We start from the raw sequence: 54,719 nt of genomic DNA, 5'->3' as shown, positions 1-54,719 counted from the left end.
GCGGTCAGGGCGGCGGTCATGGCGGCATCGCCGGGCCGGGCACCGGTACGCTGGGCGGCCAGGCTGGCAGCGGTGGCGTCGGCGGTTACGGTGGCGGTTACGACGCGACGCATATGGGCGGTCGCGGTGGCTCCACGACGGGCGGCGCCGGCGGGGTGGGCACGGCCGATTACAGCAACGGCGGCAATGGCGGCACGGCCAGTAACGGCACCATTTCCATTGGCGGCGGCGGTGGCGGTTCCGGCTGGGACAAGGTCGGCGGTGTCGGTGGTAATGCGGCCGGCGGCATTTACAACGCCTCCACCGGTACCCTGAAAATCGTCGGTACTTCGGTCATCAGCAACAACATCGGCGCGGGCGGCGGTGGTGGTGGCGGCAGCGGCCTGGGCAGCAACAATCTGAACGGCGGCGATGGCGGGCGAGGGGTCGGCGCGATCTGGAACCAGGGCGGCACGGTGCTGATCACCGCCGCCAACTTCAGCGCCATCAGCGGCAACGTTGCCGGCAGCGGCGCCGGCGGTACAGAACTCGGCGGCGGCGTCACCGGTTCTGTGCCGTTGGCCTTCGCGGCGATCTACAACAACGGTGGCACGCTCAACACAGCCTATGTGGAGCCGCCGACCGCAACCATCGTGATGGCCGACACGGCGCTGAAAATCGGCGAAACCTCGCTGGTGACCATCACCTTCAGCCGCGCAGTGAGCGGTTTCACCAACGCCGACCTGACGATTGCCAATGGCACGCTGACGGCGGTGAGCAGCAGCGACGGCGGCCTCACCTGGACCGCGACCTTCACCCCAACCAACAACATCACCGACAGCACCAACCTGATCACCCTCGACAACACTGGGGTAAATGCGATCAGCGACGGCGTGGCGGGCGTCGGTACGACCAGCTCCGTCAATTACGCGATCGATACCGCCCGGCCGACCGTGACCATTGTGATGGCCGATACGGCAATAAAGATCGGTGATACCTCGCTGGTGACTTTCACCTTCAGTGAAGCCGTGACCGGTTTCACCAACGCCGACCTGACTATCGCCAATGGCACGCTGACGGCAGTCAGCAGCAGCGACGGCGGCATTACCTGGACGGGGACGTTCACCCCGACCGCCAGCATCACCGACACCACCAACCTCATCACCCTGGACAACACCGGCATCGCTGACCTGGCGGGCAACGCCGGCAGCGGCACCACCGACTCGAACAATTACGCGATCGATACCGTACGGCCGACGGCGACCATTGTTGTTGCCGACACCAATCTGGCGGCAGGCGAAACCTCGGTGGTGACCATCACTTTCAGCGAAGCGGTGAGTGGTTTCACCATCGCCGATCTGACCGTGGCCAACGGCATCCTGAGCGGACTGAGCAGCAGCGATGGCGGCATTACCTGGACGGCCACGCTGACGCCAACCACAAGCGTCACCGACACCACCAACCTGATCACGCTGGACAACACCGGTGTCAATGATCTGGCCGGCAACGTCGGCAGCGGCACCACCAATTCCAACAACTACGCGATCGACACCGTGCGGCCGACGGCGACCATCGTCGTCGCCGACAACGCGCTGAAAATCGGCGAAACCTCGCTGGTGACCATTACCTTCAGCGAAGCGGTGAGCGGGTTCACCAACGCCGACCTGAGCATCGCCAACGGCACGTTGACGGCGGTCAGCAGCGGCGATGGCGGCATCACCTGGACGGCGACTTTCACGCCGACCGCGAGCGTCACCGATACGACCAACCTGATCACCCTGAACAACACCGGTATCAGCGATCTGAATGGTAATACCGGCAGCGGCACTACTGACTCCAACAACTACGCCATCGATACCGTGCGCCCGACCGCGACCATCGTTTTCGCTGACAACAGCCTGAAAATCGCTGAGACCTCGCTGGTGACCATCACCTTCAGCGAAGCGGTGAGCGGGTTCACCAACGCCGACCTGACCATTGCCAACGGCACGTTGACGGCGGTGAGCAGCAGCGACGGCGGTGTCACCTGGACCGCGACGTTCACGCCGAGCGCGAACATCACCGATGCCACCAACGTCATCACCCTCGACCAGACCGGCGTCGCCGACCTGGCGGGCAACGCCGGCACTGGCACCGTCGATTCCGGCAACTACGCCATCGACACCCAGCGCCCGACCGCCAACATCGTGGTGGCGGATGCCAGCCTGAGCGCTGGTGAAACGTCGTTGGTAACCATCACTTTCTCGGAAGCGGTGAGCGGTTTTACCAACGCCGATCTGACGATTCCCAACGGCACATTGACCGCCGTCAGCAGCAGCGACGGCGGGATTACCTGGACCGCGACGTACACGCCGACGGTGGGGATCAACGACGCAACCAACGTCATTACCCTGGCCAATACCGGCATTACCGACCTGGCCGGCAACGCCGGCAGCGGCACGACCAATTCCAACAACTACAGCATCGACACGGTGCTGCCGACAGCCACCGTGATCATTGCCGACACCTCACTGAAAATCGGTGAGACCTCGCTGGTGACTATCACTTTCTCTGAGGCGGTGACCGGTTTCACCAATGCCGACCTGACGATTGCCAACGGCACCCTGACGGCGGTGAGCAGCAGCGATGGCGGCGTCACCTGGACAGCGACTTTCACGCCAACCAGCAACATCACTGACGCCACCAACCTGATCACCCTCGACAACAGCGGCGTGCAAAACCTGTCAGGCAACGCCGGTAGCGGCACCACCGTTTCCAACAACTATGCCGTCGATACCGTACGGCCGACCGCGACCATCGTGGTCGCCGACACGGCGCTCGGCGTCGGCCAGACTTCGCTGGTGACCATCACCTTCAGCGAGGCGGTGAGCGGTTTCACCAACGCCGATCTGACCATCGCCAACGGTACGTTGAGCGCGGTCAGCAGCAGTGACGGCGGCATCACCTGGACGGCCACCTTCACGCCGTCTGCGGGAGTCACCGACACCAGCAACCTCATCACCCTGGACAACACCGGTATCGCCGACCTCGCTGGCAATGCTGGCAGCGGCACCACCGATTCCAACAACTACGCGGTCGACAGTCAGCGCCCGACCGCCACCATCCTGGTGGCGGATGCCAGCCTGAGCGCCGGTGAAACGTCGTTGGTAACCATCACTTTCTCGGAAGCGGTGAGCGGCTTTACCAACGCTGACCTGACGATTCCCAACGGCACATTGACCGCCGTCAGCAGCAGCGATGGCGGTATTACCTGGACCGCGACTTACACGCCGACGGCCGGAATCAATGACGCAACCAACGTCATTACCCTGGCCAATGCCGGCATCGCCGACCTGGCCGGTAACGCCGGCACCGGCGCCACCAATTCCGGCAACTTCACCATCGACACCGTAGTGCCGACGGCGACCGTGATCATTGCCGACCCCTCGCTGAAAATCGGCGAGACCTCGCTGGTGACCATCACCTTCAGCGAAGCAGTGACCGGCTTCACCAATGCCGACCTGACGATCGCCAACGGCACCCTGACGGCGGTGAGCAGCAGCGATGGCGGCATCACCTGGACGGCAACCTTCACGCCAACCAGCAACATCACCGACGCCACCAACCTGATCACCCTCGACAATTCCGGCGTGCAAAATCTGTCCGGCAACGCCGGCAGCGGCACCACCGATTCGAACAACTACGCCGTCGACACCGTGCGTCCGACCGCGACCATCGTGGTCGCCGACACGGCACTGGGTGTCGGTGAGACCTCGCTGGTGACCATCACCTTCAGCGAAGCGGTGAGCGGTTTCACCAACGCCGATCTGACCATCGCCAACGGTACGTTGAGCGCGGTCAGCAGCAGTGACGGCGGCATCACCTGGACGGCCACCTTCACGCCGTCTGCGGGAGTCACCGACACCAGCAACTTCATCACCCTGGACAACACCGGCATCGCCGATCTGGCGGGCAATACCGGCAGCGGCACCACCGATTCGAACAACTACGCGGTCGACAGTCAGCGTCCGACCGCCACGATCGTCATGAGTGATAGTGATGTGCGTCCCGGCGAATCCGCGCTCGTCACGATCACCTTCAGCGAAGCGGTCAGCGGCTTCGACAATAGCGACCTGAGCGTCGCCAACGGCACGCTGAGTAACGTTTCGTCGAGCGACGGCGGCATCACCTGGACGGCGACGTTTACCCCAACCATCGGCGTCAGCGATGCCACCAACCTGATCGTCCTGAACAACAGCGGTATCAGCGATCTGGCCGGCAACACCGGCACCGGTACCACCAACTCGGCCAACTACGCGGTGCAGACCGAAGTGCCGACCGCGACCATTGTCGTCGCGGATACCGCGCTCAAGGCCGGTGAAACTTCCACGGTGACCATCACTTTCAGTGAGGCCGTCAGCGGTTTCGACAATGCCGATCTGAGCATTGCCAATGGCACCCTGAGCAACGTCAGCAGCAGCGACGGCGGCGTGACCTGGACGGCGACGTTCACGCCAACCAGCAACATTACCGACACCAGCAATCTGATCACCCTCAACAATGCCGGCGTGACCAACGCCTCGGGCAACAGCGGTGTCGGCTCCACCGATTCGAACAACTTCGCCATCGACACGGCGCTGCCGACCGCCACTATCGTGGTCGCCGACAATCGCCTGGGCATCGGTGAAACCACCACGGTGGCCATCACCTTCAGCGAAGCGGTCAGCGGTTTTGACCTGTCGGACATCAGCGTTGCCAATGGTCTGCTGTCGAACCTGACCAGCAGCGACGGCGGCGTTACCTGGACCGCTACGCTGACGCCGACCGCCAACGTCAATGACGCGACCAACCTGATCATCCTCGACACCGCCGGCGTGCAGGACCTGGCCGGCAACATTGGAGCGAGCGTTGCGATTTCCAATAACTACGCGCTCGACGCTACGCGGCCAACCGTCAACATCGTGGTCGCCAATCCAAACCTGGGTATCGGCCAGACCACCACGGTGACCTTCACCTTCAGCGAGGCGGTGAGCAATTTCGACCTGTCCGACCTGAGCGTGACCAACGGCGATTTGAGCAACCTGAGCAGCAGCGACGGCGGCAAGACCTGGACCGCGACGTTCACCCCGACGGCCAGCGTGACCGATCCAAGCAATTTCATCGCGCTGGACACCAGTAATGTCACCGATCTGGCCGGCAACGTCGGCAGTACCGTCGCGGTGTCGAACAACTACGCGCTGGACAGCGAACGGCCGACCGCCACGGTCGTCATCGCCAACCCGAACATGGGCATCGGTCAGACCTCGCAGGTGACCATTACCTTCAACGAGGCAGTCAGCGGTTTCGATCTGTCAGACCTCGTGGTGGCGAACGGCACCTTGTCCAACCTGAGCAGCAGCGATGGCGGCAAAACCTGGACCGCAACCCTGACGCCGAACGCCAACGTCAACAGCGCCAGCAACGCGATCAGCGTCAACAGTGCCGGGGTCAGCGATGCGTCCGGGAACAGCGGCAGCGGAGTCAGCAGCTCCAATAACTACGCCATCAACACCGTGCCGGTGATCATTCCTCCAACCGTGCCGACCACGCCGACCAGCGTCGTCATTCCGGATCCGCTCATTCGCAGCAGCGACCTGGTGGTGCCAACACCGCCGCCTAACGTGCCGCTGCAACCGGTCATCTTCACTGCGCCAACCGGCGATCTCGGTTCACCGCTGACCTTCGCGCCGTTGTTCGAACAACGGGTGATCGGCAACGGCATTCGTCCGATTGGCGATATTTTCATCAATCACGGGGCCCTCAGCCGCAGCTTCATCGCGCAGGTGTTCAGCAGCAGTGACAGCGGCGGCGACGGTTCCGGCCACGGCTTCCTCGGCTTTGGTGGTGGCGATGGTGGCGTATTCGCCAGCAGCACGCTGGCGAGCCTGTTCAACCAGAACAGCGGTACCGAGCGTGATTCCTTGAACGCCTTCGGCAGCCAGTCGCTCAAGGCCGGCGATGTTTCCCAGGGCCTGCGCGGCGTATTTGGCGCACCGACGCTGGGGCAGCAACTGCAACAACTCAAAGACACCGAGCAGCAGCGGGTCGACAGCCTGGCGGCAGCTCTGCAACAGATCGGCATCAGCGAAATGTCGGCCTGAACAAACAACTACTCAACACTGTGCGGGACCTAGGGGCGATCCAGGGATGAAGACAAGTCAGAAGTTGTTCGGCGCCAGCCTGCTGGCGCTGGCGATCAGCGGATGTGCAGTGACCAGTGAACCGATTGAACGCAGCGTCAGCGCACAACGAGCCAGAACCGATCTGCAAAGCATGTACAAGGATCAGGAACCGCTGCGCGGCCCGTTGACCCTGCACCAGGCCATGGCCCGCGCGGTGAAATACAACCTCGAAGGTCGTTTGAAAATCATGGAGGAAGCGCTGGCCAAGCGGCAGCTCGACCTCGCCAGTTTCGACATGCTGCCGCGCATGGCACTGGATGCCGGGTACGTCGGGCGCAACAACGTCAACGCCTCCAGCAGCCAGAGCGTGCGTACCGGCACTCAGTCTCTGGAACCGTCGACCTCGCAGGATCGTGACCGCGAGGTTGCCGACCTGACCATGGTCTGGAACGTCCTCGACTTCGGCGTCAGCTACATCAGCGCCAAACAGCAGGGCGACCAGCGCCTGATCGTGCAGGAACGGCGGCGCAAAGTGATCAACACCATCGTCCAGGACGTGCGCTCGGCCTATTGGCGAGCAATGGCCGCCGAACGTCTGCTCAAGCAGATCGACAGCCTGATGGCGCGGGTGCAGACCGCCCGCGACAACAGCCAGACCCTGAGCGATCAACGCATTGGTGATCCGGTGCAATCGTTGAGTTATCAGCGTTCGCTGATCGAAGCCACCCGACAGCTGGAAGAACAGCGCCGCGCCTTGTCGCTGGCGAAAACCGAGCTGGCGACGCTGATCAATTTGCCACTGGGCACCAACCTGACCCTGGCTACTGATGACGGCTACCAGATTCCCGAGCTCAAGGTTGGTCTGGCCAAGCTTGAGCAAGAAGCCCTGACCAGCCGCCCGGAACTGCGCGAGCAGGATTACCAGACGCGCATCAGCGCCGCCGAAACCCGCAAAGCCATGTTGCGTCTGTTGCCGGGCCTGGAGTTTTCGGCGGGCGGGCATTACGACAGCAACTCCTTTCTGGTCGAGCAGGGCTGGGCCGACTACGGCGTCAAAGTCACCTGGAACCTGTTCAACGTGATCTCCGCGCCGGCGGCGATCAACGTCGCCAAGGCTGGGGAAGAAGTCGCCAGTGCGCGGCGTCAGGCGATGTCGATTGCGGTGCTGGCGCAGCTCTATGTGGCCAACGCCAACTATCAAGAAGCCTTGCGCCAGTTCAAGACCAACCAACAACTGTCCGACATTGACGGGCAAATCGTCGGCCAATTGCGCAATCGTCATCAGGCTGCCGGTATTGGTGAACTGGAGCTGATTCAGGGCGAGTTGAACAACTTGCAGGCGGATTTGCGTCGCGACCTGTCGTACGCCGATCTGCGCAATGCCTACGGCCAGATCTTCGCCAGCGCCGGCCTCGATCCGTTGCCGGATCAGGTGCAATCCACCGAAGTGCAGTCGATCGCCACCGCGCTGGCCAATCGCGAGTCGGCGTGGGCGGCGGGGGATATCTCGGTGCCGGCAGTCGCCCATGCCTCGGCGCAGTGATGTGCTGGCGCCGAGCGCCAGCATCAGCCGCACACAACTCGAAGCCCGCAACGGCCATCGAGGTGCGGCGATTCTGTTGACGGGGCTTCCGGCGGCGGGCAAATCGACGCTGGCGCAAGCGCTGCACGCTGAGTTGTTCGCGCGAGGTGTGCAGAGCGTGGTGCTCGACGGCGATGGTTTGCGCGTCGGCCTCAACCGCGATCTGGGCTTCACCGATGGGGATCGCCGGGAAAACATTCGCCGCGCCAGTGAACTGGCCGCTTTGCTGGTCGAAAATGGCCAGATCGTGATTCTGGCGATGATTGCGCCATTGGCAGAGTTACGCGAAGTGTTCGCTGAACGCTTGGGTGAGGACTATTGCGAGGTCTGGTGCAACGCCGCGTTGGCGGTGTGCGAGCAGCGTGATCCAAAAGGGCATTACGCCCGTGCGCGACGCGGTGAATTGCCGGGGTTTACCGGGGTGTCGGCACCGTACGAGCCACCGTTGCAGGCGTCTTTGGTGGTCGACACCGGGGTGCAATCGGTCGAGGCCTGCCTTGATCGCCTGCTGACCTGGCTCGGCGAGTGCTCGGTGTTGCCACACGCATGAGCCGTCCGGCGTTTTCACGTCTGCCGGTGACAGTGGATTTGCCGCTGTTGTTGCAAGCACTGGCGGCGATTGCCGATGACGCTTGGCACGGTCACTTCAATACAGATTACTTTTCGGGAGACTGGAGCGGCGTGGCGCTGATTTCGGCGGCTGATGCGCTGACCGAGTTGTCCCCCGGAAGCGGCGAGCCGCTGCGTCGCGCACCGTGGTTGCAGGATGATCGGTGGCGACAGGGGCTGCGCGATCTGCCATTGAAAATCGTCAGTGCACGCTTGTTGCGCCTTGGGCCGGGTGGCCGGATTCACGAACACCGCGATTACGATCTCGATGGCCCGGATGCCGATCGGCGTCTGCACATTCCCTTGCTCAGCCCGCCCGACGTGGACTTCTGGCTCGACGGCCAGCGCATCCCCATGAGGACGGGCGAGTGTTGGTTTCTCGATCTGGCGCGACCGCATCGGGTGGACAACCGTGATAGGTCGGCGCGGGTGCATCTGGTCCTCGACTGTCGGCCCGATGCGTGGCTGGAAGAGCGGATTGCTGAAGGCCTGGCGAGCACGCCTGAACCGCAGTTGGCAGAGACGACGTTGCAGAGTTTTCAACGGCTGGTCGCCAACGATACCTCGCTGGCGCTAGCCTTGCGGGAGCTGCACGATCCTGAACAGTTCATCAGCCGAACTCTGGAACTGGCTGCCGCACGAGGCTTGCCGTTCTCGCGTGAAGAACTTCGTGCGGCGATGCGCAACGGTCGTCGGCAATGGAATGAACAATGGAACGGCTGAACCTCGACGGCTGGTTGCCGATTGGTATCTGGCCGATTGCCGGGCAGTGGCAGGTGGATTGGTGCTGGTTCGGCGACAGGCCGCTGCATCAGCCGTTTTTCCGCGACGCGGTCGACGATGCACTGCGCCTGCCGTTCAATCAGGCTTTCCGTCGGCAGACGCCGCTGGCGGCGCTCAGCGACTGGCATGCGCAGAGTCCGGGTCTGGCGCCAAGCGCTTTCATTCTGCACGCCTCGCGCTGCGGCTCGACGCTGATCAGCCAGATGCTCGCCCGGCTCGACGATCACATCGTGATCTCCGAACCGCCGCCGCTCGATGCGTTGTTGCGCAGTGATCTGCCTGCGCCTGAGCGCCAGGCCGCAATCAATGGGTTACTTTCGGCATACGGGCAGCGCCGCCGAGGCGAAGAACAGCGACTGGTGATCAAACTGGATGCCTGGAACATCGGCGAATGGTCGCTGTTGCAGGAATGTTTCCCGCATACGCCGTGGCTGTTTGTGTATCGCGATCCATTGGAAATCGCCGTCTCTCATTTGCGTCGCCCGGGCATGCACATGGTGCCGGGCATGCTCGGTGACTGCGTGCTGGAGGATGGTTTGCCGTTCGCAGGTCGCGAGGATTTCATCGCCCGACGTTTGGGGCGGTTGCTTGAGGCCGGGTTGATCCACTGCCGCGACTCGGGTGGATTGCCGGTGAATTACAGCGAATTGCCAGAGGCAATGGCGGGGCGGTTGGCACGGTTTTTCCGCCTGGATGATGTACAGCGCCAGCAGGTGTTTGCGGCGGTGGATTTACACGCGAAGCAGCCGTCGCAACCCTTCGTTGCCGATGGTGAAGACAAGCGTCGTGAGGCCTCGGCGCTGTTGGAGGAGCGGGTGCGTTACTTTGCCCAGCGTTCGTTTTTGGATCTTGAGTTGCTGCGCAACGCTTGAAAGCGTTCTTTCGCTTTTCAGGATTTTCCCGACAAATCCGCCATGCCCTTGAGCAATTCAATCGGCAGTGGAAAGACAATCGTCGAACTCTTGTCCCCGGCAATCGAGCTCAGGGTCTGCATGTAGCGCAGTTGCATGGCGCCGGGCTGACGACCGAGCATTTCCGCGGCTTGCATGAGTTTTTCCGACGCTTGCAACTCGCCTTCGGCGTGGATCACTTTCGCTCGCCGTTCCCGTTCGGCTTCGGCCTGTTTGGCGATCGCCCGGACCATCGACTCGTTTAGGTCGACGTGTTTGATCTCGACATTGGCGACCTTGATGCCCCAGGCGTCAGTCTGCGCATCGAGCACTTGCTGGATGTCGATGTTCAGTTGCTCGCGCTCGGCCAGCAATTCGTCCAGTTCATGTTTGCCGAGCACCGCGCGCAATGTGGTCTGGGCCAGTTGGCTGGTGGCGGAAAGAAAATCCTCGACCTGAATGATCGCCTTCTGCGGATCGAGCACGCGGAAGTACAGCACCGCGTTGACCTTCACCGAAACGTTGTCGCGGGTGATCACGTCTTGCGGCGGCACATCCAGGACCACGGTGCGCAGGTCGACCCGGACCATTTGCTGCACCACCGGAATCAGCAGGATCAGCCCCGGGCCTTTGACCTGCCAGAAGCGTCCGAGCTGGAACACCACGCCGCGTTCGTATTCGCGCAGGATGCGGAACGTCGACCCGGCGAGGGCGATCACCAATAACAGCAGCGCAACAAAACCGATTTGCAGACCCATGATCACTCTCCGTGTTGAGCCGCGTCAGTCGCGGTGACTTTCAGCAATAAGCCTTTGCGCCCGACTACGCGCACCGATTGCCCGCTCTGCAGCGGTGTGGCGCTGAGGACCTGCCAATGTTCGCCCTGCAACTGCACCCAGCCGTTATGGGCATTCTCCGGCTGCACGCCGGTCACCGCTGTGACACTGCCAACCAGGCCGGCATCGCCACTGACGGCGTGGCGCGGTCGGGTTTTCAAGGCACGGATGATCAACGCAAGTAACAGCAGGGCGCTGATCAGGCCGAGGCCGATCATCATCGGCACCGGCAGTTCGGCATTGCCGAGGATCAGCGCGCCGATGACGAACATGATGATTCCGCCCAAACCGATCACGCCGTAATTGGGCAGCGCGGCCTCGGCGATCAGGAAAACGATGCCCAGCGTGATCAGCCAGAGGCCAACCGAGCTCATGGGCGGCAACGATGTCTCGGCAGCGAAGGCTGAGCCGCTTACCAGCAGAAACAGAAACAACGTACAACATCGGTTGTTCACGTGACCCTCCGGGAGAGTCATGGGGTGGTTCTTTGAGTCTAGTTGAGCGTTGCGCTGACTGAATCCTGATCAATGTGCGGATGTGTCCGGTGAGCGGATTTCCCTTCGCCCGCGGCCTGTCGAACTAGACTCAAGGACACAGGAACACACGTTCAGCGCAACACCGAGGTGCATCATGCGTATGGCCAAAAAGGTGCAAAGCAGCCTGACCCGGGCGCATTGCGAATTCGACATCGTCGCCCACCGACACTCGTCCAGCAGTCTGGAAACAGCGCGGGTTTCCGGGGTTCCGGCCGAACGGGTGGCGAAATCGGTGATCCTCGACGACCACCACGGGCATTACCTGATGGCCGTGCTGCCGGCCAGTCGGCATCTGGACTTGAGCAAGGTGCGCAGCAGCGGCGAATGGCAGCTGACCCGCGAAAGCAACCTGGCGCATATCTTCGATGACTGCGAACGTGGCGCGGTGCCGCCGTTGGGGGATTCCTACGGACTGGACATGGTCATCGACCCGTTGCTGACCCGGCAGAAAGACATCTACCTGGAAGCCGGCAATCACAATTACCTGCTGCACATGAGCATGCCGGAGTTCCTGAAAATGGTGCCGCATGCCGAGGTGCGGGAGTTGAGTCATTAGCTGTTGTGGCGTCAGTGCCGACGCCATCGCGGGCAAGCCACGCTCCCACAGGTTCTGAGGTGTACACACTTGTGTTCCCCTGAAAATCCTGTGGGAGCGGGCTTGCCCGCGATTGATCTTCCACACACAGATTTGTTGAAGGAGTTAAGCAATGGAAAGTCCGACCCACAGCCTCCCCTCCCTGTTCAAGCAACTCGGCCTGGAAAACGACCCGGTCAGCATCGAACAATTCATCGCCACCCATTCCCCGTTGAAACCTGAACTGCATTTGGCGGACGCGTTTTTCTGGTCGAAGAGTCAGGCGAATTTTTTGCGTGACGAGATTCTCGATGATGCCGATTGGGCGGAGGTGGTGGATCAGTTGAATGTGTTATTGCGTAAGGGCCGGCAGGGATGAAGGGCACTCTCGGCTGTCATGCTGGCCACCCGTTTGAGGTTAAAAATCGCTTCAACTTCATCGTTACCTACGATGCGCATCAATTGTTTCAAAACTTGACTGAATTTCCCCACCAATGCGATATTGATAGTTAGCAAACTAACAGTGTGCATTTCCCCGTGCCGAATTCCCTCGACGCTCTCCAGATGAACATCAGCAGTGCCATGGTGGTGGCCGCCAGGCATTGGCGGAAGATCTGCCAGACCACGCTGGTCAACTATGGAATTTCCGAAGCCTGCGCCGTGCCGTTGTTGATGATCGGCAGGCTCGGCGAGGGTGTGCGGCAGGTGCAGGTGGCGCAGGCGGCCGGGATGGAGAGTCCGTCGCTGGTGCGTCTGCTCGATCAGTTGTGCCATTCGGGCTACGTCTGCCGGACTGAAGATGCGCAGGATCGCCGCGCCAAATGCCTGAGCCTGACCGACACCGGGCGTGAACTGGTGCAAGCGGTGGAAATCGAGCTGGTGCGTCTGCGTCACGAAGTGCTCGAAGGCATCGATCAGAGTGATCTGGAGGCTACGCTTCGGGTACTGCGCGCATTTGAGGCGGCAAGTCCGCCAGTGGTGGTCAATTCTTGAACGGTTTTTTTACTGGCATTCCGCCGGCCCGGGACTGGTTCTACGGGGTCCGCACTTTTGCAGCGTCAATGCTGGCGCTGTACATCGCCATGCTTATGCAAATGCCACGTCCGTATTGGGCGATGGCCACGGTGTACATCGTCTCCAGCCCGTACCTCGGGCCGACCAGCTCCAAAGCCTTGTACCGCGCCATCGGCACCTTTCTTGGTGCGGCGGCCGCGGTTTTTTTCGTGCCGATGTTTGTCCAGAGCCCGTATGTGCTGGTGGTGGTAATTGCGCTGTGGACGGGGATTCTGCTGTTTCTCTCCTTGCATCTGCGCACGGCCAACAGCTACGCGCTGATGCTCGCCGGTTACACCCTGCCGCTGATTGCTTTGCCGACGGTGGATAACCCGCTGGCGGTGTGGGACGTGGCGGAAGCCCGTACCGAAGAGATTTTCCTCGGCATCGCCGTTGCCGCCGTGGTGGGCGCGATGTTCTGGCCGCGCCGACTGGCGCCAGTGTTCAACGATGCCGTGGGCAAATGGTTCGCCGACGCGACAACTTACAGCCTGAAATTCCTCAGCCGCGATGTGCAGCCCGAAGAGGTCACCGCACTGCGCATGGCCATGGTCGCCAATTTCAACAGCCTGGAATTGATGATCGGCCAGTTGCCCCACGAAGGCTCGCGGCCGCAAACCGTGCGCAACACCAAGGAACTGCGCGGGCGGATGATCCATCTGTTGCCGGTGATCGACGCTCTGGAAGATTCGCTTTACGCCCTTGAGCGACGCACGCCGGAGCTGGTGGAAAAATTCGCACCGCTGCTGGCCGCGACCCGTGAGTGGCTCGGCCACAAAGATGCCGACCTTGATCGCTGGCAAGCACTGAAAGATCAGCTCGAAGCCCTGCAACCGAGCGCCGAAGCGCTGGAAGATCGCAAGCAATTGCTGTTCTCCAATTCGATTTATCGTCTCGGCGAGTTCATCGATCTGTGGCAGGACTGTCGCAGTCTGCAGGATGCGATTCTCTGCGAGCGCCAGGACAGCTGGCGCGCGGTCTACCGCCATTGGCGCCTCGGTCGTCTGACACCATTTATCGACCGTGGCCTGATGCTGTATTCGGTGGCTTCGACGATTTTGGCAATCATCGTCGCCTCGACGCTGTGGATTCTGCTCGGCTGGCCGGACGGCGGCAGTGCGGTGATTCTGGCGGCGGTGGCGTGCAGCTTCTTCGCTTCGATGGACGACCCGGCGCCGCAGATCTACCGGTTCTTTTTCTGGACCGGGATGTCGGTGCTGTTCGCCAGTCTTTATCTGTTTCTGATTCTGCCGAACTTGCACGACTTCCCGATGCTGGTGCTGGCGTTTGCCATCCCGTTCATTTGCGTGGGTACGCTGACGGTGCAGCCGCGTTTCTATCTCGGCATGCTGCTGACGCTGGTCAACACCTCGTCGTTCATCAGCATTCAGGGCGCGTACGACGCGGACTTCTTTGCTTTTGTGAACTCCAACCTGGCCGGGCCCATGGGCTTGCTGTTCGCGTTTATCTGGACCTTGATTGCCCGTCCGTTCGGCGTCGAACTGGCTGCCAAACGCCTGACCCGTTTCAGTTGGAAGGACATCGTGCACATGACCGAGCCGGCCAACCTGGCCGAACATCGGCAGCTGGGCGTGCAGTTGCTTGATCGTCTGATGCAGCACCTGCCTCGGCTGGCGATGACCGGCCAGGACACCGGTATCGCCATGCGTGAAGTACGCGTCGGTTTGAACCTGCTCGACCTGCTCGCCTACACCCCGCGAGTGACCGGCACGCCGAACGTTTTGTTGCAGCAAGTGGTCAGTGAAGTCGGCGAGTATTTTCGCGCCTGCCTCAAGGCCGGCGAACGCTTGCCAGCGCCGGCCGCCTTGCTGATGACCATGGATCGCACCCGCCGCGCCCTCAACGGCCATGGCGATGAAGAAACCCGTCTACACCTGTTGCACGCCTTGAGCGGTTTGCGTCTGGCGTTGCTGCCCGGCGTTGAATTCGTCTCCAGCGCCGAGCCCGAAGAACCGCTGCCCGATGGAGCGCCCCTATGATCGGTGATCTGGACATCAGCGGCATTTTCCTGCCGACCCTGCTGGTGTTGATGGGCATCACTTATGTGCTGTTTTTGCTGGTGCATGGCGTGCTGACACGTCTGCACTTTTACCGTCTGGTCTGGCACCGGGCATTGTTCAACGTGGCCCTCTACGCCGTGCTGCTGTATGGCGTGGACTCACTCAGTCGATACCTGATGACATGAAAAAACCGTTTTTGACCATCGGTCGCGTGGTACTGACCCTGCTGATCGTGACTTTTGCCGTTGTCCTCGTCTGGCGCATGGTGATGTATTACATGTTCGCGCCGTGGACCCGCGACGGCCATATTCGCGCCGACATCATCCAGATCGCGCCGGACGTGTCCGGATTGATCCAGCAGGTTGAAGTGAAAGACAACCAGTTGATCAAGCGTGGCCAGGTGCTGTTCAGCATCGACCAGGACCGTTTCAAACTGGCCCTGCGTCAGGCCAAAGCGGCCGTCGCGGATCGCGAAGAAACCCTCGCCCAAGCGCAACGTGAAGCCAAGCGTAACCGTGGCCTCGGCAATCTCGTGCCGGCCGAGCAACTGGAAGAAAGCCAATCGAAAGTCGCCCGCGCGCAATCGGCGCTGGCCGAAGCGCTGGTGGCCGTGGACAGCGCCCAGCTCAACCTCGACCGCTCGGTGATCCGTAGTCCGGTGGACGGTTACGTCAACGACCGTGCGCCGCGCCCGCAGGAGTTCGTCACCGCCGGGCGCCCGGTGTTGTCGGTGGTTGACAGCAATTCGTTTCACATCGACGGTTATTTCGAAGAGACCAAACTCGACGGCATTCATGTCGGCCAGTCGGTGGATATCCGTGTGATCGGCGACCGCGCCAAACTGCGTGGGCATGTTGAAAGCATCGTCGCCGGTATCGAAGACCGTGACCGCAGCAGCGGCAGCAACTTGTTGCCCAACGTCAACCCGGCGTTCAGTTGGGTGCGCCTGGCGCAGCGGATTCCGGTGCGCATCGCTTTTGATGAAGTGCCGCATGACTTCCGCATGATTGCCGGGCGCACTGCCACAGTGTCGATCATCGACGACCAGCCAGTCGACAACCGCCAGCAGGAGCCCGGGCAATGAACAGGGCCCTGATGATCGCCGGGTTGGGTGTGATGCTCTCGGGCTGTCAGATGGTCGGGCCGGATTACCACGTGCCCGAGGACGCGGCGGTCCAGCGCAAAGACTTTCAGGGCGAGTTGGCGGTGGCCGGCAAACCGGTGGTGTCGGCGCCCGTGCCGGCGGATTGGTGGCGGTTGTACAAGGATCCGCGTCTGGATCAACTGGTGCAGCAGGCCATGGCTTCCAACACTGATTTGCGGGTGGCGGCGGCGAACCTGCAACGGGCTCGTGCTCAGGTCGATGAGGCCGAAGCGGCGGGCGGCTGGAGCGCGGGCGTAAAAATGGGCGCGCAGCGTTTGCAAGAGTCCGGTCAGGCCTTCTTGCTACCGGAAAAAGTCCCGGTCGATAACGTCGGCGACATCGGCATCAGCGCTTCCTATCAGTTCGATCTGTGGGGCACCTTGCAGCGCGGCATCGAAGGCGCCAAGGCCAATGCCGACGCGACTCAGGCGGCGGCGGACACCGCGCGCATCACCTTGGTGGCGGACGTGGTTCGCGCGTACACCCAGGTCTGCGCGGCGAATGAAGAGCGGGAAATCGCCGAGCACTCCCTCGACCTGCAATCGCAAAGCACCACGCTGATCCAGCGTCTGCGCGATGCCGGGCGTGGCGACGAAACCCAGGTCACCCGTTCGCAAACCCAATTCAAATCCCTGCGTGCGGATCTGCCGCGCTATGAAGCGGCGCGTCAGGCGGGGCTGTTCCGTCTGTCGATGCTGCTGGCGAAACCGGTCGATCAACTGCCGGCCGGCACCGCGACCTGCGCCGAACTACCGAAAATCGCGCAGTTGGTGCCCGTCGGTGACGGCGCTGCGCTGCTCAAGCGACGCCCTGATATTCGTCAGGCCGAACGACGTCTGGCGGCTTCGACCGCCGGGATTGGCGTCGCCACTGGCGAGTTGTACCCGGACATCAGCATCGGCGCGACCATCGGCACAGTCGGTCTCATCGACGACTTGGGTGATCCATCGACCAACCGCTGGGGTTTCGGCCCGTCGCTGAGCTGGAAAGTGCCGACCAACGGCGCCCGCGCGCGCATCCGCGAAGCCGAAGCGTCGACCCAAGGCGCATTGGCGCATTTCGATGGCGTGGTGCTCAACGCCATTCGCGAAACCCAGACCGGTCTCGCTCAGTACACCGCGTTGCTGCAACGTCGCGATGCCCTGGCCGATGCCGAGCAGTCGGCGAAACTCGCCGCAGACCAGACTCACCGCTTCTTCCAGGCGGGCCGCGAGTCGTTCCTCGCCGATCTGCAAGCGACCCGCACCTACACCGATGTCACCGCGCAACTGGCCGCCGCCAACACCCAGGTTGCCATGAGCCAGATCGATTTGTTCCTTGCTCTGGGCGGCGGTTGGGAAAGCGGACGAACGCAAGCTTCAAGCGCGAGCAAACCCTGACGCCGTAGCTATGCTTTGAAGTGTTGGAAGGGCGCCCTGAGCAAGGCGCCCTTTCAGCGCACATTGCTAGCGCTGGTCTAGGGGAAACCAATAATGAAAAACCCTTACGCTCTCGGCTTCTGGTGCGCCCTAGTAGCGCTGGTGCTGCTCTCGGCCACCTATTTCTACGGCATCATGCTGGCCCATCAGATCGACAAGGCGATGGTGTTCCTCGACAGCGCGACGGCGCTGATCGCGGTCATGGCCATCGTCGTGGTGGCGTGGGCCTCGGTTCAGGTGCAGCGCGTCAAGAAAAGACAACTTGAACAGGGCAAAACCCTGGTGCTGATCTGGGACACCAAAGTCGCCCTGCGTCGGGTCGAAACCGTGTTCGACCGGTATTTCTGGGGCAGCTACTGGCAGCCCGGGCGGACCTTCGCCGAAGTCATGGGCGAACTCACCGGCACGCCGCTGGAAAAAAGCCTCGAAGCGCTGAAGAAGCAGTGTCTGGAACTCGACAAGCAGATCGCCGACGAGGGCTGGCACTGGTTGAACAATGCCCGTGAATTGTCCGATGTCGCCACGGCCATGGCCCGCGAGCGCTATCAACTGGATTTCTGTGACCCGCGCGCTGATGGGCCGGGCGGGGCGGTGATCGATCGGGACTTTGAAGTGTTGGTGTATACCTGGACTGCCCGACTCAAGAGCTTTGATCATCAATTGGACGAGATCGAGGTTCAGTACTCCTGATTCCCGGCTAATCATCTGGCCTCATCGCTGGCAAGCCAGCTCCCACAAGGTTTTGTGGTGTTCACAGATTTTGTGTTCGCTACAAATCCCTGTGGGAGCTGGCTTGCCAGCGATGGCGTCCGCAAAAACAGCGAAACTCTTCCAGCCTGTCGACTGTCCACACTCCCCATAGACACTCTTTCACCTTTAAACATTGGGCCGCCGGGCGCGGCCAGTGCTAATCTCCACCGCTAATTCAGCGGAGTCGAGCCGCGACCCGGTCACGGGTTCAGGGAAGACGACCACACTCACAGCCACGGAAATCGATCAGGTCATTCATGAATAAATCAGCAGGCGTGCTTCTCGGAATTGTTGTTGCCATTGGTGCGATCAGCGCAGGCGGGGCCTGGTACACCGGGACCAAGATCGAAGGCGTACTGAACAACGCCGTCAGCAATGCCAACAAAGAGCTGCAAACCGCCATGGCCGGCTCCAACGGCACCGCGTCGCTGGAACTGGTGTCGCTGGAGCGTCACACCTTCACCAGCACCGCGCACTATCGCCTCAAGGGCGAAGGCGAAATGTTCGGTGACAAACCGGTCGAACTGCTGTTCGTCGACCACATCGAGCATGGCCCGCTGCCGTTCTCGCGGCTGGTCTCGCTGAAATGGTTGCCGGTCATGGCTACCAGCAACTATGAGCTGGAAAAGAACCCGGCCACCGAGAAGTGGTTTGCCGCCACCAAGGGCGCCGCGCCACTCAAAGGCGTGACCAGCATTGGCTACGACGAATCCACCACCAGCACCCTCGATCTGCTGCCGTTTGAAACCGCGCTGGATGAACAGTCGAGCCTGAAATTCTCCGGCCTGACGATGAACATCTCTGCTAGCGCCAAAGCGCAGAAGGTCAAGGCTGACGGTTACATGGACAACCTGAAGCTGGTGACCGTGGCCGAAGATCAGGCGCCGGTACAGATCGAACTCAACGGTCTGACGCTGGCCAGCAATCTCGCCAAGAGCAGCTACGGCTACTACACCGGCGAAAACACGCTGGTGCTGACCAACAGCAAAACCACCTTCGGCACCAAGCAATCGGTGCTTGGCGTGAAGAACTTCGAAATGAAGAACCTCACCGAAGAAAACGGCAGCAATGCTTCCGGTCGTGCTGACTACAAGATTGGCGAAGTCAGCCTCAACGACAAGAAAATCGGTTCGGCAAACATGGCCGTGAGCCTGAAGAACCTCGACATCCCGTCGACGATGTCGCTGATGCAGATCTACCAGACCAAATTGCAGCCGTATGAAAAGGCTGCCGCTGAAGCCGCCGCTCAAGGTTTGCCAGCACCCGAGCTGAACCTGACCGACGCGGAAAATGCCCAGGTCAAAGCCGATCTGCAAAAACTCCTCGCGGCCGGCCCGCAGATTGCCCTGGAAAACCTCTCGTTCAACACAGCCAACGGTGAGAGCAAGGCCAATCTGGTCATTGACCTGACCAAGCCGCAATCGATGGACTTGCCGCCGGATCAACTGGGCAAGCAACTGATCGCGCTGCTTGACCTGAATATCCAGGTGTCCAAGCCAATGCTGGTTGATCTGCTCAGCGTGCAGGCGCAACTGGATGGTCAGACCGACGCCAAAGCCATTGTCGACCAATCCAAAGAAGCGGCCGACATGTTCGCGGGCATGGCCGTTGGATCGCAAATGGCGGTCGTGGACGGCACCAACGTCGTGACCAAGCTGCATTACGCCGCCAATCAGGTGGAATTCAACGGCCAGAAAATGACCGTTGAGCAGTTCGTCGGTTTCCTGATGAGCAAGTTCGCAGGCGTCACGCAAGTGCAGTAATCCTGCGCTTTAAATAGCTACGCCCGGCCTCTGTCATTGCGCAGACGCCGGGCGTTTTGCTGTCTGGCGTATGGGTTTTCGCGGTGTTTCAGCCCAGCCGTTGTGACGAATCTGAACAATTATTGTGTTGTGGATATTGGTCTACGCTTGCATGCAAGACTGCCGGACTAAGCTTGGCTGAGCGTTGTTGGCTCGGTCTCCGTTACGAATGGGCAAGGAGGGCATTGCGACCCGGCTGGCCATGTAAGGATGCTGACGAATGCCGCGTATTGATGTTCCCGTATTACATCGTGGTTTACGCCCTTTGTTCCGAGTCGCACTGTGCAGCCAGTTGCTTTGGCCGGCACTGGCGTTTGCCGACACACCCTACGATCAGATGGTGCGGGACGCCCGTGCCGGGCAGACCACGCCTGCGCTGAATGTGCTGCGTCAGGTGCCGCCGGGTCAGTCGACCACCGGACAGATCAGCGATCACCTGCAGATCGCCAGTTGGGCCGGGCTCGACGCCGAAGTGGTGCAGGTCTATGAAACCCAGGGCCGCGACCGCGTCCTGCCGGTTCAGGCGCTGACCGCCACGGCGCGTGCCTACCGCAACCTCAAGCGTTGGGATCAGGCGACTCAGGTCTACAACAAGGCGCTGGCGCTGGAGCCGGACAATGCCGACCTGCAACTGGGCCTGGCCCTGACTCAGGCTGACGCCGGCAAACCCGACGAAGCGGTGACCCGCGCCAAAGCGCTGGTAGCGGCCAAACCCGATGATCCGTCGCGCCGTCTCGCATTGGGCTACGCCCTGACCCGCGACAACAAACCCTACGATGCCCTGTTCGAATACGATCAGGCTTTCAAGCGTGCCGGCAGCAAACCGGAAGTCGCCCGCGAATATGTGGTCGCCCTGCAAAAGGCGCGTCTGCCCGAGCCAGCGTTGCGCCTGGCCAATCAACGTCCCGGTCTGATCGATCCGGTGACTCTGCGTCGCCTCGAAGGCGATCTGGCTGCCGAGCGCGTGCGTCTCGCCGAACTGGCCACCCGTAGCGAAAAAGAACGCTACGTCATCGCTGATCGCGCCTTGGCCGATTACGACAAACTGCTCGCCACCTGGACGCCGGATGCCACGGCTCACGACGACGTGATCCGCTGGCGCATCGACCGCATGGGCGCACTCAAGGCCCGCGCACGCACCGCCGACGTCATCACTGAATATCAAAAGCTGCAAGCCGAAGGCGTGAAGATTCCGACCTATGCCCTGCGTTGGGTCGCGGCGTCGTACCTCGATCAGCGTCAGCCAGAAATCGCCACCGACCTCTATCGCCAAGTGCTGGCGGCGCCGGACGCCGATGTCGGCGATCGCCTCGAAGACACCACGGCGTTGTACTACTCATTGCTGGAAAGCGACCGCGCTGAAGATGCACGCAAAGTCGCCGAGGATGCCGCCAAATCACAGCGCCCACGCATCGAACTCAAGGGCCTGCCGATCGGCAACCCCAACGACGAATGGATGGATGCCCAGCAACTCGCGGCCCAGGCCGGTACCTACGGTTCTGATCTGCCCCACGGTGAGGAGCGCTTGCAAACCCTCGTCGATCAGGCGCCGGGCAACATCGGCCTGCGTCTGGCTCAGGCCGATTTGTACCTGGCCCGCAACTGGCCGCGCCGCGCAGAAATGCAGCTCAAGGAAACCGAGAGCATGGTGCCGCGTGACATGGGCCTGGAAATTGGCCAGGCCCACACGGCCATGGAATTGCAGGAATGGCGGCAAATGGATGCGCTGACCGACGACGTCGTTGCCCGTTATCCGGATAACCGCCAAGTGCAGCGTCTGGCCCGCGAGCGCGAAGTGCATGACATGTCCGAACTGCGCGTCGAAGCCTATGGCGGCAAGGCCAATGGCGGCGGCAGCGGCAATGCCGGAGCGGTCAGCGGCAGTCGTGATTTCGGTATCCAGACGACGCTGTACAGCCCTCCGATCGACGAAGACTGGCGCGTATTCGCCGGTGCCGGTTACGCCACTGGCGATTTTGCCGAAGGCACTGGCAACCATCGTTTCCAGCGCGTCGGTCTGGAACGTCGTACCCGCGACATGACCCTCGAAGCCGAAGTCTCCAACCACTCCTACGGCTACGGTGACAAGCAGGGCGCGCGTTTGGCGATCGCCCGCGATATCAACGACAACTGGCAGTACGGCGGCAGCCTCGAATACCTGTCAGCCGAGACGCCGTTGCGCGCGCTCAACAGCGATATCAAGGCCAACGGCGGCAGTGGTTTCATCCGCTGGCGCGCCAACGAAAGCCGCGAGTGGAAACTGTCGGTGAGCCCGTCGCACTTCAGCGACGGCAACAACCGCGTCGAAGCCTTGCTCACCGGTCGCGAAGGCGTTTACAGCGCGCCGAACGTGCAGGTTGATGCGGGTCTGGAAGTCGGCACCAGCCACAACTCCAAATCCGATGACGTGCCGTACTTCAATCCCAAATCCGACTTCAGCGTGATGCCGCTGGTCAACGTCAATCACGTGCTCTACCACCGCTACGAAACATCCTGGAGCCAGCAGTTCCAGGCCGGCGCGGGGACGTACAGCCAGCGTGATCACGGCACCGGCGGCATGGCGCTGCTCGGCTACGGCCAGCGTTATGCCTGGAACGACGTGTTCGAGGTGGGCGGTTTGTTCAGTGTGATCAACCGGCCCTACGACGGTGATCGGGAGACCGATCTGCGTCTGCTTGTCGACCTCACTTTCCGCTTCTAGAAGAGTTTGAAGATGCCTTTTATTTCGCGTTTCATCCTTCTGCTGGGAGCGCTGCTGGTCAGCGCCTGCGCCCAGCAAGCTCCGGCCTTCGCCCCGCCGTCGGAGCGCCCGCTGGCGGCCAGCGAAAAACCTTGGCCGAAAAATCATGTGCTGGGCATTGCCTATCACGATGTCGAGGATCGCGATCCCGATCAGGCCGTGGTCGCTGTGCGCACCGAGCGCATGATCGAGCAGCTCGCCTGGTTGCGCGAGAACGGCTACAAACCGGTGACGGTCGACCAGATCATGGCGGCGCGCAGGGGTGGCCCGGAGCTGCCGGCGAAAGCCATTCTGCTCAGCTTCGATGATGGTTATTCGAGCTTCTACACTCGCGTGCTGCCGGTGTTGCGCGCCTATAACTGGCACGCACTGCTGGCACCGGTCGGCACCTGGATCGACACGCCACTGAATCAACCGGTGGACTTCGCCGGCGCCCCGCGTGCACGTTCCGACTTTCTCACCTGGGATCAGATACGCGAGATTTCCCAATCCGGACTGGTGGAAATCGCCGCCCACACCGACGCCAACCACAAGGGCATCCTCGCCAACCCGCAGGGCAACATGCAGCCGGCGGCGGCGACCCGGCGCTACGATCCGGTGACCAAACGCTACGAATCCGAGGCTGATTTCCAGGCGCGGATTCGTACCGACGTGAACAACATCTCGGAGAAGATCCGCAAGGTCACCGGTAAAAAACCGCGGGTCTGGGTCTGGCCATACGGCACGGCGGACGGCACTTCGCTGACCGTGGTCGGCGAAGAAGGCTATGAAATGGCCTTGACCCTCGACGACGGTCTCGATGCCCTCGACAACCTGATGAGCAGCCCGCGTTTCCTCGTCGCCTCCGACCCGGACGGCGAGCATTTCGCCAACAGCGTGGTCGGGGTGCAGTCGGATTTCGCCATGCGCGTGGTGCATGTCGATCTGGACAACGTTTACGATCCGGACCCGGCGCAACAGGACATCAACCTTGGCAAACTGGTCCAGCGCATGGCTGACATGGGCGCCAACACGGTGTTCCTGCAAGCCTTCGCCGATCCGAAAGGCGATGGACTAGTGCATTCGCTGTACTTCCCCAACCGTCACCTGCCGGTGCGTGCAGACATCTTTGATCGCGTCGCCTGGCAGTTGCGCACTCGGGCCCACGTCAAAGTCTTTGCGTGGATGCCGGTGCTGAGTTTCGGCCTCGATTCGAAGTTGCCGCGTGTGACCCGTTGGGACCCGAAAACCGGCACCACCTCGGTAGACCCTAATCAGTACCAACGCCTGTCGCCATTCGATCCTGAAGTCAGGCGAATCATCGGTGAAATCTACGAAGACGTGGCGCGCCTGACGTCGGTCGACGGCATCCTCTATCACGACGACGCGGTGCTCTCGGACTTCGAAGACGCCAGCCCTGAAGCCTTGAAAGCCTACGCCGCCCAAGGCTTGCCGAGTTCGATCGCGGCACTGCGCGAAGACCCGGCGGCGATGCAGCGCTGGACGCGCTTCAAGAGCAAATACCTCATCGACTTCACCAACGAGCTGACCGCCAAAGTCCGCGCCATTCGTGGTCCGCAGGTGCTGACCGCGCGCAACATCTTCGCCGAGCCGATGCTCAATCCGCACAGCGAAGAGTGGTATGCGCAGAACCTCGACGACTTCCTCGCGACGTACGACTGGACGGCGCCGATGGCCATGCCGCTGATGGAAAAACAGACCCAGGCAGAGTCCGGCCCATGGCTGGAGTCGCTGGTGCAAACCGTGAGCAAACGCCCCGGGGCGCTGGACCGCACCGTGTTCGAATTGCAGGCCCGGGACTGGACGAAAAAGGATCAGGCCAATATCGATGGCGCGCATCTCGCGGACTGGATGGGTCGCCTCAAGCGTCAGGGCGCGACCAGTTTCGGCTACTACCCGGACAACTTCCTCGACAACCTGCCGGACCTGAAAACCGTAAGGCCTGCACTCTCCAACAAATGGAACCCATGACATGCTGGATAGACTGTTAGCCCTGCTTGTTCTGGCGATTGTCCTCGGCGTTCCGCTGGGGCTGATCTTCCTGGTCACCGGGCAGTTCCTGATGGACTTCGTGTTCTTCTACCCGTTGTTCATGTCCGGGTTGTGGATTGCCGGTGGCCTGTATTTCTGGCTGCACTGGGAGCGCCACTGGCCGTGGAAGGACGACACGTTGCCGCCGCCACTGGAAGGCGAGCCGCTGATCTCGATTCTGATCCCCTGCTACAACGAAGGTGACAACGCCGCCGATACCATTCACGCGGCGCTGGCCCAGCATTATCCGAACATCGAAGTCATCGCGATCAACGACGGTTCCAAAGACAACACCGCCGAAGTGCTCGATCGCTTGGCCCAGGAAGATCCGCGCCTGCGCGTGCTGCATCTGGCGGAAAACCAGGGCAAGGCGGTCGCCCTGCGCATGGGCGCCATCGCCGCGCGCAGTGAGTATCTGGTGTGCATCGACGGCGATGCGCTGCTGGCGCCGAACACGGCGGCCTATCTGGTGGCGCCAATGCTCGACAACGCGCGTTTGGGTGCGGTGACCGGCAACCCCCGAATTCGCACGCGTTCAACGCTGGTCGGGCGGGTGCAGGTCGGTGAGTTCTCGTCGATCATCGGTCTGATCAAACGTACGCAGCGGGTGTTCGGGCGGATCTTCACCGTCTCCGGCGTGATTGTCGCGTTCCGCCGCACTGCGCTGAACCGGGTCGGCTACTGGAGCCCGGACATGATTACTGAAGACATCGACATCAGCTGGAAGCTGCAACTCGATCACTGGAGCATCTTCTACGAGCCGCGTGCGCTGTGCTGGATTCTCATGCCGGAAACCCTCGGCGGGCTGTGGAAGCAGCGCTTGCGCTGGGCACAGGGTGGTGCCGAAGTGTTGTTCAAGAACATTCGCGGCATCTGGCAGTATCGCCATCGTTATCTGTGGCCACTGCTGTTCGAATACTGCCTGTCGACCGGTTGGGCGTTTACCTTCCTTCTGTCGGTGATTTTCTGGGGTGTCGGCAAGTTCGTGGTCATGCCGGACGCCATCGCAGTGGATCACCTGATGCCACCGGCGTTTACCGGGCTGCTGCTGGCCTTCGTCTGCCTGGTGCAGTTCGCCGTCAGCATCATTATTGACCGTCGCTACGAACCGGGTCTGGGCAGGACCATGTTCTGGGTGGTCTGGTATCCGTTGGTGTTCTGGTTGATCAGCCTGCTGACCACGCTGGTCAGCTTCCCGAAAGTGCTGTTCGGCCAGCATCAGAAACGTGCGCGTTGGGTCAGCCCTGATCGGGGGATCAAGCCGGTCGGGGACGACGAAGAGGAGGTCATCAAATGAAAATCATCCGGACCCGTCAACGACCATTTCTGGTTGTGGTCGATGTGATTCTCACCGTGCTGGCGTGGATTGGCCTGCTGTTTCTGCTGGTACGCGGGCTCTGGCCGTTGATCGAAACCCATGCCGGCGGACCGCGCATCGACAACTCGGCGTTTGAAGCGCTGGGTACGTTAGAGATTTATCTGTGGGTGGCGTTGGTCAACGCGGTGATCCTGATTTCCTGGGCGCGTTATCAGCAGCGCAAAAGCAGAAGTTTTGCCCAGCGGCGTTTACCTTCACCGGTGATCGACGACGAAGGGCTGAGCAAAAGTTTCAAGCTGTGCGATGACCGCTTCCAGAAACTCCGCACGCCGGGGGTGATGACCATTCACAACGATCAGGAAGGCGATATCAGTCAGGTGGTGACGCATTTCTGGCCGGTGCAGCAGGCAGAGTTGCCGCCACCGTTGGTGCCAATCGAACACCCGCGAGTGATCTTTCTGCACGCCGAGGATGACGACAATCGCGAACCTCTGACCCGGCTTTGATCGTTTCCATGCTCAGCGTGGGAACGATCAAGATCGGTGGTCAGATGTGGATCAGTGTCCAGGCTTCTTCCATTGGCAGAGGCTGTTTCATGCGTTCAGCCAGCAGCGCCATCGCTCTTTCTTTCTCGCACGCTACGGCGGCAACAACGATGCCGTTACGACCGAACAGACCGATGAAGGGCGGCTGTTCGGGCTCGCCGAGAAAATCCACTTCATCCCATTGTTCGGCATGGCCGAGGTAGTCGTAATTCTTGCCGAAATGCCAGGTCCAGAAATACGGCACATCGAGGTAATGCTCCTCGCCACCGAGCATATTGGCCGCCGCGATCCGTGCGTGTTGCTGGGCCAGACGCCAGTGTTCGATGCGTTGGGGCTGGCCGTTCAGCGGGAACGTGGCGATGTCGCCAATCGCCCACAGACCTTCGGTCACGCGCATGCCGCCATCGACGCGCAACGACAGGTCTTGCTCCCGGGGTAACGAGGCAAAAGCCTCGGTGGCCGGGTTTACGCCGATGCCTGCCAGCACCAGATCGGCTGAAAGGCGCAATCCATTGTCCAGCAGCACTGCCTCGACTTTGCCGTCACCGATGATCTCTGTCGCCTCGTGCTCGGTAATGAATTTCACGCCGTTTTTTTCATGCAGCGTGCGGATCGCCTTGCCCACGGCTTCGCCGAATTGAGCCGCGAAAGGCACTGCATGGCGGGCGAGTATCGTGACGTCGAGGCCAAACTGACGCAGTGCCGAGGCACATTCGAGGGCGATGAAGCTGTCGCCGATGATCACTGCGCGTTGATCGGGCTGGGTGGCGTTGATGATCTGCTCGGCCTGGGCCTTTGAGCGCAGAACGAACACGTTTGGCAGGTCAGCCCCGGGCAACTGCAACGGGTTGGGGACGCCGCCAGTCGCCAGCACGGCGGCGCTGTAATGCAGTGTGCGGCCATCTTTTAAATGAACGGTTTTTCCCTCGGCATCGAGCGCAACGACTTCGCCTGAAACCCGATTGATGTGCTGTTCGCGGTAAAAGTCGTCATCGCGCAGCGATGGGATTTCTTTGGAGGGCATTTCTCCGGCGAGGACAAACTTGCTCAGTACCGTGCGGTCGTAACCGGCCTCGGGTTCGTGATCGATCAGCACAATGCGTCCGCCGAAACCCTTTTCCCGCAGCGCCGCTGCACACGCGGTGCCCGCCGCTCCGGCGCCGACAATCACGAATGTGCGCGCATCGTCTGCTGGCGGCGTGTGTGGATCCGGCAGCGGTTGATCATCCACCCAGATGTCTTCGCCGCGCAGCTCCAGTGGGTAGCGCTTGAGGCTATCGAGGGCGGGCGGTTCGCATAGAGCGCCGTCTTCCACGCGAAAAACAGCCTTGTGCCATGGACAAATCAGGCGCCCGTTGCACAACGCACCGTCAGCCAAAGGCGCGCCGGCGTGTGGGCATTCACCCTGAAACGCGCGTAATTCGCCGGCGGCGCGCAGCAGAACAATTTTGCAGTCGCCGATTTTCACTTCCAGACCACGGTCTTCAGGGACATCAGCGAAACAGGCGACACGGTGCAGGGACATATTCGGCTTCCTCGCGGGCATTTCTCATACGAGTTTGCGCGACAGTGCGAGGTTCAGCCATTTGCTACTGCCACGGCACGAACGGTACAGCTATAGTTTGCAAGCCGACGACGGCCTCACTGCACAAGGTGCTCCCGGAATGACCCGATTGACCTCTCTCAACCCTTGGCTGGCGGCCGTTGCCGTTGCCCTTTGCGTGCAGTTTCCGGCGCAGGCGGCCCAGGAGCGCTTCACCCTCGACATCCCCGGTGTCTCGGACAATCGCCTGTTCACCTCGGCGGCGGCAAGCGATGCGGCAGGTTGCGGCGGCAAGAACCAGTCGCCGGCCTTGAGTTGGAACGCCGGGCCTGCCGGCACCCTGAGCTACGCGATCGTCATGCACGACCCGGACGGCCAGAAAGGCCTGGGCGTCGATCACTGGATTCATTACGGCATCAAAGCCACGACTCACCAGATCGCGGCGGGTGTCGGCGCCAAATCCGCATTCGAAGGCGTCGGCGGCACGAACAGCAAGGGCAACACCCACTACATGGGTCCGTGCCCTCCGGTTGGCGACAGCGCTCACCACTACATCATTCAGATTTACGCTCTGGATCTCGCACCGGACGCCTTGCCTGCCGGTCTGACCCGCGCCGAGCTGATGGAAAAAATCAAAGGCCATGTGCTGCGCAACAGCAGCGTAGTGCGGCGTTATCACCGCTGAAAAATTTTTTTAGCGGCGTTTAACCCGAACTGAAAGGGCTGCCCGTCTCAGTGGATGAATGATCACTTTCATCCCGAGGTCAGCCCCATGTCCCTTCCTCTGCCTTCTCTGCGACCTGTAGCGGTCGGTGTGTTGCTGGCCGTCGCCGGTTGCGGCGTTTCTTCCAATCCTGAATCGGCTGCTGCGCCAGCTCAGCCTGCAGCCTTGGTGCAACATGAGGTGATCCTCGCCGATGCCGCGATGGCCAAGCGCAGCGCGCGTCCGATGCCCATTGCCAGCTTCGCGGCGATGCCTGCCGGGGAAAGTTATCCACAGGGCTATCGCGACGAGCCGCGTGAGCAATATCAAACGCTTGCCGACAACCCGATCCACAGCGTCGCCGACACTCCGGTTTCAACCTTCAGCGCTGACGTCGACACGGGCGCTTACGCCAACGTCCGCCGCTTGCTCAATCAGGGGCGCCTGCCGCGGGAAGGGGCGGTGCGGCTGGAGGAAATGGTCAATTACTTTCCCTACCATTACGCACTGCCCAGCGATGGCTCACCGTTTGGCGTGACCACCGAACTGGCAGCTTCGCCGTGGAACCCGCACACACGATTGTTGCGCATCGGCATCAAGGCGTCCGACCGCGCGGTGGCCGAACTGGCCCCGGCGAATCTGGTGTTTCTGGTGGACGTGTCAGGCTCGATGGATCGTCGCGAAGGCCTGCCACTGGTCAAAAGCACGCTGAAATTGCTCGTCGATCAATTGCGCGAGCAGGATCGCGTATCGCTGGTGGTGTATGCCGGCGAATCGAGAGTGGTACTGGAGCCGACGTCCGGACGGGAAAAAGCGAAAATTCGTACAGCCATTGAGCAATTGACCGCAGGCGGCTCGACCGCTGGCGCCTCCGGTATCGAACTGGCTTATCAAATGGCGCAACAGGCTTTTATCGCCAAAGGCATCAACCGCATCCTGCTGGCCACCGACGGCGACTTCAACGTCGGCGTCAGCGACTTCGACAGCCTCAAGCAAATGGCTGTGGATAAACGCAAAACTGGAATTTCCCTGACCACCCTGGGTTTTGGTGTGGATAACTACAATGAACACTTGATGGAACAATTGGCCGATGCCGGCGACGGCAACTACGCCTACATCGACAACCTGCGCGAGGCACGCAAGGTACTGGTGGATCAACTTGGCTCGACCCTCGCCGTGGTGGCAAAAAACGTCAAATTGCAGGTGGAATTCAACCCGGCGCAGGTCAGTGAATATCGTCTGCTCGGCTACGAGAACCGTGCCTTGAAACGTGAGGACTTCAGCAATGACAAAGTCGATGCTGGCGAAATCGGTGCAGGACACACGGTGACCGCGTTGTACGAAATTGTTCCGGCGGGGGAGAAGGGCTGGCTGGAGCCGCTGCGTTACGGTCAATCCGACAAGGCTGTTTCCGAAAAGAACGGGGAATTGGCGATGCTGCGTGTGCGTTATCAACAGCCCGATGGTGGGAAAAGTCTGCTGATCGAGCGGCCGATTGCCAGTCAGGTTGCATCGGCCAGCGAAGACCTGCGCTTTGCCGCCGCCGTCGCCGCGTTTTCCCAGCAACTCAAGGACGGCCGCTACACCGGAGATTTCAGCCTGAAAGACACCGAAGCGTTGGCCCGTGGCGCACGAGGCGATGACCGTTTTGGCCTGCGTAACGAGTTTGTGCAATTGGTCGAATTGGCGCAGAGCCTGCGCAACACAACCGCATCGAATACGCTGTCCACTGAGCGACGGGTTGAATAAGTGAGTCGTCTGAAAAGCTTCCTCAATCAGCTGTTTGCTTCACCAGACAGCCCGACCGCCAGCAGCGATGAAGCGTTGCTGGCGCGTTACCGCGAGGGCGACGGCGCGGCGTTCGAGATCTTGTACGCCCGTCATCGTCAGGGCCTGTATCGATTTCTGCTCGGTTTGAGCGGTAAACCGGAGCTTACCGATGAGGTCTTTCAGGAGACCTGGCTGAGCCTGATCCGCAGCGCCAGTCAGCCACAGGGACGGGCGACCTTTCGTACGTGGCTGTTCCAGATTGCCCGCAATCGCCTGATTGATCACTGGCGCAAGCACGGCGCCCAACAGCCACTGCACGACAGTTACGATGAACAGGTCCACGCTGTCAGCGATGAGTCGACCGATCCTGCAGAATTGCTCAACCTCAGCCGCGACAGCCTGCGTCTGGAAAACGCCCTGCAAACCCTGCCCGCCGACCAGCGCGAGGTGTTCCTGCTGCGCGCCCACGGCGACCTCGACCTGGCACAAATCGCCAGCCTTACCGAAACACCGCTGGAAACCGTCAAGAGCCGCTTGCGCTACGCCCAGCAAAAACTGCGTCGGCTGCTGGCCGAGGAGGTACTGACATGAACGACGCCCGCCAGACACCCGAAGAACAACTGCTCAAGCACTATCGCGAGCAACACCACGACGAACCGCCCGCGCACCTCGACGCGCGCATTCTCAAGGCAGCTCACCGTGCAGCGCCAACACCGAAGCCAAGCCTTTGGCAACGCTGGCTCGACGCCTGCCGCAAACCGCGCTGGCAAGTCGCGTTCGCCAGCCTGGTTGGCGTCGCCCTGATGCTGTCGCTGGTGCAACGCGCGCCCGAACCGCAGCCGCAATTCGACTTTGCCCCTGCCGCCAGACCCGCGGCCCCGGTGGCCCGCGAACAAGCAACGGAAGCATTCGCCGCCCCTGCGGGCACCTTCTCCGGACCCCCGCCGAGGGTGGACATGACCGCGCCGATGCAGAGCGAAGCCATCCTCGTCGACGAAGCCCAATTCAGCAAACGCGCCGCTGCCCCGGCCAACGGCCTCGACGCACAACTGCGCGAAGTCCTGCGTCTGCGTGAGTCTGGCCAATCACAAGCCGCCGACAGTCTGTTCAACAACCTGCACAAACGCTACCCGAACGCCGACCTCGACGCCCGGCTCGAACAAATCCAGAAGAACTGACCGCCCTGTTCGCCCAGCCATTTGGCATTGCCCCGCAAAAACGCGCACTATCGGGTCATAGCTGAATCGCTGGAGAACACCGTGGCACCAAAAATCGACCGCATCGCCCAACTCCTCAATTGCCCGCAAAAGGGCGAAGAGATGCGCCGCGCGATTACCGAAGCGCGTAAGGAGTTTCTGCTGAATCAGCCGGAAGAGGATGTGCTTGAGGAAGAGGACGTCTTTGAGGAGGAGGTTGAGGGGGAAGAAGACGAGGATGAGGATTACGATGAGTTTGATTGGACGACGGAGTAAATGAGCTTCAGGTGCGGGTCCAGCGCGTAGTTGCCTGATCCAAGGCTGCGGGGTCAGGGCCGACTCTTTCTTGAAATGCCGCGAAGTGCCTCAATGGCGGACCGTTCGCCCTCTGTTTCTTTCAAAGCTCTGCGCCGTTCGGCATAGATCTCATATTCAGCTCGGGCTTTTTCTTCTGCTGCTTGATTACTGGTGTGTCCCGATCCCTGCAAAATCTGGCGGCTGTTGAATTCCAAAAATTGGTTCAGTTTCTCCTGCCAGTCACGCAGGAAAATCTGCTTGCGCATCAATGCTTGATCTTCTGCGAAATCCAGCCACATCGTAACGATACGATTAAGAGCATTGATCTCCTCTTGAGTGAGATAGTTTTTAGCGATTGTGACATCGCTTTTACGCACTTCATCTCCCTTGAAGTTGGTTAGACCCATATGCGCTTTTGAGGCGTCAACGCGCTGTGCTATTAACTCAGCGGCAGTCAAGCCGGTGCTGGCGAAATGAAGTTTATTTTGGATGATCTGAAAGAACGCAGTCGTGTCCTTGTTGGATGGCACATAATCGGCCGCCATCGCGAAGATATCCTTCACCCTCAAATAAACCCGCCTCTCGCTGGCTCGAATATCTCGGATGCGCTCAAGCAGCTCATCAAAGTAGTCAGGTACCTGTGAGTGCCCTACGGGAGGGTTTCTCAATCGCTCGTCGTCCATGACGAAGCCTTTAATCAGGTACCCTTGAAGTACTTGCGTGGCCCATTGACGGAATTGGGTTCCTCGTTTGGAGCGGACACGGTATCCCACCGCGATAATCAAGGGCAGGCTGAAATACTTGACGTTGTAAGGTTTGTTGTCGGCGGCAGTTGTTCGGTAAAACCGAACAACTGAATCCTCCGACAACTCGCCCTCGGCAAAAATATGGCTTATATGTTCGCTGATAGTAGCCTTGGCCTTACCGTACAGTTCGCAAATCATGGACTGCGATAGCCAAAGCGTTTCGGACCCGAATCGACATTCCAGGCGGACCTGGCCGTCGGAGCTTTGAAAAAGCAAAAGCTCTCCTTGAGGGGCGGCAGGATAGTCTGTGTCGTTCTGATCAGTCATTGAGTTATTCCGCGACCAGTTCTGGCGAGTCTATAAATTGTTTGGAAAGGACTCGGGGGAGGCTGCATAGTGTGGCGAAAACCGCTGACCTAATGAACCCAATTGTCGTGAAATTTTGTTTCCAGACTCGATTTTTTCATAAGTTCATTACCCACAAAAAAGCCCCGGACCATCACAGTCCGGGGCTTTCTCGTTTAAATCAGTGGTGCACCAGGCGGGATTCGAACCCACGACCCCTGCCTTCGGAGGGCAGTACTCTATCCAGCTGAGCTACTGGTGCAGCGGGCGACATCATACCTAGGTCGGCTCGGGGCGTCCATGCTGGGTTTCGGCGGGTTTTGTCAGTGCGCGTGTCGGTTTGAGTGCCTGCATTCCATAAAGCTGTAACGTCCTGCAAAACCCTCGCTTGGCGCTTTCGCGGGGCTGATCTATGGTTTCGCTGCGGCGGATGCTTTTTGCTCGTTGATCTGAAAATTTCCACAAACACGCCGTTTTTGTTCTTTTTTTCGAACGCCCTATTGTCCTTTAACCCCTTTGCTCCTAGGATCCGTTTGAGATTTCAAACGCTCTTTGATTGGGTGTTGAAGCGCAGGTGTTTCGAGTCGTGCACTGTCTTATGCGCCTCACCCGGTCACTGATTTCCCTGACGGCAGCCTTGCGAGGCGCCTTTCTACAATCATAATTTGCTCCGCGCAGGCCGCGGTGCTGTTAAGGAAAGCCGACATGCAGCTTAAAGACACCCTGTTGTTCCGCCAGCAAGCGTTTATTGATGGCGCTTGGGTCGATGCGGACAACGGTCAGACGATCAAGGTCAACAACCCGGCCACTGGCGAAATCCTCGGCACCGTGCCGAAGATGGGCGCTGCCGAAACCCGCCGTGCCATTGAGGCCGCTGACAAAGCGCTGCCGGCCTGGCGTGCACTGACCGCCAAGGAACGTGCAGGCAAGCTGCGTCGCTGGTTCGAACTGATGATCGAGAACCAGGACGACCTCGCTCGCCTGATGACCCTCGAGCAGGGCAAGCCGCTGGCCGAAGCCAAGGGCGAAATCGTTTACGCCGCTTCGTTCATCGAGTGGTTCGCCGAAGAAGCCAAGCGTATTTACGGTGACGTGATTCCGGGCCACCAGCCAGACAAGCGCCTGATCGTGATCAAGCAGCCGATCGGCGTGACCGCAGCGATCACCCCGTGGAACTTCCCGGCCGCGATGATCACCCGTAAGGCCGGCCCAGCGCTGGCTGCTGGTTGCACCATGGTGCTCAAGCCTGCTTCGCAAACCCCATTCTCCGCTTTCGCCCTGGCCGAACTGGCCCAGCGTGCCGGCATTCCTGCCGGCGTGTTCAGCGTGGTGTCCGGCAGCGCTGGCGATATCGGCAGCGAGCTGACCAGCAACCCGATCGTGCGCAAGCTGTCCTTCACTGGCTCCACCGAAATCGGCCGTCAGCTGATGTCGGAATGCGCCAAGGACATCAAGAAAGTCTCGCTGGAACTGGGCGGTAACGCGCCGTTCATCGTGTTCGACGACGCGGACCTGGATAAGGCTGTCGAAGGCGCGATCATTTCCAAGTACCGCAACAACGGCCAGACCTGCGTCTGCGCCAACCGTCTGTACATTCAGGATTCGGTCTACGACGCATTCGCCGAGAAGCTGAAAGTGGCTGTGGCCAAGCTGAAGATCGGCAATGGTCTGGAAGACGGCACCACCACTGGCCCGCTGATCGACGAAAAAGCCGTGGCCAAGGTGCAAGAGCACATCGCTGACGCCGTAGCCAAAGGCGCAACCGTGCTGGCTGGCGGCAAGGCGATGGAAGGCAACTTCTTCGAGCCGACCATCCTGACCAACGTGCCGAAAAACGCCGCTGTGGCCAAGGAAGAAACCTTCGGTCCGCTGGCGCCACTGTTCCGTTTCAAAGACGAAGCCGAAGTGATCGCGATGTCCAACGACACTGAGTTCGGTCTGGCCTCGTACTTCTATGCTCGTGACCTTGGTCGTGTGTTCCGTGTAGCGGAAGCGCTGGAATACGGCATGGTCGGCGTCAACACCGGGCTGATCTCCAACGAAGTCGCGCCGTTCGGCGGCATCAAGGCCTCGGGCCTGGGCCGTGAAGGCTCCAAGTACGGCATCGAAGATTACCTGGAAATCAAATACCTCTGCCTGGGCATCTAAGCCGGGAAAGGGATCGCTGCAAACGCAAAGGGCACGAGAGCGCTGTCCCTTTGCGTCGTTTCAAACCGGAATTCTCTCTGCGGCCGGGAACGCCGTGGCAGTCGATCATCGCATGCTGCCACCGCCGATTCCTACCGCTTAATCCTTGAACCACGCCGCCCGATGAGCGGTGAATGAGGACTGTAATGAGCAAGACTAACGCTGAACTGATGGCCCGCCGTACCGCAGCTGTTCCACGTGGTGTTGGCCAGATTCACCCGATCTTCGCCGAGTCGGCAAAGAACGCTACCGTGATTGACGTTGAAGGTCGTGAATTCATCGACTTCGCCGGCGGTATCGCTGTGCTGAACACCGGCCACGTGCACCCGAAAATCATTGCTGCCGTGACCGAACAGCTGAACAAGCTGACCCACACCTGCTTCCAGGTACTGGCCTACGAGCCGTACGTTGAGCTGTGCGAAAAGATCAACGCCAAGGTGCCTGGTGATTTCGCCAAGAAAACCCTGCTGGTCACCACCGGTTCCGAAGCCGTGGAAAACGCCGTGAAAATCGCCCGTGCCGCCACTGGCCGTGCTGGCGTGATTGCTTTCACCGGCGCATACCACGGTCGCACCATGATGACCCTGGGTCTGACCGGTAAAGTCGTGCCTTACTCGGCCGGCATGGGCCTGATGCCAGGCGGCATCTTCCGCGCGCTGTACCCGAACGAACTGCACGGCGTGAGCATCGACGACTCGATCGCTTCCATCGAACGCATCTTCAAGAACGACGCCGAGCCGAAAGACATCGCCGCGATCATCATCGAGCCGGTACAGGGTGAAGGTGGTTTCTACGTCGCGCCGAAAGAATTCATGAAGCGCCTGCGCGCGCTGTGCGACCAGCACGGCATTCTGCTGATCGCTGACGAAGTACAGACCGGCGCTGGCCGTACCGGTACTTTCTTCGCCATGGAACAGATGGGTGTTGCTGCCGACCTGACCACCTTCGCCAAATCCATCGCGGGCGGCTTCCCGCTGGCCGGTGTTTGCGGCAAGGCCGAATACATGGACGCCATCGCGCCAGGCGGCCTCGGCGGCACCTACGCTGGTAGCCCGATTGCTTGTGCTGCTGCCCTGGCAGTGATGGAAGTGTTCGAAGAAGAAAAACTGCTGGATCGCTGCAAGTCTGTCGGTGAGCGTCTGGTCACTGGCCTGAAAGCCATTCAGGCCAAGTACCCGGTCATCGGTGAAGTCCGTGCCCTGGGCGCCATGATCGCCGTTGAGCTGTTCGAAAACGGCGACAGCCACAAGCCGAACGCGGCTGCAGTGGCGTCCGTGGTGGCCAAGGCTCGCGACAAGGGTCTGATCCTGCTGTCCTGCGGCACTTACGGCAACGTGCTGCGCGTACTCGTACCGCTGACCTCGCCGGATGAGCAACTGGACAAAGGTCTGGCGATCATCGAAGAGTGCTTCTCGGAGCTGTAAGGCTCTGAGCGATGTGACTTGATCGACAAAAAACCCGCTTCGGCGGGTTTTTTTATGCCCCTTGAAACACATCGAGCGCTTTAGCGCTGTATCGAAAGGCCAGCATTGGCTAAGGTTCAGGCATTGCAAGGGAGAGCGCGCATGACTGCCGTTGATTTACCCGCCGTACCCCGAGTGCTGATTGCCGAGGCCGATCCATGGTCTCGCGACTTGCTCAAACAAGTGCTGCTGAACGTACGTTGCGATGCGCGGCTGGACCTGTGTGCCGATGGCCAGCAAGCAATGTCGATGCTCAGCGAAGTCCCTTATGACCTGGCCATCGTCGACTGGGAATTGCCCGGTATCGATGGCTTGAGTGTTTTGCGCAGCGTGCGTCAGCGTAAACGCAATCCGCCGCTGCCCTTCATTCTGATGAGCAGCCGCAACGACAGCGCCAGCGTGCGCGAAGCCATACCGCTGGCGCCCACGGCGTATCTGACCAAACCGCTGAACATGGAAAGTCTGACCGAGCGTTTGCAGGGTTTGTTGCTCAATGCCGGGGAAGAAGTGTTCTGTGAGATCCCGGCATTGGCGCCGGGCATGACCTTGTCAGTCTTTCTTGAGCGGCGCCGTGAGCAGGCTGATGGCGCACCGTTGATGACCGATGTGCAGTTGGCGGTCAAACGCAGCCTCAATCCCAATGGCCTCGATCTGAAGCTGCTGGAAGATGAGATCAAAACCGATCCACAAATCACGGCAGTACTGATCGCAGCGGCCAACAGTGCGGCACAGCACCATGGCGCCGCGGTTCAAACGCTCGCGCAGGCACTGCATCGACTCGGCACCGGGCAGAGCATGAACCTGATTCTGGGGTTGGCGCTCAAGCGCAGCGCCAGACTCAGTGACCCGTGCCTGGCGGATTACGCCGAGCGATATTGGGGGCTGTCGCTGCATACGGCCGAATACGCCCGTACGCTGGCGCGCCTGTTGGACCTGGATCAGGAGCGCTGCTACTGCGCAGGCATGCTGCATCGTTTGGGTGATCTGGCATTGCTGCGTTGTTTGCAGGAGTGGCAGCAGGCCGGTGGAGCGCTGGATGAGCTGGAGGAGGTCGGTGAAGCGTTGGCCGAGTTTGGCGCCGCTTATGGTTCGGCGCTGCGCACTCGCTGGCGGTTGCCGCTGGAACTGCGCGAGTTGATTGCCTCGGTCTATCAGCTTGGCGGCGGGGTGTATTCCCGTGAGGCGCTGGTGATGAACATGGCTGCGCAGTTGGCGCGTCTGACCGAGCATGACGGTGTTGAAGAACTGGCGAAGAGCCGCACGGCGCGGTTGCTGAAGATCGGATTGCCGGAGTTGATGCGGATGCGCAAGTAGTCTGACTTACGCAAACACTTGTAGGAGTGAGCCTGCTCGCGATAGCGGAGGGTCAAACGAACCATGGGTGTCTGACACTCCGCTATCGCGAGCAGGCTCACTCCTACCATGGATCTCTGTATGGCTGAGATAAGGTTCAGGCAGAGATAACGCGGTTCTTGCCCTGTCGTTTGGCCTCATACATCGCCGCATCCGCGCGGGCGAACAGACTGTCGAGGCTTTCGTCGCCTTCGCTGAGACGGGCCAGACCCTGGCTGACAGTAATGCCGAACGTCTGGCCTTCATGACTGAAGCTCAAACGCTGAATCTCCTGTTGCAGTCGCTCGGCTACCTGCATGGCCATGTCCGGCGCACAGCCCGGAAATACTGCGGCAAACTCTTCACCGCCAATTCGCCCGAACAGATCACCCCGGCGTAAAGAACTGCGCCCGCACTCGGCGATCTGTTGCAGCACGGAGTCGCCCATGGGATGACCGTAGCTGTCGTTGATCACTTTGAAATCATCGATATCCAGCAGCAGGAAAGCCAGTGGCGCACCCTGCAAACGCGCTTCTTCGAACTCGCGATTGGCGCACTCGAAGAAGTGCCGACGATTGCTGCTCTGGGTCAGCACGTCGGTGGTGGCCAGGCGTTGCAGCTCGTTTTCCATCTGCTTTTTGTCGGTGATGTCCTCGGCAATGCCGACAATGATCACCGGTTGCCCGGGTTCGTCCTGACGATTGATGAAGCATTTATCGCTGAGCCAGCGCACTTTGCCGTCAGCGGCGATGATGCGGTATTCGCGATTTTCGACGGCCCCGGTGTGCAGGACTTCGGCGAGGCTGCGTTCGGCGTAATCCAGATCGTCAGGGTAGATGCTGTCGCGCCACTGGTTGGAGTCGGCCAATAAAAGGCCTGCAGAGCGACCGAAAATCCGCTCATAGGCAGGACTGACGTAGAGCACCTGACGGGTTTCCCAGTTGAAAGCCCAGAGTACGGCGTTGACGCTGACCAGCAGCGAGCTGAACAGTTGCTCACGTTCGCTCAACCGCGCCACTTCGCCTTGGGCGTGCATCAGCGCCATCAGGGTTTGCGCGGCCTCGGGCCATTGCGGGAGGGATGAGTCTTTTTGATTGTTGTTGACCATCGGCACAGTTCTCAAAGGGCGTGCCGCAATTCGACAACGGCCACAGTACAGCCCGCCGGGATGGCGAAGTGTCTTTGAGATAGGGGAATGGAAGCGAAGTTCCCAGCGGCAGAGGGGTTCTGCCGGGCGGTAGTGGCGACGCGTTTCAACAATGAGAACGCGTCGTCAAAATTGCGCTAGCTACGCTACCGATCGGGGATAAATCCCCTCGCCACAGGGGATTCATTCAACACAATCAGGCTGCGGCGGGGCGCAGCGAGTAGGTTTTCAGCTGATCGGCAAATTCGCGCAGGGACTGGATGCCGCTGGCCTCGGCCTCGTGTACCCACTCCTTGATGGCGGCGAGCATGTCGTGGCCATTGGCGCTGGTCTTGACCCAGATCTGCTGCAGGGCCAGGCGTTTTTCGTAAATGACTTTCAGCGCCTGGCTGTGCTCGAGGATGTTCTGGATGCGTGCGTGGTGACGATCCTCCAGCAGGCTGGTTTCCCGCGACAACAGGCGTTTGGCCCGGTGAAACTGGTGGCGCACCGAATGATCGACCTTGGCCAGTTCCTGCTTGACCAGCGGCCCGATCACCAGCTTGCGGTACTGGGCCATGATCTGGAAGCGGTTGTTGAGGATCGCCATCGCCGTGTCCATGTCCAGATTGCCTTTGCCTTCGACACGGTGAGCAATCGGCGCAACACGCTGCACCTTGGCCAGACGCAGGAAACTGAAGACTTTGATCCACGCCCAACCGAGGTCGAACTCCCACTTCTTCACCGACAGCTTGGCCGAGTTAGGGTAGGTGTGATGGTTGTTGTGCAATTCTTCGCCACCGATCAGGATGCCCCAGGGCACCAGATTGGTCGCCGCGTCGCGGCACTCGAAATTGCGATAGCCGACCGCATGACCGAGACCGTTGATCACGCCGGCAGCCCACACCGGGATCCACATCATCTGGATCGCCCAGATGGTGATGCCGATGGTGCCGAACAGCAGCAGGTCGATGACGCCCATGATCGCCACGCCCAGCAGCGGGTAGCGGCTGTAGACGTTGCGCTCGATCCAGTCTTCCGGGCAGTTCTTGCCGTAGATGCGCAGGGTTTCCGGGTTCTGGGCTTCGGCGCGGTACAGCTCGGCGCCGGTACGCAGTACGGTGGACAAACCCTTGATGACCGGGCTGTGCGGGTCATCTTCGGTTTCGCATTTGGCGTGGTGTTTACGGTGGATGGCGGTCCACTCGCGAGTGTTCTGCGCCGTGGTCAGCCACAGCCAGAAGCGGAAAAAGTGCTTAAGGCCGGCATTCAGCTCCAGCGAGCGATGGGCCGAGTAACGGTGCAGATAGACCGTGACGGCGACAATTGTCACGTGAGTCATCAGCAGGGTGACTGCGACCAGTGACCAGGCCGACAAGCCAAGAAAACCTTCGTACCACATAGGCTATAGGGCCCTCGATAAAGATAAAAACAGCCGTTGCATTATCACCAAGCACACAGATAAAACCAGTCGCCCTTTCAGATAAGAGTCGCTGGATGTTTCTTGACCTATAATTCCAACCTTTTTGTAGGGACATGGACAGCCGAATGTCTGCCACTTATCGCGATGCCTTGCGTGCAGCGCTGCTCTATCTTGTGCTTGCCGCCGTGTGGCTGCTGGGCACTGATCATTTATTAAACAGTTTCTTCGATAACTCCGCCGATATTGCGCGATGGCAACTGATCAACGGTTATGTATTCGCCGCTGTCAGCGCCGGGCTGATCTTTCTGGCGCGGGCGCGGCTATGTGAATTTCTCGGGATCGGTGCGCGATTGCGCGAGCGTCATGCCGACCGTGAGCGCCTGCGCCAAGCGGCCGCCGTGTTCGATTGCACCCGTGAAGGGGTGCTGGTCACCAACCATCATGGGCTGATCGTTCACGTCAATCGCGCGTTCATCGAGATCACCGGTTATCAGCGCGAAGAAGTGCTCGGCCAACAACCGAGCCTGTTCAAATCCGGCCATCATCCGCCGAGCTTCTATCAGGCGATGTTCACTACGCTGGAATCCTTGGGCGAATGGAGTGGCGAAATCTGGAACCGGCGTAAAAGCGGCGAAATTTATCCACAGTGGCAAACCATCCGCGTCATTCATGATGATCAGGGCCGGCTCAGCCATTACGTGGCGGTGTTTTCCGACATCAGCGCGATCAAGCATTCCGAACATGAGCTCAAGCACCTCGCCCACCACGATCCGCTGACCGATCTGCCCAATCGCCTGTTGTTCGGCGACCGTGCCGAGCAGGCGCTGGCGTCGGCGCAGATTCATAAGCGCGGTTGTGCGCTGCTGTTGCTTGATCTGGACCACTTCAAGATGATCAACGACAGCCTCGGGCATAACGTCGGCGACCGCCTGCTCAAAGCGGTGGCCGCGCGTTTGCAGGCGTTGTTCGGGCCGGGCATCACATTGGCGCGCCTGGGCGGCGACGAATTCGCCGTGCTGGCGGAAAGTTGTCCACAGCCCGGCCAGGCGGCGGCGCTGGCCCAGCGCATTCTCGACGCGCTCAAGGAGCCGTTCTGCTTTGATGGCCACGAGCTGTTCATCAACGCCAGCATCGGCATCAGCCTGTTCCCCAGCGACGCGCTGAGCGCCGATCAGTTATTGCGTAATGCTGACGCGGCGCTGTTCAAGGCCAAGGGCAGCGGACGTAATGGGTACGCGCTGTACACCGAAGAACTGACCGCCCACGCCCAGCAACGGGTGGAAATCGCCTTTGAACTGCGCCGGGCCCTGGAACAGCAGGAACTGCGGGTCTATTACCAACCGGTCCATGATCTGCAAACCAGCCGTCTGATCGGTGTCGAAGCTTTGGTGCGCTGGCAGCATCCACAGCGCGGGTTGGTGTCGCCGGCCGAGTTCATTCCAATCGCCGAGCGCACCGGGTTGATTGCCGAAATCGACGCCTGGGTGATGCAGCAGGCTTGCCGGCAGATGTGCCAATGGCAACTGGACGGTGTGGTGCTGTCGTTTGTCGCGGTGAACGTGTCGTCGCGACTGTTTGCCCGACGCGAGCTGTATCAGCAGGTCGCGCAGGTGCTGCGCGACACCGGGCTGGATCCGGCCTGTCTGGAACTGGAAGTCACCGAAAGCGCGGTGATGGACGACCCGGAAGTGGCGCTGGAGCAGATGCATCGTTTGCGTGAATTGGGCATTCGCCTGGCGATTGATGATTTTGGTACGGGCTACTCGTCGTTGCTGAGGCTCAAGCGTCTGCCGGTGCAGAAATTGAAGATCGATCAGGGCTTTGTTGCCGGGTTGCCGTGGGACGAGGATGACGCGGCGATTGTCCGGGTGATCATCGCGCTGGCCCGGAGCATGGGCATGCAGGTGCATGCCGAGGGGATCGAGCAGGGTGAGCAGGCGGCGTTTCTGCTGCAGCAGGAATGTGATCTGGGGCAGGGGTACTGGTTTGGGCGGCCGGTTCCGGCGATGGAGATTGATTGGGCGAAAGCACCTGTTATCGGTTAACAAGTCCTGTTATGGCTGACACAAAACCTGTGGTGAGGGGATTTATGCCCGATGGCGCGCGCAGCGGCCCCAAAAAATCGGGACTGCTACGCAGTCCATCGGGGATAAATCCCCTCACCACAGGGTTATCTGTCGGCCCCGGATACGCGCAAACCCTTGCTCCGCCAGATAATGTTTTCTAGTTATATAAACATTCTTAAATAGTCTTTTTAAGAATATCCGCGCCTCTCTTATATTGCTCCCACGCCGAACGCAGTGCCGCCCACTGCCAGGCATATCCCATTCAAAGGAGCAGCACCATGAGCGCATCCCTTCGCAGCGTTGACGGTCAGGACGAAACCACCATCTTGCGTGAAATCCAGAGCGCCCTGCGCGATCTGCGTTTCGGCGCGGTGGAGATCACTGTGCACAACGCGCAAGTCGTCCAGATAGAACGCAAAGAGAAATTCCGTTTGCAGCAACCCGGCAAACAACCGGGCTGAAAGATCGCAGCCTGCGGCAGCTCCTGCAGGGGGCTGTGGGCAGGAGCTGCCGAAGGCTGCGATCTTTTACCAACGGGCAACCCGATTCCAGCAGTACATAAGAAAAAGCCACCACCAAGAATTCCAGGAGCTTTCACCATGTCGTCGATTCGCCGTTACGCTTTGGCCGCGCTGGCCAGTGCTGTGTTTGCCGGTTCCGCGGTTGCCAAGGATTACGAACTGCTCAACGTGTCGTATGACCCGACGCGCGAGCTGTATCAGGACTACAACGCCGAATTCATCAAGTTCTGGCAGAAGGATCATGCCGGCGACACTGTGAAAATCCAGCAATCCCACGGCGGTTCCGGCAAACAGGGCCGCGCTGTGATCGACGGCCTGCGTGCCGACGTCGTGACCCTGGCGCTGGCCGGCGACATCGACGAAATCGCCAAACTCGGCAAGACCCTGCCAGCCGACTGGCAAAAGCGTCTGCCGGACGCCAGCACCCCGTACACTTCGACCATCGTGTTCCTGGTGCGCAAGGGCAACCCGAAAGGCATCAAGGACTGGGGCGACCTGGTCAAGAACGACGTCTCGGTGATCACGCCGAACCCGAAAACCTCCGGCGGTGCGCGCTGGAACTTCCTCGCCGCCTGGGCCTACGGCCTGAAAGCCAACGGCGGCAGTGAAGAGAAAGCCAAAGAGTACGTGCAGACCCTGTTCAAACACGTGCCAGTGCTGGACACCGGCGCTCGTGGCTCGACCATCACTTTCGTCAACAACGGTCAGGGTGACGTGTTGCTGGCCTGGGAAAACGAAGCGTTCCTGGCGCTGAAAGAAGACGGCGGTGCCGACAAGTTCGACATTGTCGTGCCGTCGCTGTCGATCCTCGCCGAACCACCGGTGGCCGTGGTCGACAAGAACGCCGAGAAGAAGGGCAACGAGCAGATCGCCGAAGCCTACCTCAAGCACCTGTACAGCCCGGCCGGTCAGGAAATCGCCGCGAAGAATTTCTACCGCCCGCGTGACAAGGACGTGGCTGCCAAATACGCCCAGCAGTTCCCGAAACTGGACCTGGTGACCATCGACAAGGACTTCGGCGGCTGGAAAACCGCGCAGCCGAAGTTCTTCAACGACGGTGGCGTGTTCGACCAGATTTATCAGGCGCAGTAATCTGAATCACAATGAGCCTGAAGTTCAGGCACTTGAGATGTGGGAGTGAGTTTTTGTGGTGAGGGGATTTATCCCCGATGGGTTGCGAAGCAGCCCCGAAATCAAAGATTACGGTTGATCAGTTAGACCGCATTTAATGGTTTTGCGACTGCTTCGCAGTCGATCGGGGATAAATCCCCTCACCACAGGGCTTGCTCCCACATTGATGCGTTCAGCGGAATGCTTTTTAACCAAGGACTTTTATGTCGCGTCGTATCTCCCCCGTCATACCCGGCTTCGGGCTGACGCTGGGTTACACCTTGGTGTACCTCAGCCTGATTGTGCTAATCCCGCTGGCGGCGATGTTCGTCCACGCCGCCCAACTCACCTGGGATCAGTTCTGGACGATCATTTCCGCACCGCGCGTATTGGCCGCATTGAAGCTGAGCTTCGGCACCGCGCTGTGTGCGGCGATCATCAACGGCATTATCGGTACGCTGCTGGCGTGGGTGCTGGTGCGCTACACGTTCCCGGGGCGCAAGGTCATCGACGCGATGATCGACCTGCCGTTCGCGCTGCCGACGGCCGTCGCCGGTATTGCCCTGACCGCGCTGTACACGCCGACCGGTCTGGTCGGGCAGTTCGCCGCCGACCTCGGTTTCAAGATTGCCTACACGCCGCTGGGCATCACCCTCGCGCTGACCTTCGTGACCCTGCCGTTCGTAGTGCGCACGGTGCAACCGGTGCTGGCCGACATTCCCCGTGAAGTCGAAGAAGCCGCCGCGTGCCTCGGTGCCAAACCGCTGCAAGTGTTCCGCCACATTCTGGTGCCGGCGCTGTTGCCCGCCTGGCTGACCGGTTTCGCCCTGGCTTTTGCCCGTGGCGTCGGCGAGTACGGTTCGGTGATTTTCATCGCCGGCAACATGCCGATGAAAACCGAGATCCTGCCGCTGCTGATCATGGTCAAACTCGACCAGTACGATTACACCGGCGCTACCGCCATCGGCGTGCTGATGCTGGTGGTTTCCTTCGTCCTGTTGCTGCTGATCAACTTGCTGCAGCGGCGCATCGAAACCCCATAAGGAGGCGCGAACCATGTCCCAATCGTCTATTGCGGCCGCCTCTTCGGCCAACGCTGCGCGCCGTGGCAGCGCCACTTCGCGCAGAATCCTGATCGGTCTTGGCTGGCTGATCTTTTTCCTGTTTCTGCTGCTGCCGCTGTTCATCGTCGTGTCGCAAGGCTTGAAGAATGGCCTCGGCGCATTCTTCACGGCGATCTTTGAACCGGATGCACTGTCGGCGCTGAAACTCACGGTGTTCGCCGTGCTGATTTCGGTACCGCTCAACCTGGTGTTCGGCGTCAGCGCTGCGTGGTGCGTGAGCAAGTATTCATTCCGCGGCAAGAGCATGCTGGTGACGCTGATCGACCTGCCGTTCTCGGTATCGCCGGTAATCGCCGGCCTGGTCTATGTGTTGATGTTCGGCGCTCAGGGCCTGTTCGGGCCGTGGTTGCAGGATCACGACATCCAGATCGTTTTTGCCCTGCCGGGCATCGTGCTGGCGACGATTTTCGTTACCGTGCCGTTCGTGGCCCGCGAGCTGATTCCTCTGATGCAGGAACAAGGCACGCAGGAAGAGGAAGCCGCACGCTTGCTCGGCGCCAACGGCTGGCAGATGTTCTGGCACGTGACCGTACCCAACATCAAGTGGGGCCTGATCTATGGCGTGGTGTTGTGTACTGCGCGGGCCATGGGTGAATTCGGTGCGGTGTCGGTGGTCTCCGGGCACATTCGCGGGGTGACCAACACCTTGCCGCTGCACGTCGAGATCCTCTACAACGAATACAACCACGTGGCCGCGTTCGCTGTGGCGAGCCTGTTGCTGATCCTGGCGCTCTTCATCCTGCTGCTCAAGCAGTGGAGCGAAAACCGTATCAACCGCCTGCGCGCCAGCGCCGCGGAGGAATAATTCATGTCGATCGAAGTGCGTAACGTCAGCAAGAATTTCAATGCGTTCAAAGCGCTGGACAACATCAGCCTGGACATCCACAGCGGTGAGCTGGTGGCGCTGCTCGGCCCGTCCGGCTGCGGAAAAACCACCTTGCTGCGGATTATTGCCGGTCTGGAAACCCCGGATCAGGGCAACATCGTCTTTCACGGTGAAGACGTTTCCGGCCACGACGTGCGTGATCGCAACGTCGGTTTCGTGTTCCAGCACTACGCGCTGTTCCGGCACATGACGGTGTTCGACAACGTCGCGTTCGGCCTGCGCATGAAACCGAAAAACCAGCGCCCGAGCGAAAGCCAGATCGCGACCAAGGTGCATGAGCTGCTGAACATGGTGCAACTGGACTGGCTGTCGGATCGCTACCCGGAGCAGTTGTCCGGTGGTCAACGCCAGCGTATCGCTCTGGCCCGAGCCCTGGCGGTTGAACCGAAGGTCCTGCTGCTCGATGAGCCGTTCGGCGCCCTCGACGCCAAAGTGCGTAAAGAACTGCGTCGCTGGCTCGCTCGTCTGCACGAAGACATCAACCTGACCTCGGTGTTCGTGACCCACGACCAGGAAGAAGCGATGGAAGTCGCCGACCGCATCGTGGTGATGAACAAAGGCGTGATCGAACAGATCGGCTCACCGGGCGACGTCTACGAAAACCCGGCCAGCGATTTCGTTTATCACTTCCTCGGAGATTCCAACCGCTTGTTGTTGAGCGACGACAACCACGTGCTGTTCCGTCCGCACGAAGTGTCGTTGTCCAAGCATGAGCTGGAAGATCACCATGCCGCTGAAGTGCGTGATATCCGCCCGTTGGGCGCGACCACGCGGGTGACGTTGAAGGTAGAAGGGCAGACCGATCTGATCGAAGCCGAAGTGGTGAAAGACCACGACAGCCTGATCGGCCTGGCCAAGGGTGAAACGCTGTTCTTCAAGCCGAAGGTCTGGCAGAAAGTCGCCAACCTTTAACTGATCGTTCCCACGCTCTGCGTGGGAATGCATCCCGTGACGCTCCGCGTCACAGTGGACGCAGAGCGTCCATGGCGGCGTTCCCACGCAGAGCGTGGGAACGAGCGGATGTCGGAGCTGCCGCAGGCTGCGATCTGTTAAGTGGCCTAAGCCGCCGCTTTGCGATTCGGATTGACCCTCACCACTCCCGCCCGCGCCTCGATCTGCTCTTTCAACTCATGGCGCATCCCGAGCAGGAACGCCAACTCGGCCACCACAAACAACGGCCCGACGATCAAGCCGCTCACGTCATCGACAAACGCCGGTTTGCGCCCCTCGTAGTGATGCCCGACAAACTGGATCACCCAACCGATCACGAACATCGCCAGGCCACTGCTCAGCCAGACCAGAGTGCTTTGCTGCGCCAGCACATGCCCGGCCCAGACCGACAAGCCCATCAGCACGGTCATCAGCACGCCCAGCTTCACTTCCAGGCGCAGGTAAAACCATGCCGAGGCCAGCGCCAGCACCACGGCCGGGGATATCCACAAACCGCCCAACGCCCATTCGGGACGCGACAACAGCACCGCGACCGCCGCCACAATCAGCGGAATGCCGATAAAGTGGCTGGCGATGTTGCGTGGGTCGCGGTGGTAGGCGGCGTATTGACTCAGATGATCGACGAGGCTTTTCATTGTTGTTCCTCCTGTAGGGTGATCGCAGCATGCCCCGGGTTCAGCGTTCGCTCTGTCAGGCAGGCGACAATTAGGAGTGTTCATGGATAAGCGTTCGCGGCTGCTGACCGGCCAGTGGTTCAGTCATTTACCTGCGTCCTTTCAGGATAGTCTGCTGGCGGCGGCCCGGGAGCGGCAGCTGACGGCGGGGCAGCGGTTGTTTCAGCGTGGCGATCCACCGTGCGGCCTGTACGCGGTGCTCGATGGCGCCATGCGTATTGGCGCGGTGAGCGAGCAGGGCAAGGAAGCGCTGCTGAGTCTGGTCGAGGCGCCGCACTGGTTTGGTGAAATCTGCCTGTTCGACGGCCAGCCGCGCACCCATGACGCCTATGCTGTGGGGCCGTGTACGCTATTGAATATCCCGCAGGCGACGTTGCTGAAATTGCTCGATGAACACCCGCTGTACTGGCGGCATCTGGCGCTGTTGATGAGCCACAAGCTGCGCCTGACGTTTATCAATCTCGAACAACTGAGCCTGCTGCCAGCCCCGGCACGTCTGGCCCATCGCTTGCTGATGATTGCCGAGGGCTACGGCGAACTCGATCCGCCCCGTCGGGTGCTGCAACTGCCGCAGGAACAATTGGCGTCGATGCTGTCGCTGTCACGGCAGACCACCAACCAGATTCTCAAGGACTTGCAGGGGCAGGGGATCATTGGCTTGGGGTACGGCGAGATCGAGATCCTCGACGCCACGCGATTGCGCACCTTGGCCACAATCTAAGATAAAAACACCCAATCCAGACACCACGAACCTGTGGGAGCTGGCTTGCCAGCGATAGCGGTGCATCAGCCGAAATCAATGTCTGCTGAACGGACGCCATCGCTGGCAAGCCAGGCTCCCACAGGGTTTCGGCGCTCCATGACATCTGAGGCAAAGCACCGACCCTGTAGGAGTGAGCCTGCTCGCGATAGCGGTGTATCAGTCACCCATTGCCTGACTTACAGATTGCTATCGCGAGCAGGCTCACTCCTACAGAGGATTTGTGTGGGGCTTACGAACCGCGATAAGTCGAGAAACCGTAAGGGCTGAGCAGCAGCGGGATGTGGTAGTGCTGGTCCGTCTGCTTCACTTCAAAAATCACCGGGATTTCCGGGAAGAACGTGTCGTGCTTGATCTTGTTGAAATACTCACCGGTCTTGAACACCACTCGATACTCGCCCGCCTCAAAAGGCTGTTTGGCCGGGAACAGTTCGGCGATGCGTCCTTGTTCATTGGTGGTGCCTTGAGCCAACGGCTGCCAGTTCTGGCCGACGTGCTTTTCCAGTTTCACGTTAATGCCAGGCGAAGGCAGGCCGTTTTCCAGATTGAGCACGTGTACGCTCAGCGGGTTGCCGGCGGCCAGTGCCAGGCTTGAGAAAGCGCTCAGGCCGAGCGCGGCGAGGGTCATGCGCAATGGCGTCATGATGAATCTCCTTATTGGGAACGGGTGGTGGCCAGACCGGTTTTCTCGGCAGCCGTGATCGCACAGTTTTCATCTTGCTCACCGCCGCCGGAGCCGGCCACGCCCATGGCGCCGACCAACTCGTTGCCGGCGAACAGCGGAATGCCGCCGCCGAGCAACAGCAACTCGTCGAGGGTGTTGAGGTTGGCGGTTTCCGGGTTGCTGCGGGCGCGCTCGGCGAACAATCTGGTCGGGGTCTTCGTCGACAGCGCGGTATAGGCCTTGCGTTGACTGGCAGCGGTGTTGTGCGGGCCGACACCGTCGCCGCGCAGGGTCACCAACAGGTTGCCGCCGCGGTCGAGTACCGACACGGTGCCAGTGCAGTTATTCATGGCCGTATCGGCCAGCAGGCGGGCGGTTTTCAGATCAAGATCGGCGTGACGCGGCAGTTCGGGGCTGGCGAAAACGCTGGTGCTCAGGCCGATGGCCAAGCTGGCCAGAAGGTATTTGACGGTCATGGAACAGGCTCCAAAAGCGAAGGACGCCAGCTTAGCGGCGCCACTTCGTCAGAACCTCGTCAGCCGGATTACAAGTTTGTAATGGGCAACGCCGCCGAAGACGCCTAGCCTGTGTGCCTGATCAATCGAGGTGTGCCATGCGTTTGCTGGTCGTAGAAGATGAAGCCAAAACCGCCAATTTCCTTGCCAAGGGCCTGGGCGAGTCCGGATTTGCCGTGGATGTGGCACTCAACGGCCTCGATGGGCGCTATTTCATTGAGCAGCAGGAATACGACCTGATCATCCTCGATGTGATGCTGCCGGGCCTCAATGGCTGGCAATTGCTGCAACTGATCCGCCAGCGCGGTGCCACGCCGGTTTTGTTCCTGACCGCCAAGGACGCCATCGAAGACCGCGTGCGCGGCCTCGAGCTGGGTGCCGACGACTATTTGCTCAAACCTTTCGCCTTCGCCGAACTGCTCGCACGGGTGCGCACGCTGTTGCGACGCGGGCCGATGCGCGAGGCCGAGTCGTACAACATTGCCGATCTGGAAATCGATGTGCTGCGCCGTCGCGTCAGTCGCGGCGGCCAGCGTATATCGCTGACCAACAAGGAGTTCGCCCTGTTGCACCTGCTCGCCAGTCGTCAGGGCGAAGTGTTGTCGCGCACGCTGATCGCCTCGCAAGTGTGGAACCTGAATTTCGACAGTGACACCAACATGGTCGAAGTCGCGGTGCGCCGCTTGCGCTCGAAGGTCGATGATCCGTACATGCCGAAACTGATCCACACCGTGCGCGGTGTCGGCTATCAACTGGAAGCGCCGGACGATGCGCTCTAGGTCGATCGCCTGGCGCCTGGCGCTGGCGTTCGCACTGGTCTGCGCCTTGGTCCTGAGCGCGATTGGTGTATTTCTCTACCGCTCGCTCGCCGCCGAAATCGCTTATCGCGACGACATGGCCCTGCTTGGGCGACTGGAGCAGGTGCGCGCCTTGCTCGCCGACAGCGACAGCCTTGATGCCTTGCAGGCGCGGCCACGGCTGTACCAGAACATGCTCGGTAATCTCGACAGCCTGCTGCTGGTGCGCCGGGCCGATGGTTCGAGCGTGATCGGCATCAACCCGCGCCAGCGCGATTTGCCGACGTTGGAGGCGATCCCGCGCGAGCAAACGCCGCAGCGCCGCGATGTGCTGAGCTGGCAAGCGGCGGACGGTGCAGAACTGGCGCTGTTGTCCGGTGAAGCGCAGGGGCCGAACGGCGAACCGCTGACCGTGATCGCCGGCAAAGTGCTGAGCGAGCGTGAGCAGATGCTCAGCAGTTATCGCCTGCGCTTGTACCTCTCGGTCGGGCTCGGCGCGATATTGGCATTTGCCTTGGGGCTGGTATTGCTGCGCCGTGGTCTGCAACCGCTAAGGCAATTGAGCGAAGCCGTGCGCGGCATCGACCTGCGCAGTCTCGATCAGCGTTTGCCCGCCGCCGGCACCCCGGCAGAACTGCTCGAACCGGTGCAAGCGCTCAACGGCATGCTGGCGCGTCTGGACGACAGTGTGCAGCGCTTGTCGCAGTTCTCCGCCGACCTCGCCCACGAGATCCGCACGCCGCTGCACACCTTGCTCGCCAGCAACGGTCAGGCGCTGAACCACCCGCGCAGCACAGCGGAATATCAGGAAGTGCTGGCCTCGAACATGGAAGAGTTCGAACGGCTCAAGCGCATGGCGGAAAACCTGATGTTCCTCGCCCGTGCCGAACAGGCCGAGCGAGCGCTCAACCTGCAAACGCTGGAGCTGCAAAGCGTTGGCAGCGAACTGTGCGATTACTTCGAAGCCTTGGCCGACGACCGCGATCTGCGGCTGGAAAACCATTTGCACGGCGAACTCCGCGCCGATCAGCAACTGCTGCAACGCGCCCTCGGCAATCTGCTGGCCAACGCCGTGCGCCACGCTGACCCCGGCACCTCGATCAGCCTGCGCCGGCACGATGAGGCAGGCGTGTGCTGGTTGCAGATTCACAACCATGGCCCGGCCATCGCGCACGAGCATCTGGGCAAATTGTTCGACCGCTTCTACCGCGTCGATCCGGCCCGCGCTGAACCCGGGGACTCCGGAGGCCTGGGACTGGCAATCGTGCAGTCGATCATGCACTTGCATAGCGGGCAGGTGCGGGTCAGCAGTGATGCCTCGGGCACGGTGTTTGAGCTGGGGTTTTTGGTGGACTGACTGCCAACTTCGCGGGCAAGCCCGCTCCCACAGTGGTCAAGGTGTGACACGGATTTCTGTGCACCCCAAACCCTGTGGGAGCGGGCTTGCCCGCGAAGAGGCCAGTTGAACCGGTGAAAATTCCGGATCAGTCAGCGCAACTGATCCCGAAACTGCCCCGGCGTCATCCCCGTCCAGCGTTTGAACGCGCGGCTGAAGCTGCTGGTGTCGGCAAAGCCCAGCAGGTAACTGACCTCACTCAATGAACAGTGCGGATCACGCAGATGCAGCAGCGCGAGGTTCTCACGGCTTTCGTTGAGCAGCGTGTCGAAGCGACAACCTTCATCGGCCAGATGCCGTTGCAGGCTGCGCAGGCTCAGGTGCAAGGCCTGGGCAATGCGCTCGGCGCTGGGTTCGCCTTCCGGCAGTTGTTCTTCGATGGCGTCGCGCACCTTGCGCTCCCAGGTCAACGGTTTGAGCTGGGCCATGGTGCGCTTGAGCACCGCTTCGTTGTGTTCAGCGAGTTCAGGGTTGGCGTCGTCGAGGTGGCTGTCGAAGTCGGCGAGGGCGAATTCCAGACGATCTTCAACGGCGGCGAAATGCACAGGCGCGCGGAAGACTTTATGCCATTGGTGCGCGTCGTTCGGTTCAGGGCGGCGCAGGTAAACCGCCAGTGGCGCGTAATCACGACCGAGGCGATTGCGGCAGGTGCGCACGTAGATCGCGGCGAAGGCGTCGATGGCTTCGAAGGCGGGAGCGGGATTGCCTGGCGGAATTTTCAGACGGAACAGATAACGGTCATCGCCGCGGCTCAGGTCCAGTTCCAGCGCATCGCTGACCACCGGGTGATAGCGCACGATGCGTTCGAACACTTCGCGCAGGCTGCCACTGGCTACCAGGGCATAGCCGAGCGCGTGAAACGTGGTCGGGCTGACAAACCGCGACACCCGCAGACCGATGGCCGGATCACCACTGGACTCCACCGCAAGCGCCCACAAGCGGGTGGTGCCGGACAGCGGATAGCGCGCGTTGGGATCGTCCATCAAGTCCGGGTCGAGCCCGGCCTGTTGGCACAGGGCAGTGCTGTCCAGTCCCAGCGCGTCGAGTTGCTTGCGCAAGGCACGGGTCCAGCTGGCGAGGGAGGTCGGTTCCTTCATGCTGATTGGCGCTTCCGGTCAACAGGTTGGCGTTCTCGGCTACCGCGATTCGAACCCTTGCAGGGCAGGATGCGAACATCAATACCCAGAGGATGGAAGCATGGACCGTACTTCTGCAAGTCCCCAGCGACACAATGCTGCCCAGCGATCAGCGCATATTCGCGAAGTGGTGCTGGCCAAAGGCGTCGAATTGCGCGAGCGCTACCCGCTTCTCAAGCATCAGGACGCCCTCGGCGCGGGGATTCTGGCCTTTGCCCTGGCTGGCATGATCGGCTCGGCGGCGCTGTACATCAGCGGTCATATGGCCTGGTGGGTGTGCCTGCTGCTCAATGCGTTTTTCGCTTCGCTCACCCATGAGCTGGAACACGACCTGATCCACAGCATGTATTTCCGCAAGCAGCGTGTGCCGCACAACCTGATGATGGGCCTGGTGTGGCTGGCGCGGCCGAGCACGATCAACCCGTGGATTCGCCGGCATCTGCATCTCAACCATCACAAGGTCTCAGGCACCGAGACCGACATGGAAGAACGCGCAATCACCAACGGCGAGCCGTGGGGTTTTGCGCGGCTGCTGATGGTCGGTGACAACGTGATGTCGGCGTTCATTCGCATGCTTCGGGCGAAGACCTGGGCACACAAGTTCAGCATCATCAAACGCACGCTCAAGGTCTACGCGCCGCTGGCGCTGGTGCATTGGGGCGCGTGGTATGTGTTTCTCGGTTTCCATGCGGCGAACGGCATCGCGTACTTGCTGGGGACACCGATTGAATGGTCGGCGACCACGTTGTCGGTGATGCAGGTGATCGATATCGCCGCCGTGGTGATCATCGGCCCGAACGTATTGCGCACGTTCTGCCTGCATTTCATCAGTTCGAACATGCATTACTACGGTGATGTCGAGTTGGGCAATGTGCTGCAACAGTGTCAGGTGCTGAATCCGTGGTGGTTGTGGCCGTTGCAGGCGTTCTGCTTCAACTTTGGCAGCAGCCACGGGATTCATCATTTTGTGGTCAAGGAGCCGTTTTATATTCGTCAGCTGACCGTGCCAGTGGCGCATAAGGTGATGCGCGAGATGGGCGTGCGGTTCAATGATTTCGGCACGTTTGGGCGGGCGAACCGGTTTGTTCGCAAGAATGAACTGGTGCAGGAAGAGGTGCGTACTGCCCGGGCTTGATAGGTGAGTTCAGGTCCTCATCGCTGGCAACCTCAATCCGGCTGAAACGGCGAAGCACTCAAGATCACCCCGGTCTCCTCGACATAGTGCTGCCAGTGCCCA

The 54,719-nt window shown here is 60.6% G+C and carries 46 protein-coding genes and 1 tRNA gene; 36 read left to right on the top strand and 11 right to left on the bottom strand.

Features of this window, described 5'->3' with window-relative positions:
* From AC3WMT_RS27915 to AC3WMT_RS27895, 5 genes are all read left to right on the top strand, one after another.
* On the top strand, positions 1-6,098 hold a 6,098-nt coding region (locus AC3WMT_RS27915), incomplete at its 5' end, for an Ig-like domain-containing protein (protein ID WP_256583591.1).
* Positions 6,099-6,144: 46 nt separating this feature from the next.
* Positions 6,145-7,662: a TolC family protein gene (locus AC3WMT_RS27910; RefSeq protein WP_103306488.1), complete on the top strand. Its 1,518-nt coding sequence runs from the start codon at positions 6,145-6,147 to the stop codon at positions 7,660-7,662.
* On the top strand, positions 7,646-8,251 hold the full coding sequence (gene cysC, locus AC3WMT_RS27905) for an adenylyl-sulfate kinase (protein WP_103306489.1): 606 nt from the start codon (positions 7,646-7,648) through the stop codon (positions 8,249-8,251). The genes AC3WMT_RS27910 and cysC overlap by 17 nt, the downstream gene beginning before the upstream one ends.
* On the top strand, positions 8,248-9,033 hold the full coding sequence (locus AC3WMT_RS27900) for an aspartyl/asparaginyl beta-hydroxylase domain-containing protein (RefSeq protein WP_103306490.1): 786 nt from the start codon (positions 8,248-8,250) through the stop codon (positions 9,031-9,033). Before cysC ends, AC3WMT_RS27900 begins: the two co-directional genes overlap by 4 nt.
* The gene (locus tag AC3WMT_RS27895; protein ID WP_103306491.1) at positions 9,021-9,965 is read left to right on the top strand and encodes a sulfotransferase family protein; all 945 of its coding nucleotides are present in this window, start codon (positions 9,021-9,023) and stop codon (positions 9,963-9,965) included. The genes AC3WMT_RS27900 and AC3WMT_RS27895 overlap by 13 nt, the downstream gene beginning before the upstream one ends.
* A gap of 17 nt (positions 9,966-9,982) precedes the next feature.
* On the opposite strand, the gene AC3WMT_RS27890 is transcribed toward AC3WMT_RS27895, so the two are convergent.
* Positions 9,983-10,741: a slipin family protein gene (locus AC3WMT_RS27890; RefSeq protein WP_003220464.1), complete on the bottom strand. Its 759-nt coding sequence runs from the start codon at positions 10,739-10,741 to the stop codon at positions 9,983-9,985.
* Between the two features lie 2 nt (positions 10,742-10,743).
* Positions 10,744-11,274 carry an NfeD family protein gene (locus tag AC3WMT_RS27885; protein ID WP_256583592.1) on the bottom strand — a complete coding sequence of 177 codons (531 nt, stop codon included), beginning with the start codon at positions 11,272-11,274 and terminating at the stop codon, positions 10,744-10,746.
* A gap of 175 nt (positions 11,275-11,449) precedes the next feature.
* Between AC3WMT_RS27885 and AC3WMT_RS27880 the strand changes: the two genes are divergently transcribed.
* From AC3WMT_RS27880 to pgaD, 13 genes are all read left to right on the top strand, one after another.
* Entirely contained in the window at positions 11,450-11,911 is a 462-nt protein-coding gene (locus AC3WMT_RS27880; protein ID WP_103306493.1) for an aminoacyl-tRNA deacylase, read from the top strand.
* Positions 11,912-12,062: 151 nt separating this feature from the next.
* A complete protein-coding gene (locus AC3WMT_RS27875; RefSeq protein ID WP_103306494.1) occupies positions 12,063-12,308 on the top strand; it encodes a DUF2789 domain-containing protein in 246 nt (81 codons plus the stop codon).
* A 185-nt stretch (positions 12,309-12,493) separates the two neighbouring features.
* A complete protein-coding gene (locus AC3WMT_RS27870; protein ID WP_103306495.1) occupies positions 12,494-12,922 on the top strand; it encodes a MarR family winged helix-turn-helix transcriptional regulator in 429 nt (142 codons plus the stop codon).
* On the top strand, positions 12,919-14,982 hold the full coding sequence (locus AC3WMT_RS27865) for an FUSC family protein (protein WP_492578033.1): 2,064 nt from the start codon (positions 12,919-12,921) through the stop codon (positions 14,980-14,982). The genes AC3WMT_RS27870 and AC3WMT_RS27865 overlap by 4 nt, the downstream gene beginning before the upstream one ends.
* Complete coding sequence (locus AC3WMT_RS27860) at positions 14,979-15,188, top strand: DUF1656 domain-containing protein (RefSeq protein WP_027611129.1); 210 nt, start codon at positions 14,979-14,981, stop codon at positions 15,186-15,188. The genes AC3WMT_RS27865 and AC3WMT_RS27860 overlap by 4 nt, the downstream gene beginning before the upstream one ends.
* Positions 15,185-16,087, top strand: a complete 903-nt coding sequence (locus AC3WMT_RS27855; protein WP_103306497.1) for an efflux RND transporter periplasmic adaptor subunit — start codon at positions 15,185-15,187, stop codon at positions 16,085-16,087. The genes AC3WMT_RS27860 and AC3WMT_RS27855 overlap by 4 nt, the downstream gene beginning before the upstream one ends.
* Positions 16,084-17,526 carry an efflux transporter outer membrane subunit gene (locus AC3WMT_RS27850; RefSeq protein WP_103306498.1) on the top strand — a complete coding sequence of 481 codons (1,443 nt, stop codon included), beginning with the start codon at positions 16,084-16,086 and terminating at the stop codon, positions 17,524-17,526. Before AC3WMT_RS27855 ends, AC3WMT_RS27850 begins: the two co-directional genes overlap by 4 nt.
* A 93-nt stretch (positions 17,527-17,619) precedes the next feature.
* Positions 17,620-18,255: a hypothetical protein gene (locus tag AC3WMT_RS27845; RefSeq protein WP_047290746.1), complete on the top strand. Its 636-nt coding sequence runs from the start codon at positions 17,620-17,622 to the stop codon at positions 18,253-18,255.
* Positions 18,256-18,572: 317 nt separating this feature from the next.
* Positions 18,573-20,078: a YdgA family protein gene (locus AC3WMT_RS27840; protein WP_103306499.1), complete on the top strand. Its 1,506-nt coding sequence runs from the start codon at positions 18,573-18,575 to the stop codon at positions 20,076-20,078.
* A 259-nt stretch (positions 20,079-20,337) separates the two neighbouring features.
* Entirely contained in the window at positions 20,338-22,818 is a 2,481-nt protein-coding gene (pgaA, locus tag AC3WMT_RS27835) for a poly-beta-1,6 N-acetyl-D-glucosamine export porin PgaA (protein ID WP_103306500.1), read from the top strand.
* Between the two features lie 12 nt (positions 22,819-22,830).
* The gene (pgaB, locus tag AC3WMT_RS27830) at positions 22,831-24,828 is read left to right on the top strand and encodes a poly-beta-1,6-N-acetyl-D-glucosamine N-deacetylase PgaB (RefSeq protein WP_103306501.1); all 1,998 of its coding nucleotides are present in this window, start codon (positions 22,831-22,833) and stop codon (positions 24,826-24,828) included.
* A gap of 1 nt (position 24,829) precedes the next feature.
* Complete coding sequence (gene pgaC, locus AC3WMT_RS27825) at positions 24,830-26,185, top strand: poly-beta-1,6-N-acetyl-D-glucosamine synthase (protein WP_103306502.1); 1,356 nt, start codon at positions 24,830-24,832, stop codon at positions 26,183-26,185.
* Positions 26,182-26,712 (top strand): poly-beta-1,6-N-acetyl-D-glucosamine biosynthesis protein PgaD, encoded by a 531-nt coding sequence (gene pgaD / locus AC3WMT_RS27820; RefSeq protein ID WP_103306503.1) that lies wholly within the window; start codon positions 26,182-26,184, stop codon positions 26,710-26,712. Before pgaC ends, pgaD begins: the two co-directional genes overlap by 4 nt.
* 40 nt (positions 26,713-26,752) lie before the next feature.
* Here pgaD and AC3WMT_RS27815 read toward each other — a convergent pair whose 3' ends face one another.
* The gene (locus tag AC3WMT_RS27815; RefSeq protein WP_103306504.1) at positions 26,753-28,276 is read right to left on the bottom strand and encodes an FAD-dependent oxidoreductase; all 1,524 of its coding nucleotides are present in this window, start codon (positions 28,274-28,276) and stop codon (positions 26,753-26,755) included.
* Positions 28,277-28,415: 139 nt separating this feature from the next.
* Here AC3WMT_RS27815 and AC3WMT_RS27810 point away from each other — a divergent pair, with 139 nt between their 5' ends.
* From AC3WMT_RS27810 to AC3WMT_RS27790, 5 genes are all read left to right on the top strand, one after another.
* Positions 28,416-28,979, top strand: coding sequence for a YbhB/YbcL family Raf kinase inhibitor-like protein (locus tag AC3WMT_RS27810; protein WP_103306505.1), 564 nt, complete (start codon positions 28,416-28,418; stop codon positions 28,977-28,979).
* 87 nt (positions 28,980-29,066) lie between these two features.
* A complete protein-coding gene (locus AC3WMT_RS27805; protein ID WP_103306506.1) occupies positions 29,067-30,746 on the top strand; it encodes a vWA domain-containing protein in 1,680 nt (559 codons plus the stop codon).
* Positions 30,747-31,358: an RNA polymerase sigma factor gene (locus AC3WMT_RS27800; protein WP_103306507.1), complete on the top strand. Its 612-nt coding sequence runs from the start codon at positions 30,747-30,749 to the stop codon at positions 31,356-31,358.
* Complete coding sequence (locus AC3WMT_RS27795) at positions 31,355-31,945, top strand: hypothetical protein (RefSeq protein WP_103306508.1); 591 nt, start codon at positions 31,355-31,357, stop codon at positions 31,943-31,945. Before AC3WMT_RS27800 ends, AC3WMT_RS27795 begins: the two co-directional genes overlap by 4 nt.
* Before the next feature lie 21 nt (positions 31,946-31,966).
* The gene (locus AC3WMT_RS27790; protein ID WP_177431455.1) at positions 31,967-32,239 is read left to right on the top strand and encodes a hypothetical protein; all 273 of its coding nucleotides are present in this window, start codon (positions 31,967-31,969) and stop codon (positions 32,237-32,239) included.
* A 53-nt stretch (positions 32,240-32,292) separates the two neighbouring features.
* Here the strand turns inward: AC3WMT_RS27790 and AC3WMT_RS27785 are convergent, their stop codons facing one another.
* Complete coding sequence (locus AC3WMT_RS27785; RefSeq protein WP_103306510.1) at positions 32,293-33,333, bottom strand: virulence RhuM family protein; 1,041 nt, start codon at positions 33,331-33,333, stop codon at positions 32,293-32,295.
* Positions 33,334-33,536: 203 nt separating this feature from the next.
* Positions 33,537-33,613, bottom strand: a tRNA-Arg gene (locus tag AC3WMT_RS27780).
* Between the two features lie 443 nt (positions 33,614-34,056).
* On the opposite strand from AC3WMT_RS27780, the gene gabD reads away from it, so the two are divergent.
* The 3 genes from gabD to AC3WMT_RS27765 all read left to right on the top strand — a co-directional run bounded on the left by gabD (position 34,057) and on the right by AC3WMT_RS27765 (position 38,315).
* A complete protein-coding gene (gene gabD, locus AC3WMT_RS27775) occupies positions 34,057-35,499 on the top strand; it encodes an NADP-dependent succinate-semialdehyde dehydrogenase (RefSeq protein WP_007917688.1) in 1,443 nt (480 codons plus the stop codon).
* Between the two features lie 185 nt (positions 35,500-35,684).
* Positions 35,685-36,962 carry a 4-aminobutyrate--2-oxoglutarate transaminase gene (gene gabT / locus AC3WMT_RS27770; protein WP_103306511.1) on the top strand — a complete coding sequence of 426 codons (1,278 nt, stop codon included), beginning with the start codon at positions 35,685-35,687 and terminating at the stop codon, positions 36,960-36,962.
* A 141-nt stretch (positions 36,963-37,103) separates the two neighbouring features.
* On the top strand, positions 37,104-38,315 hold the full coding sequence (locus AC3WMT_RS27765) for a response regulator (protein WP_103306512.1): 1,212 nt from the start codon (positions 37,104-37,106) through the stop codon (positions 38,313-38,315).
* Between the two features lie 136 nt (positions 38,316-38,451).
* Here AC3WMT_RS27765 and AC3WMT_RS27760 read toward each other — a convergent pair whose 3' ends face one another.
* Together AC3WMT_RS27760 and desA are read right to left on the bottom strand one after the other, a co-directional pair.
* The gene (locus AC3WMT_RS27760; RefSeq protein WP_103306513.1) at positions 38,452-39,441 is read right to left on the bottom strand and encodes a GGDEF domain-containing protein; all 990 of its coding nucleotides are present in this window, start codon (positions 39,439-39,441) and stop codon (positions 38,452-38,454) included.
* Between the two features lie 235 nt (positions 39,442-39,676).
* The gene (gene desA / locus AC3WMT_RS27755; RefSeq protein WP_103306514.1) at positions 39,677-40,861 is read right to left on the bottom strand and encodes a delta-9 fatty acid desaturase DesA; all 1,185 of its coding nucleotides are present in this window, start codon (positions 40,859-40,861) and stop codon (positions 39,677-39,679) included.
* A gap of 146 nt (positions 40,862-41,007) precedes the next feature.
* Here desA and dibA point away from each other — a divergent pair, with 146 nt between their 5' ends.
* The 6 genes from dibA (at position 41,008) to AC3WMT_RS27725 (ending at position 47,501) form a co-directional block, all read left to right on the top strand.
* Complete coding sequence (gene dibA / locus AC3WMT_RS27750; protein ID WP_103306515.1) at positions 41,008-42,927, top strand: phosphodiesterase DibA; 1,920 nt, start codon at positions 41,008-41,010, stop codon at positions 42,925-42,927.
* A 299-nt stretch (positions 42,928-43,226) separates the two neighbouring features.
* Positions 43,227-43,409: a sulfur starvation response protein OscA gene (gene oscA / locus AC3WMT_RS27745; RefSeq protein ID WP_034151822.1), complete on the top strand. Its 183-nt coding sequence runs from the start codon at positions 43,227-43,229 to the stop codon at positions 43,407-43,409.
* 138 nt (positions 43,410-43,547) lie between these two features.
* A complete protein-coding gene (locus AC3WMT_RS27740) occupies positions 43,548-44,561 on the top strand; it encodes a sulfate ABC transporter substrate-binding protein (RefSeq protein ID WP_103306516.1) in 1,014 nt (337 codons plus the stop codon).
* A 242-nt stretch (positions 44,562-44,803) separates the two neighbouring features.
* The gene (cysT, locus tag AC3WMT_RS27735; RefSeq protein WP_103306517.1) at positions 44,804-45,622 is read left to right on the top strand and encodes a sulfate ABC transporter permease subunit CysT; all 819 of its coding nucleotides are present in this window, start codon (positions 44,804-44,806) and stop codon (positions 45,620-45,622) included.
* 13 nt (positions 45,623-45,635) lie between these two features.
* Positions 45,636-46,508 carry a sulfate ABC transporter permease subunit CysW gene (gene cysW / locus AC3WMT_RS27730; protein WP_007917679.1) on the top strand — a complete coding sequence of 291 codons (873 nt, stop codon included), beginning with the start codon at positions 45,636-45,638 and terminating at the stop codon, positions 46,506-46,508.
* 3 nt (positions 46,509-46,511) lie between these two features.
* Complete coding sequence (locus AC3WMT_RS27725) at positions 46,512-47,501, top strand: sulfate/molybdate ABC transporter ATP-binding protein (protein ID WP_016772244.1); 990 nt, start codon at positions 46,512-46,514, stop codon at positions 47,499-47,501.
* 146 nt (positions 47,502-47,647) lie between these two features.
* Here AC3WMT_RS27725 and AC3WMT_RS27720 read toward each other — a convergent pair whose 3' ends face one another.
* Complete coding sequence (locus AC3WMT_RS27720) at positions 47,648-48,175, bottom strand: Mpo1 family 2-hydroxy fatty acid dioxygenase (RefSeq protein WP_103306518.1); 528 nt, start codon at positions 48,173-48,175, stop codon at positions 47,648-47,650.
* 82 nt (positions 48,176-48,257) lie between these two features.
* Between AC3WMT_RS27720 and AC3WMT_RS27715 the strand changes: the two genes are divergently transcribed.
* Entirely contained in the window at positions 48,258-48,935 is a 678-nt protein-coding gene (locus AC3WMT_RS27715) for a Crp/Fnr family transcriptional regulator (RefSeq protein ID WP_103306519.1), read from the top strand.
* A gap of 271 nt (positions 48,936-49,206) precedes the next feature.
* Here AC3WMT_RS27715 and uraH read toward each other — a convergent pair whose 3' ends face one another.
* A complete protein-coding gene (gene uraH, locus AC3WMT_RS27710) occupies positions 49,207-49,617 on the bottom strand; it encodes a hydroxyisourate hydrolase (protein WP_103306520.1) in 411 nt (136 codons plus the stop codon).
* A gap of 11 nt (positions 49,618-49,628) precedes the next feature.
* Complete coding sequence (locus tag AC3WMT_RS27705; protein ID WP_103306521.1) at positions 49,629-50,114, bottom strand: GlcG/HbpS family heme-binding protein; 486 nt, start codon at positions 50,112-50,114, stop codon at positions 49,629-49,631.
* 137 nt (positions 50,115-50,251) lie between these two features.
* Between AC3WMT_RS27705 and AC3WMT_RS27700 the strand changes: the two genes are divergently transcribed.
* Positions 50,252-50,932 (top strand): heavy metal response regulator transcription factor, encoded by a 681-nt coding sequence (locus tag AC3WMT_RS27700; RefSeq protein WP_103306522.1) that lies wholly within the window; start codon positions 50,252-50,254, stop codon positions 50,930-50,932.
* The gene (locus tag AC3WMT_RS27695) at positions 50,922-52,307 is read left to right on the top strand and encodes a heavy metal sensor histidine kinase (RefSeq protein WP_103306523.1); all 1,386 of its coding nucleotides are present in this window, start codon (positions 50,922-50,924) and stop codon (positions 52,305-52,307) included. Before AC3WMT_RS27700 ends, AC3WMT_RS27695 begins: the two co-directional genes overlap by 11 nt.
* A 131-nt stretch (positions 52,308-52,438) precedes the next feature.
* Here AC3WMT_RS27695 and AC3WMT_RS27690 read toward each other — a convergent pair whose 3' ends face one another.
* A complete protein-coding gene (locus tag AC3WMT_RS27690) occupies positions 52,439-53,443 on the bottom strand; it encodes an AraC family transcriptional regulator (protein ID WP_103306524.1) in 1,005 nt (334 codons plus the stop codon).
* Positions 53,444-53,543: 100 nt separating this feature from the next.
* Between AC3WMT_RS27690 and AC3WMT_RS27685 the strand changes: the two genes are divergently transcribed.
* Positions 53,544-54,617: a fatty acid desaturase gene (locus AC3WMT_RS27685; RefSeq protein WP_047299273.1), complete on the top strand. Its 1,074-nt coding sequence runs from the start codon at positions 53,544-53,546 to the stop codon at positions 54,615-54,617.
* Positions 54,618-54,719 lie beyond the last annotated feature (102 nt).

This window comes from Pseudomonas sp. FW305-7 (assembly GCF_058786735.1).
This window is presented reverse-complemented; position numbering and strand designations above follow the sequence as displayed.

Bases quoted from the DNA above. Each gene is read 5' to 3' on its own strand.
- gabT (WP_103306511.1), top strand. From the start codon at position 35,685: ATGAGCAAGACTAACGCTGAACTGATGGCCCGCCGTACCGCAGCTGTT.
- cysC (WP_103306489.1), top strand. From the start codon at position 7,646: ATGCCTCGGCGCAGTGATGTGCTGGCGCCGAGCGCCAGCATCAGCCGC.
- pgaD (WP_103306503.1), top strand. From the start codon at position 26,182: ATGAAAATCATCCGGACCCGTCAACGACCATTTCTGGTTGTGGTCGAT.
- AC3WMT_RS27720 (WP_103306518.1), bottom strand. From the start codon at position 48,175: ATGAAAAGCCTCGTCGATCATCTGAGTCAATACGCCGCCTACCACCGC.
- pgaA (WP_103306500.1), top strand. From the start codon at position 20,338: ATGCCGCGTATTGATGTTCCCGTATTACATCGTGGTTTACGCCCTTTG.
- oscA (WP_034151822.1), top strand. From the start codon at position 43,227: ATGAGCGCATCCCTTCGCAGCGTTGACGGTCAGGACGAAACCACCATC.
- AC3WMT_RS27725 (WP_016772244.1), top strand. From the start codon at position 46,512: ATGTCGATCGAAGTGCGTAACGTCAGCAAGAATTTCAATGCGTTCAAA.
- AC3WMT_RS27895 (WP_103306491.1), top strand. From the start codon at position 9,021: ATGGAACGGCTGAACCTCGACGGCTGGTTGCCGATTGGTATCTGGCCG.
- AC3WMT_RS27870 (WP_103306495.1), top strand. From the start codon at position 12,494: ATGAACATCAGCAGTGCCATGGTGGTGGCCGCCAGGCATTGGCGGAAG.
- uraH (WP_103306520.1), bottom strand. From the start codon at position 49,617: ATGACGCCATTGCGCATGACCCTCGCCGCGCTCGGCCTGAGCGCTTTC.
- AC3WMT_RS27845 (WP_047290746.1), top strand. From the start codon at position 17,620: ATGAAAAACCCTTACGCTCTCGGCTTCTGGTGCGCCCTAGTAGCGCTG.
- AC3WMT_RS27740 (WP_103306516.1), top strand. From the start codon at position 43,548: ATGTCGTCGATTCGCCGTTACGCTTTGGCCGCGCTGGCCAGTGCTGTG.
- AC3WMT_RS27700 (WP_103306522.1), top strand. From the start codon at position 50,252: ATGCGTTTGCTGGTCGTAGAAGATGAAGCCAAAACCGCCAATTTCCTT.
- AC3WMT_RS27815 (WP_103306504.1), bottom strand. From the start codon at position 28,276: ATGTCCCTGCACCGTGTCGCCTGTTTCGCTGATGTCCCTGAAGACCGT.
- AC3WMT_RS27765 (WP_103306512.1), top strand. From the start codon at position 37,104: ATGACTGCCGTTGATTTACCCGCCGTACCCCGAGTGCTGATTGCCGAG.
- AC3WMT_RS27810 (WP_103306505.1), top strand. From the start codon at position 28,416: ATGACCCGATTGACCTCTCTCAACCCTTGGCTGGCGGCCGTTGCCGTT.
- AC3WMT_RS27890 (WP_003220464.1), bottom strand. From the start codon at position 10,741: ATGGGTCTGCAAATCGGTTTTGTTGCGCTGCTGTTATTGGTGATCGCC.
- AC3WMT_RS27715 (WP_103306519.1), top strand. From the start codon at position 48,258: ATGGATAAGCGTTCGCGGCTGCTGACCGGCCAGTGGTTCAGTCATTTA.
- pgaB (WP_103306501.1), top strand. From the start codon at position 22,831: ATGCCTTTTATTTCGCGTTTCATCCTTCTGCTGGGAGCGCTGCTGGTC.
- gabD (WP_007917688.1), top strand. From the start codon at position 34,057: ATGCAGCTTAAAGACACCCTGTTGTTCCGCCAGCAAGCGTTTATTGAT.
- AC3WMT_RS27795 (WP_103306508.1), top strand. From the start codon at position 31,355: ATGAACGACGCCCGCCAGACACCCGAAGAACAACTGCTCAAGCACTAT.
- AC3WMT_RS27805 (WP_103306506.1), top strand. From the start codon at position 29,067: ATGTCCCTTCCTCTGCCTTCTCTGCGACCTGTAGCGGTCGGTGTGTTG.
- pgaC (WP_103306502.1), top strand. From the start codon at position 24,830: ATGCTGGATAGACTGTTAGCCCTGCTTGTTCTGGCGATTGTCCTCGGC.
- AC3WMT_RS27875 (WP_103306494.1), top strand. From the start codon at position 12,063: ATGGAAAGTCCGACCCACAGCCTCCCCTCCCTGTTCAAGCAACTCGGC.
- desA (WP_103306514.1), bottom strand. From the start codon at position 40,861: ATGTGGTACGAAGGTTTTCTTGGCTTGTCGGCCTGGTCACTGGTCGCA.
- dibA (WP_103306515.1), top strand. From the start codon at position 41,008: ATGTCTGCCACTTATCGCGATGCCTTGCGTGCAGCGCTGCTCTATCTT.
- AC3WMT_RS27850 (WP_103306498.1), top strand. From the start codon at position 16,084: ATGAACAGGGCCCTGATGATCGCCGGGTTGGGTGTGATGCTCTCGGGC.
- AC3WMT_RS27695 (WP_103306523.1), top strand. From the start codon at position 50,922: ATGCGCTCTAGGTCGATCGCCTGGCGCCTGGCGCTGGCGTTCGCACTG.
- AC3WMT_RS27910 (WP_103306488.1), top strand. From the start codon at position 6,145: ATGAAGACAAGTCAGAAGTTGTTCGGCGCCAGCCTGCTGGCGCTGGCG.
- AC3WMT_RS27860 (WP_027611129.1), top strand. From the start codon at position 14,979: ATGATCGGTGATCTGGACATCAGCGGCATTTTCCTGCCGACCCTGCTG.
- AC3WMT_RS27900 (WP_103306490.1), top strand. From the start codon at position 8,248: ATGAGCCGTCCGGCGTTTTCACGTCTGCCGGTGACAGTGGATTTGCCG.
- AC3WMT_RS27840 (WP_103306499.1), top strand. From the start codon at position 18,573: ATGAATAAATCAGCAGGCGTGCTTCTCGGAATTGTTGTTGCCATTGGT.
- cysT (WP_103306517.1), top strand. From the start codon at position 44,804: ATGTCGCGTCGTATCTCCCCCGTCATACCCGGCTTCGGGCTGACGCTG.
- AC3WMT_RS27855 (WP_103306497.1), top strand. From the start codon at position 15,185: ATGAAAAAACCGTTTTTGACCATCGGTCGCGTGGTACTGACCCTGCTG.
- AC3WMT_RS27705 (WP_103306521.1), bottom strand. From the start codon at position 50,114: ATGACCGTCAAATACCTTCTGGCCAGCTTGGCCATCGGCCTGAGCACC.
- AC3WMT_RS27880 (WP_103306493.1), top strand. From the start codon at position 11,450: ATGCGTATGGCCAAAAAGGTGCAAAGCAGCCTGACCCGGGCGCATTGC.
- cysW (WP_007917679.1), top strand. From the start codon at position 45,636: ATGTCCCAATCGTCTATTGCGGCCGCCTCTTCGGCCAACGCTGCGCGC.
- AC3WMT_RS27690 (WP_103306524.1), bottom strand. From the start codon at position 53,443: ATGAAGGAACCGACCTCCCTCGCCAGCTGGACCCGTGCCTTGCGCAAG.
- AC3WMT_RS27760 (WP_103306513.1), bottom strand. From the start codon at position 39,441: ATGGTCAACAACAATCAAAAAGACTCATCCCTCCCGCAATGGCCCGAG.
- AC3WMT_RS27685 (WP_047299273.1), top strand. From the start codon at position 53,544: ATGGACCGTACTTCTGCAAGTCCCCAGCGACACAATGCTGCCCAGCGA.
- AC3WMT_RS27785 (WP_103306510.1), bottom strand. From the start codon at position 33,333: ATGACTGATCAGAACGACACAGACTATCCTGCCGCCCCTCAAGGAGAG.